Origin of the sequence: Vibrio spartinae (genome assembly GCF_024347135.1) — a bacterium.
Classification (GTDB): Bacteria; Pseudomonadota; Gammaproteobacteria; order Enterobacterales; family Vibrionaceae; genus Vibrio; species Vibrio spartinae.
In genome coordinates, this window is the sequence record NZ_AP024907.1 from 459,082 (window position 1) to 516,752 (window position 57,671).

The 57,671-nt window shown below is 44.6% G+C and carries 50 protein-coding genes, 5 tRNA genes, 4 rRNA genes and 1 pseudogene (2 of these 60 only partly in view); 27 read left to right on the forward strand and 33 right to left on the reverse strand.

Going from position 1 to position 57,671, the window contains the following annotated elements:
• Positions 1 to 349, forward strand: the 3' portion of a protein-coding gene (locus tag OCU60_RS02050) for an Hcp family type VI secretion system effector (protein ID WP_021019046.1). Its footprint begins 146 nt before the window's first position; only the last 349 of its 495 coding nucleotides appear in the window; its start codon lies off the left edge, out of view; the stop codon is at positions 347 to 349.
• Between the two features lie 98 nt (positions 350 to 447).
• Here OCU60_RS02050 and mgtE read toward each other — a convergent pair whose 3' ends face one another.
• From mgtE to OCU60_RS02110, 12 genes are all read right to left on the reverse strand, one after another.
• On the reverse strand, positions 448 to 1,806 hold the full coding sequence (gene mgtE, locus OCU60_RS02055; RefSeq protein WP_074372095.1) for a magnesium transporter: 1,359 nt from the start codon (positions 1,804 to 1,806) through the stop codon (positions 448 to 450).
• Between the two features lie 112 nt (positions 1,807 to 1,918).
• Positions 1,919 to 2,197, reverse strand: a complete 279-nt coding sequence (locus OCU60_RS02060; RefSeq protein WP_074372094.1) for an HPr family phosphocarrier protein — start codon at positions 2,195 to 2,197, stop codon at positions 1,919 to 1,921.
• Between the two features lie 37 nt (positions 2,198 to 2,234).
• Positions 2,235 to 3,101 carry an RNase adapter RapZ gene (gene rapZ, locus OCU60_RS02065; RefSeq protein ID WP_074372093.1) on the reverse strand — a complete coding sequence of 289 codons (867 nt, stop codon included), beginning with the start codon at positions 3,099 to 3,101 and terminating at the stop codon, positions 2,235 to 2,237.
• An 18-nt stretch (positions 3,102 to 3,119) separates the two neighbouring features.
• Positions 3,120 to 3,569, reverse strand: a complete 450-nt coding sequence (gene ptsN / locus OCU60_RS02070; RefSeq protein ID WP_074372092.1) for a PTS IIA-like nitrogen regulatory protein PtsN — start codon at positions 3,567 to 3,569, stop codon at positions 3,120 to 3,122.
• Between the two features lie 2 nt (positions 3,570 to 3,571).
• Positions 3,572 to 3,859 (reverse strand): ribosome hibernation promoting factor, encoded by a 288-nt coding sequence (hpf, locus tag OCU60_RS02075; protein WP_074372091.1) that lies wholly within the window; start codon positions 3,857 to 3,859, stop codon positions 3,572 to 3,574.
• Between the two features lie 24 nt (positions 3,860 to 3,883).
• Positions 3,884 to 5,356 (reverse strand): RNA polymerase factor sigma-54, encoded by a 1,473-nt coding sequence (locus OCU60_RS02080; RefSeq protein ID WP_074372090.1) that lies wholly within the window; start codon positions 5,354 to 5,356, stop codon positions 3,884 to 3,886.
• Positions 5,357 to 5,428: 72 nt separating this feature from the next.
• Positions 5,429 to 6,154, reverse strand: coding sequence for an LPS export ABC transporter ATP-binding protein (lptB, locus tag OCU60_RS02085; RefSeq protein WP_074372089.1), 726 nt, complete (start codon positions 6,152 to 6,154; stop codon positions 5,429 to 5,431).
• A gap of 3 nt (positions 6,155 to 6,157) precedes the next feature.
• Positions 6,158 to 6,655 (reverse strand): lipopolysaccharide transport periplasmic protein LptA, encoded by a 498-nt coding sequence (lptA, locus tag OCU60_RS02090; protein ID WP_074372088.1) that lies wholly within the window; start codon positions 6,653 to 6,655, stop codon positions 6,158 to 6,160.
• Positions 6,636 to 7,199: an LPS export ABC transporter periplasmic protein LptC gene (gene lptC / locus OCU60_RS02095; RefSeq protein WP_074372087.1), complete on the reverse strand. Its 564-nt coding sequence runs from the start codon at positions 7,197 to 7,199 to the stop codon at positions 6,636 to 6,638. The genes lptA and lptC overlap by 20 nt, the downstream gene beginning before the upstream one ends.
• The gene (gene kdsC, locus OCU60_RS02100) at positions 7,196 to 7,753 is read right to left on the reverse strand and encodes a 3-deoxy-manno-octulosonate-8-phosphatase KdsC (RefSeq protein WP_074372086.1); all 558 of its coding nucleotides are present in this window, start codon (positions 7,751 to 7,753) and stop codon (positions 7,196 to 7,198) included. Before kdsC ends, lptC begins: the two co-directional genes overlap by 4 nt.
• Positions 7,753 to 8,724 (reverse strand): arabinose-5-phosphate isomerase KdsD, encoded by a 972-nt coding sequence (kdsD, locus tag OCU60_RS02105; RefSeq protein ID WP_074372085.1) that lies wholly within the window; start codon positions 8,722 to 8,724, stop codon positions 7,753 to 7,755. Before kdsD ends, kdsC begins: the two co-directional genes overlap by 1 nt.
• 21 nt (positions 8,725 to 8,745) lie before the next feature.
• On the reverse strand, positions 8,746 to 9,711 hold the full coding sequence (locus OCU60_RS02110) for a calcium/sodium antiporter (RefSeq protein WP_074372084.1): 966 nt from the start codon (positions 9,709 to 9,711) through the stop codon (positions 8,746 to 8,748).
• A 527-nt stretch (positions 9,712 to 10,238) separates the two neighbouring features.
• Here OCU60_RS02110 and mlaF point away from each other — a divergent pair.
• The 8 genes from mlaF (at position 10,239) to OCU60_RS02150 (ending at position 15,664) form a co-directional block, all read left to right on the forward strand.
• Positions 10,239 to 11,042, forward strand: a complete 804-nt coding sequence (mlaF, locus tag OCU60_RS02115) for a phospholipid ABC transporter ATP-binding protein MlaF (protein ID WP_074372083.1) — start codon at positions 10,239 to 10,241, stop codon at positions 11,040 to 11,042.
• The gene (mlaE, locus tag OCU60_RS02120) at positions 11,032 to 11,823 is read left to right on the forward strand and encodes a lipid asymmetry maintenance ABC transporter permease subunit MlaE (RefSeq protein WP_074372082.1); all 792 of its coding nucleotides are present in this window, start codon (positions 11,032 to 11,034) and stop codon (positions 11,821 to 11,823) included. Before mlaF ends, mlaE begins: the two co-directional genes overlap by 11 nt.
• A gap of 2 nt (positions 11,824 to 11,825) precedes the next feature.
• On the forward strand, positions 11,826 to 12,317 hold the full coding sequence (gene mlaD, locus OCU60_RS02125; RefSeq protein ID WP_074372081.1) for an outer membrane lipid asymmetry maintenance protein MlaD: 492 nt from the start codon (positions 11,826 to 11,828) through the stop codon (positions 12,315 to 12,317).
• A gap of 36 nt (positions 12,318 to 12,353) precedes the next feature.
• Entirely contained in the window at positions 12,354 to 12,977 is a 624-nt protein-coding gene (locus OCU60_RS02130) for an ABC transporter substrate-binding protein (RefSeq protein WP_370738669.1), read from the forward strand.
• Entirely contained in the window at positions 12,974 to 13,300 is a 327-nt protein-coding gene (locus tag OCU60_RS02135) for an STAS domain-containing protein (RefSeq protein WP_074372079.1), read from the forward strand. Before OCU60_RS02130 ends, OCU60_RS02135 begins: the two co-directional genes overlap by 4 nt.
• Positions 13,300 to 13,554, forward strand: a complete 255-nt coding sequence (ibaG, locus tag OCU60_RS02140; protein ID WP_074372078.1) for a BolA family iron metabolism protein IbaG — start codon at positions 13,300 to 13,302, stop codon at positions 13,552 to 13,554. The genes OCU60_RS02135 and ibaG overlap by 1 nt, the downstream gene beginning before the upstream one ends.
• Before the next feature lie 9 nt (positions 13,555 to 13,563).
• A complete protein-coding gene (murA, locus tag OCU60_RS02145; RefSeq protein WP_074372077.1) occupies positions 13,564 to 14,829 on the forward strand; it encodes a UDP-N-acetylglucosamine 1-carboxyvinyltransferase in 1,266 nt (421 codons plus the stop codon).
• 91 nt (positions 14,830 to 14,920) lie between these two features.
• Positions 14,921 to 15,664, forward strand: coding sequence for a 1-acylglycerol-3-phosphate O-acyltransferase (locus OCU60_RS02150; RefSeq protein WP_074372076.1), 744 nt, complete (start codon positions 14,921 to 14,923; stop codon positions 15,662 to 15,664).
• A gap of 115 nt (positions 15,665 to 15,779) precedes the next feature.
• On the opposite strand, the gene OCU60_RS02155 is transcribed toward OCU60_RS02150, so the two are convergent.
• From OCU60_RS02155 to OCU60_RS23080, 12 genes and pseudogenes are all read right to left on the reverse strand, one after another.
• Complete coding sequence (locus tag OCU60_RS02155; RefSeq protein WP_074372075.1) at positions 15,780 to 16,166, reverse strand: RidA family protein; 387 nt, start codon at positions 16,164 to 16,166, stop codon at positions 15,780 to 15,782.
• Positions 16,167 to 16,252: 86 nt separating this feature from the next.
• The gene (gene pyrI / locus OCU60_RS02160; protein WP_074372074.1) at positions 16,253 to 16,717 is read right to left on the reverse strand and encodes an aspartate carbamoyltransferase regulatory subunit; all 465 of its coding nucleotides are present in this window, start codon (positions 16,715 to 16,717) and stop codon (positions 16,253 to 16,255) included.
• A gap of 14 nt (positions 16,718 to 16,731) precedes the next feature.
• Positions 16,732 to 17,661, reverse strand: coding sequence for an aspartate carbamoyltransferase (gene pyrB, locus OCU60_RS02165; protein WP_074372073.1), 930 nt, complete (start codon positions 17,659 to 17,661; stop codon positions 16,732 to 16,734).
• A gap of 274 nt (positions 17,662 to 17,935) precedes the next feature.
• Complete coding sequence (gene argF / locus OCU60_RS02170) at positions 17,936 to 18,940, reverse strand: ornithine carbamoyltransferase (protein WP_074372072.1); 1,005 nt, start codon at positions 18,938 to 18,940, stop codon at positions 17,936 to 17,938.
• 324 nt (positions 18,941 to 19,264) lie between these two features.
• The gene (locus OCU60_RS02175) at positions 19,265 to 20,452 is read right to left on the reverse strand and encodes an MFS transporter (protein WP_074372071.1); all 1,188 of its coding nucleotides are present in this window, start codon (positions 20,450 to 20,452) and stop codon (positions 19,265 to 19,267) included.
• Entirely contained in the window at positions 20,452 to 21,090 is a 639-nt protein-coding gene (purN, locus tag OCU60_RS02180; RefSeq protein ID WP_074372070.1) for a phosphoribosylglycinamide formyltransferase, read from the reverse strand. The genes OCU60_RS02175 and purN overlap by 1 nt, the downstream gene beginning before the upstream one ends.
• Positions 21,091 to 21,092: 2 nt before the next feature.
• Positions 21,093 to 22,352: an amidohydrolase family protein gene (locus OCU60_RS02185; RefSeq protein WP_074372069.1), complete on the reverse strand. Its 1,260-nt coding sequence runs from the start codon at positions 22,350 to 22,352 to the stop codon at positions 21,093 to 21,095.
• Positions 22,313 to 22,981: an HAD family hydrolase gene (locus OCU60_RS02190; RefSeq protein ID WP_074372068.1), complete on the reverse strand. Its 669-nt coding sequence runs from the start codon at positions 22,979 to 22,981 to the stop codon at positions 22,313 to 22,315. Before OCU60_RS02190 ends, OCU60_RS02185 begins: the two co-directional genes overlap by 40 nt.
• Positions 22,971 to 23,537, reverse strand: a complete 567-nt coding sequence (locus OCU60_RS02195) for an inosine/xanthosine triphosphatase (RefSeq protein ID WP_074372067.1) — start codon at positions 23,535 to 23,537, stop codon at positions 22,971 to 22,973. Before OCU60_RS02195 ends, OCU60_RS02190 begins: the two co-directional genes overlap by 11 nt.
• A complete protein-coding gene (locus OCU60_RS02200; protein WP_261854736.1) occupies positions 23,527 to 24,450 on the reverse strand; it encodes a thymidylate synthase in 924 nt (307 codons plus the stop codon). The genes OCU60_RS02195 and OCU60_RS02200 overlap by 11 nt, the downstream gene beginning before the upstream one ends.
• 240 nt (positions 24,451 to 24,690) lie before the next feature.
• Positions 24,691 to 26,067 carry a PhoH family protein gene (locus tag OCU60_RS02205; protein WP_074372066.1) on the reverse strand — a complete coding sequence of 459 codons (1,377 nt, stop codon included), beginning with the start codon at positions 26,065 to 26,067 and terminating at the stop codon, positions 24,691 to 24,693.
• 170 nt (positions 26,068 to 26,237) lie between these two features.
• Positions 26,238 to 26,417: pseudogene (locus OCU60_RS23080) on the reverse strand (PhoH family protein); the annotation flags it as partial.
• 280 nt (positions 26,418 to 26,697) lie between these two features.
• Between OCU60_RS23080 and rapA the strand changes: the two are divergent.
• On the forward strand, positions 26,698 to 29,601 hold the full coding sequence (gene rapA, locus OCU60_RS02215) for an RNA polymerase-associated protein RapA (protein ID WP_074372064.1): 2,904 nt from the start codon (positions 26,698 to 26,700) through the stop codon (positions 29,599 to 29,601).
• 118 nt (positions 29,602 to 29,719) lie between these two features.
• Here the strand turns inward: rapA and OCU60_RS02220 are convergent, their stop codons facing one another.
• Entirely contained in the window at positions 29,720 to 31,009 is a 1,290-nt protein-coding gene (locus tag OCU60_RS02220; protein ID WP_074372063.1) for an NRAMP family divalent metal transporter, read from the reverse strand.
• A gap of 355 nt (positions 31,010 to 31,364) precedes the next feature.
• On the opposite strand from OCU60_RS02220, the gene rluA reads away from it, so the two are divergent.
• From rluA to OCU60_RS02240, 4 genes are all read left to right on the forward strand, one after another.
• A complete protein-coding gene (gene rluA, locus OCU60_RS02225; RefSeq protein WP_074372062.1) occupies positions 31,365 to 32,102 on the forward strand; it encodes a bifunctional tRNA pseudouridine(32) synthase/23S rRNA pseudouridine(746) synthase RluA in 738 nt (245 codons plus the stop codon).
• A 33-nt stretch (positions 32,103 to 32,135) separates the two neighbouring features.
• Positions 32,136 to 33,098 (forward strand): D-2-hydroxyacid dehydrogenase, encoded by a 963-nt coding sequence (locus tag OCU60_RS02230; RefSeq protein WP_074372061.1) that lies wholly within the window; start codon positions 32,136 to 32,138, stop codon positions 33,096 to 33,098.
• A 203-nt stretch (positions 33,099 to 33,301) separates the two neighbouring features.
• On the forward strand, positions 33,302 to 34,474 hold the full coding sequence (locus OCU60_RS02235) for a YjgN family protein (protein ID WP_074372060.1): 1,173 nt from the start codon (positions 33,302 to 33,304) through the stop codon (positions 34,472 to 34,474).
• Positions 34,474 to 35,469 (forward strand): M48 family metallopeptidase, encoded by a 996-nt coding sequence (locus tag OCU60_RS02240; RefSeq protein ID WP_074372059.1) that lies wholly within the window; start codon positions 34,474 to 34,476, stop codon positions 35,467 to 35,469. The genes OCU60_RS02235 and OCU60_RS02240 overlap by 1 nt, the downstream gene beginning before the upstream one ends.
• A gap of 94 nt (positions 35,470 to 35,563) precedes the next feature.
• Here OCU60_RS02240 and OCU60_RS02245 read toward each other — a convergent pair whose 3' ends face one another.
• The 3 genes from OCU60_RS02245 to pepA all read right to left on the reverse strand — a co-directional run bounded on the left by OCU60_RS02245 (position 35,564) and on the right by pepA (position 40,551).
• Positions 35,564 to 38,425, reverse strand: coding sequence for a valine--tRNA ligase (locus OCU60_RS02245; protein WP_074372058.1), 2,862 nt, complete (start codon positions 38,423 to 38,425; stop codon positions 35,564 to 35,566).
• A gap of 95 nt (positions 38,426 to 38,520) precedes the next feature.
• Complete coding sequence (locus tag OCU60_RS02250; RefSeq protein ID WP_074372361.1) at positions 38,521 to 38,970, reverse strand: DNA polymerase III subunit chi; 450 nt, start codon at positions 38,968 to 38,970, stop codon at positions 38,521 to 38,523.
• 69 nt (positions 38,971 to 39,039) lie between these two features.
• Positions 39,040 to 40,551, reverse strand: a complete 1,512-nt coding sequence (pepA, locus tag OCU60_RS02255; protein ID WP_074372057.1) for a leucyl aminopeptidase — start codon at positions 40,549 to 40,551, stop codon at positions 39,040 to 39,042.
• 190 nt (positions 40,552 to 40,741) lie between these two features.
• Here pepA and lptF point away from each other — a divergent pair, with 190 nt between their 5' ends.
• Together lptF and lptG are read left to right on the forward strand one after the other, a co-directional pair.
• Positions 40,742 to 41,851 carry an LPS export ABC transporter permease LptF gene (gene lptF, locus OCU60_RS02260; protein ID WP_074372056.1) on the forward strand — a complete coding sequence of 370 codons (1,110 nt, stop codon included), beginning with the start codon at positions 40,742 to 40,744 and terminating at the stop codon, positions 41,849 to 41,851.
• Complete coding sequence (gene lptG / locus OCU60_RS02265) at positions 41,844 to 42,917, forward strand: LPS export ABC transporter permease LptG (protein ID WP_074372055.1); 1,074 nt, start codon at positions 41,844 to 41,846, stop codon at positions 42,915 to 42,917. The genes lptF and lptG overlap by 8 nt, the downstream gene beginning before the upstream one ends.
• A gap of 23 nt (positions 42,918 to 42,940) precedes the next feature.
• Here lptG and OCU60_RS02270 read toward each other — a convergent pair whose 3' ends face one another.
• A complete protein-coding gene (locus tag OCU60_RS02270) occupies positions 42,941 to 43,420 on the reverse strand; it encodes an RDD family protein (RefSeq protein ID WP_074372054.1) in 480 nt (159 codons plus the stop codon).
• A 200-nt stretch (positions 43,421 to 43,620) separates the two neighbouring features.
• Here OCU60_RS02270 and OCU60_RS02275 point away from each other — a divergent pair.
• The 11 genes from OCU60_RS02275 (at position 43,621) to rrf (OCU60_RS02325) (ending at position 53,252) form a co-directional block, all read left to right on the forward strand.
• Positions 43,621 to 43,705 (forward strand) — tRNA-Leu (locus OCU60_RS02275).
• Between the two features lie 289 nt (positions 43,706 to 43,994).
• Complete coding sequence (locus OCU60_RS02280; RefSeq protein WP_074372053.1) at positions 43,995 to 45,470, forward strand: hypothetical protein; 1,476 nt, start codon at positions 43,995 to 43,997, stop codon at positions 45,468 to 45,470.
• 359 nt (positions 45,471 to 45,829) lie between these two features.
• A complete protein-coding gene (locus OCU60_RS02285) occupies positions 45,830 to 47,104 on the forward strand; it encodes an HD-GYP domain-containing protein (RefSeq protein WP_074372052.1) in 1,275 nt (424 codons plus the stop codon).
• Between the two features lie 371 nt (positions 47,105 to 47,475).
• Positions 47,476 to 49,017: ribosomal RNA gene (locus OCU60_RS02290) — 16S ribosomal RNA — on the forward strand.
• Positions 49,018 to 49,075: 58 nt separating this feature from the next.
• Positions 49,076 to 49,151: transfer RNA gene (locus OCU60_RS02295), tRNA-Glu, on the forward strand.
• 17 nt (positions 49,152 to 49,168) lie between these two features.
• Positions 49,169 to 49,244, forward strand: a tRNA-Lys gene (locus OCU60_RS02300).
• A 32-nt stretch (positions 49,245 to 49,276) separates the two neighbouring features.
• A tRNA-Val gene (locus OCU60_RS02305) sits at positions 49,277 to 49,352 on the forward strand.
• Between the two features lie 495 nt (positions 49,353 to 49,847).
• Positions 49,848 to 52,738: ribosomal RNA gene (locus OCU60_RS02310) — 23S ribosomal RNA — on the forward strand.
• Positions 52,739 to 52,816: 78 nt separating this feature from the next.
• Positions 52,817 to 52,932, forward strand: a 5S ribosomal RNA gene (gene rrf / locus OCU60_RS02315).
• Between the two features lie 110 nt (positions 52,933 to 53,042).
• Positions 53,043 to 53,118: transfer RNA gene (locus tag OCU60_RS02320), tRNA-Thr, on the forward strand.
• An 18-nt stretch (positions 53,119 to 53,136) separates the two neighbouring features.
• A 5S ribosomal RNA gene (gene rrf, locus OCU60_RS02325) occupies positions 53,137 to 53,252 on the forward strand.
• The 16S, 23S and 5S rRNA genes sit together here with 4 tRNA genes alongside, the layout of an rRNA operon.
• A gap of 174 nt (positions 53,253 to 53,426) precedes the next feature.
• Here the strand turns inward: rrf (OCU60_RS02325) and leuD are convergent.
• The 4 genes from leuD to leuA form a co-directional block, all read right to left on the reverse strand.
• Positions 53,427 to 54,029 carry a 3-isopropylmalate dehydratase small subunit gene (gene leuD, locus OCU60_RS02330; RefSeq protein WP_074372688.1) on the reverse strand — a complete coding sequence of 201 codons (603 nt, stop codon included), beginning with the start codon at positions 54,027 to 54,029 and terminating at the stop codon, positions 53,427 to 53,429.
• 2 nt (positions 54,030 to 54,031) lie between these two features.
• Positions 54,032 to 55,447, reverse strand: coding sequence for a 3-isopropylmalate dehydratase large subunit (leuC, locus tag OCU60_RS02335; RefSeq protein ID WP_074372689.1), 1,416 nt, complete (start codon positions 55,445 to 55,447; stop codon positions 54,032 to 54,034).
• Positions 55,448 to 55,498: 51 nt separating this feature from the next.
• Positions 55,499 to 56,590: a 3-isopropylmalate dehydrogenase gene (gene leuB / locus OCU60_RS02340; protein WP_074372690.1), complete on the reverse strand. Its 1,092-nt coding sequence runs from the start codon at positions 56,588 to 56,590 to the stop codon at positions 55,499 to 55,501.
• A gap of 95 nt (positions 56,591 to 56,685) precedes the next feature.
• A protein-coding gene (gene leuA, locus OCU60_RS02345) for a 2-isopropylmalate synthase (RefSeq protein WP_074372691.1) crosses the window boundary here: on the reverse strand, positions 56,686 to 57,671 show its 3' portion. Its footprint extends 562 nt past the window's final position; only the last 986 of its 1,548 coding nucleotides appear in the window; the start codon falls outside the window, past its right edge — the gene reads right to left on this strand; the stop codon is at positions 56,686 to 56,688.

Genomic DNA, 57,671 nt, shown 5'->3' on the forward strand with positions numbered 1-57,671 from the left:
GAAAGCTCCGCATCAACATGGTAAAAGTCATGCCCCCATCCGTATGATTAAAAATATTGATAAATCGAGCCCGCTGCTATCTACAGCATTTGCCCGGCAGGAGCACCTCGATTGTGTGATTCATTTTTATCGTACCAATGAGCAGGGCTATAACGAAAAGTTTTATTCGATTGAACTCAAAAAAGCGATTATCAGTGGGATGAGTTTTGCGCTGCCACATACTGTCCATGCGCACCAGGAAGAGATGCATGAGGTGATTGAATTCAGTTATCAGGAAATTACCTGGCAACATAGTATTAGCGGGACGATGGGGTTTGATAATTGGGATCAGGGCGGTTGGAGTGCGTAATTTCACATCTTAGATTGAAGTGGCTGTAAGGCCACTTCGTTCGCTAAAAGAGCACAATACCGTAAAGCTCATATTATAAAGCTTATATGATTAAGACATCATGCAATAAAAATGGTTGCCAGTCCGAGAAACACAAACAGACCAATCACGTCGGTCACGGTGGTGAGCGCCATACCACCAGCGAGTGCCGGGTCAATTTTCATCTTTTTGAGTAAGATCGGAATCGTTACTCCAGCGATACCCGCGAGCGTCAGATTGGCCAACATCGCTGCTGAAATAATGCCACCGAGTAACCAGTTGCCTTTCCACAGCACGACGATACCACCAATCAGCAAGGCCCACAGACAGCCGTTGAGCAGACCGACAGCCGCCTCTTTGAGCAGCAATTCTCGTTTGTTACTGTCACCGATGTGTCCCAAAGCCAGCCCACGAATGACCAGTGCAATGGTTTGGTTGCCGGCAACTCCGCCCATTGAGGGAACAATCGTCATCAGCACTGCGATCGAAGCCATTTGTTCGAGTGTAGTTTCAAACATATTGGATACCGAAGCCGCAGCCAGTGCTGCGAGGACATTGGCACCCAGCCAGATACTCCGTTTGCGGGCCGATTTCATGACCGGTGCGAACGTATCTTCTTCATCGTCCATCCCCGCTAAACTCATCATCGAGTGCTCGACATCTTCACGGATGACATCGACCACGTCATCAATGGTGATCCGTCCTAACAGATGTTGTTCAGCATTGACGACCGGTGCGGAGACCCAGTTGCGGCGTTCAAACAAACTGGCAACGTCAGAATCTTTGGCATCAACCTGAATCGCTTCATCAGCATCTTCCATAATATCGCAGATACGGATATCCGGTTGACTGGTTAATAAGCTGGAGAGCGAGAGATGACCGATGAGTTTACTCTCTTCATCAATCACATACAGGGCATCGGTTGCCTGTGGCAGCTCACCTTTCATCCGTAAATAACGGAGCACAACATCAACATCAACATCGCCACGGATCGTGACGAAGTCGGTGTTCATCAGTCCACCGGCTGTATCCTCCGGATATGAGAGCGCCATTTCGACCCGCAGGCGGTCGACATTATCCATCTGGGATAAAATTTCTCGGGAGAGACCATCAGGCAGACTTCGCAACACGTAAGCAAGGTCATCGGTATCCATGCCTTCAGTTGCTTCTGCCAGCCGTTTCGGTGCCATTTTGGACACCAGTGCGTCTTTGACGTCTTCACTGAGTTCATCGAGGATTTCACCGTAGTCTTCTGGATCGGTCAGTTGCCAGAGGACATTACGACTTTTACGTGGTGAGGCTTCCAGAAGGTGAGCGATATCTTCTGGTTCCATGTCCTGAAGTTGGCGACGGACATGGACAAAACGACCATTTTCTAAGGCTTCTGTGACTTCCCGGAGGGTAAGGTGAGCCTGATCAAACTCAATATGCTCTGCCATAACTTCCCCCTGTGTCGTATTTATTATGTAAGTGACATAGTAACTTAATTCTATGCCCGATTTAATAAGAAGTTATTGCAGGATGAAATTTATTTTGCGTTAAAATAGTCGGTTAGTCTTCTTCTTCGAATTTATCTTCGATCAAACAGCAAACCGCGTCTAATGCCGGCTCCGCTTCACTGCCTTCTGCTGAGAGGGTGACATATTGCCCTTGAGCGGACTCAAGCATCAGTAGTCCCATCACCCCATCAGCGGTGGCTTCTTTTCCTTCCTGACTGCGAATCGTCAGGATGACATCAAATGATTGCGCCAGCTCTACAAGTTTAACGGCCGCTCTGGCATGAAGTCCTAGCTTGTTCTGAATTAACACCGTTTTACTGAGTTGTGGCATCGCATGATCCTCTGTTGGCTTGTCTCAAGTGTTGATTTCAAGAGTGATGTTGTTCAAGAGACGTATGGCGAATTTGTACCTGATGCCCAAGTTGGGAGAAGTATTCGCCGATTTGTTGAGTCAGATAGACAGAACGGTGTTTTCCACCGGTACAGCCAATGGCTATGGTCAGATAACTCCGATTATTCTTCTCTAAAGAAGGGAGCCAATAATCAATGAATGACTGAATATGTTGGCGCATATCAATCACCTCAGAGTGTTGTTCCAAGAAAGATTTTACAGGCGCATCAAGTCCGGTAAATGCACGTAATTCAGGTTGCCAGTGGGGATTGGGCAGAAAACGAACGTCGAAAACAAAATCAGCGTCAGTGGGCAAGCCATATTTGAAGCCGAAAGATTCAAAGACGATAATCAGATGCTTACGTTCTCTTCCCTCGACTCGCATACGAATCGTTTCACTCAGCTCATGAATCGATTTATTGGTACTGTCGAGCAGCATATCGGCCTGTTGTTTCAACGGTGCTAGGATGTGTTTTTCTTGAGCGATGGCTTGTGCCAGCGTTAAATTACTGTTGTGTAAGGAGAGGGGATGGATCCGGCGAGTTTCACTATAGCGTTTGAGTAGTGCATCTTCGGTGGCATCAAGGAACAGCACATTGACATTATAAGAGACGGACTGTTTCAGGGAGCTGAAGGTGTCACTGAGTAGTGACGGGTCATGGGGTAAGTTTCGGATATCAATACTGACCGCCACATTCTGCTTGCTCCCCTGCACCGATTGAAGGAAAGCATCCAATAAATCGACGGGGAGGTTATCGACACAATAGTATCCAAGATCTTCCAGCACTCTTAAGGCAACACTCTTGCCGGCACCGGATTGACCACTAACAACAATTAAGCGCATCGTAACATACTCAGCAAATCAGGACTGGTTGACCATGATATCATAAAGGTCTTGGTCGTTTTTAGCTTTACGAAGTTGCTTTAACACTTGTTTGTTATTCAGTCGTTCAGCCATTTGAGCGAGAGTTTTTAAATGGATTTGGCATTGCTCTTCCGGTACAAACAAAGCAAATAGAATATCAACAGGACGATTATCGATAGCATCAAAACCAATCGGTTCCTCACATTGAATGAGAACAGCCACCGCATTCTCACTGAATGTCATTCTTGCATGTGGAATGGCAATGCCGTTACCGATGCCGGTACTGCCAACTTTTTCTCGGGAGAGCATATTTTCAAACAGTTCAGTCGCACTCTTACCTGTATAATTGGCTGCGATTTCACTGATGATTTCTAATGCTCGCTTTTTGCTCGAACATTGGACTGCACTTTTCGTGCAGTCCAGAGACAGAACTTCATTGAGTTGCATGATTAATGACTACTTAATTTTTCTTTATGCTTATTCAGCTGACGGGTTAACTTGTCAACCAGACTATCGATTGCTGCATACATGTTTTCATCTTCTGCGGTCGCATGGATCTCGCCTTGATTGACATGAAGCGTGGCTTCAGCGATTTGTTGAAGTTTTTCAACACGTAAGATGACCTGTATGCTGTTAATATGGTCAAAATATCGCTCAAGTTTATCAAATTTTGAGTGAACATAGTCTTGCATTGAATCGGTCAGATCAATGTGGTGGCCATTAATATTGATTTGCATAGACTTTCCTTCTCTGTTGGGCCTTTATAGTAGGCGTTTACGCTGACTCGATGGGGATATACCCAAAGACTCTCGGTACTTTGCAATGGTACGTCTAGCGACCTGAATCCCCTGATCAGCTAGTAGTGTTGCAATTTTGCTGTCACTGAGTGGTTTTGCCTGATTTTCTGCGGCAACCAGTTTTTTGATCAGTGCGCGAATTGCGGTTGATGAACATTCTCCACCATTGTCTGTGCTTACGTGGCTAGAGAAAAAGTACTTCAGCTCGAATATGCCCCGAGGGGTATGCATAAACTTTTGGGTTGTGACCCGTGAGATGGTTGATTCATGCATGTCCACGGCAAGGGCGACATCATTCAGAACCATCGGTTTCATTGATTCTTCCCCATACTCGAAGAAATCGTGCTGATGTTCAACTATACACTTGGCAACTTTGAGCAACGTCTCGTTTCGACTCTCTAAACTTTTAATTAACCATTTTGCTTCTTGTAAATTCGTTCGGATATAATTACTGTCTGCGCCATTTCCTCGCCCCAGCGCTGCATATTGCTGGTTGATTTTTAGTCTTGGCATGCTGTCCGGATTGATCGTGACAACCCATTTTCCCCGGTCTTTGAAGACCGAGACATCTGGAATGACATATTCCGCATGTTCTGCATGAATATCATTGCCAGGGCGCGGGTTGAGTTCTTGAATAAGTTGCAAAGCGGCTCGTAATTCGTCTTCTTTTAGCTTTGCTTCTTTTTGGATCAGTTTGTAATCCCGGTTTCCCAATTGATCAATATGATCAGCCAGCAGGCGTCTGGCTTCGTTGAGCCATGGCGTATCACTGGGATATGTTGCCAGTTGCAATAACAGGCAGTCCTGTAGATTCAATGATGCGACACCTAAAGGATCAAATTGCTGAATGCGTTTTCTGACCGCCTCGACTTCATCCAGCTCGATATCGTCGTCTTCTTCACTTTGAACACTCTCCAGAAGGTCTTCAAGAGAGAGTGTCAGATAGCCGTAGTCGTCGATGGCATCAATGAGCGCCAGAGCAATCGCTCGATCCGTGTCACTGAAGGGGGTTAAATCTAATTGCCACAGGAGGTAATCTTGTAGTGTTTGCGTGGTTTCGCCCTGATAGAGCGGTGTATCTTCATCGAGTGAAATACCAGTACTACCTGTATTGGCACTGTATACATCGTCCCAAGTTGTATCGATCTCAAGTTCATTGCTGATTTCTGATTTTTCAATCATTTCTGAACTATCTTGTGGCTCCGGCTCGTTATCGGCCACATCAGCAGTTGCTTCTTTTAACGTTTCTGCTTTTTCTTCTTGGGAATTGACTTCATCCTGTGCATCTTCAACATCAAGTAGTGGGTTGGAATCGAGTGCTTCCTGAATCTCTTGCTGGAGATCTAACGTCGAAAGTTGCAGCAATCGAATCGCTTGCTGCAACTGAGGTGTCATGGCTAACTGTTGACCTAACTTGAGTTGTAGTGACGGTTTCATTCAGTTTCGATTGCCTTATTCTGTGTTGCCGTATTCTGATGTTTGTCTGGTCCAATCCCGTTCTTACTTTAATCATAGACGGAATTGTTCACCGAGATAAACCTGTTTGACCTGCTCGTTATTGAGAACTTCTTGAGGTGTTCCTTCTGCGATCAGGCTTCCTTGACTTACGATATAGGCTTTTTCACAAACATCCAAGGTTTCCCTGACATTATGATCAGTAATCAAAACACCGAGTCCCCGATCCCGGAGGTGCTCAATAATTTTTTTAATATCAATGACTGAAATGGGGTCAACCCCGGCAAACGGTTCATCCAACAAAATGAATTGCGGGTTGGCAGCCAGGGCCCGAGCGATTTCTACACGGCGTCGTTCACCACCAGAGAGCGCCATACCTGCACTATAGCGAATATGTCCGATATGGAATTCTTCCAGCAAGTCTTCGAGTTTGTCCTGACGCTCTTCTCGCGACATTTTCTCCCGGGTTTGCAATACCGCCATGATGTTGTCTTCAACAGAGAGCTTCCGAAAAATAGAGGCCTCTTGTGGCAGGTAACCGATGCCCATGCGAGAGCGCTGATGCATTGGCAGAATACTGATGTCTTGGTCATTAATTTGGATCGAGCCTTCATCCCGGGCGACCAAGCCGACAATCATGTAAAACGACGTGGTCTTGCCTGCACCGTTCGGACCAAGCAGGCCGACAATTTGTCCTGACTCTACCTGTAGACTGACATCAGAGACGACTTTTCTCTTTTTATAGCTTTTGGCTAAATGCTCTGCTTTTAGTATGGCCATGGTTTATTCTTTATTGGTTGCCTGCGGTTGCAGGACTGTTGATACACGCTCGTTTGAATTTCCGTCTGCAATGAGTTTTTGTGCAGAAATCTTGTAACGGATTTTGGTACTGTGAATCACACTGTCATCTTGTGATAGCATTGCTTTATCCGTCATGGTCAATTGGTCCGCAGCCATTTGATAATTGAGTTTCTTGGCTTCGCCATAGAGCGTTTTCCCTTCATCGGTTAACTGAGAAAACGTGGCCAGATTACCGAACCCCTGAATTGTCTCGATCTGCCCGTCTTGAGGATTTCGAGTCACGATTAATTTGTCAGCATGGATATTAATGCTTCCCTGTTTGAGGGTCACATTACCTACAAACGTCACCTGATTACTTTTTAAATCAAGTTGCTGACTATCTGAATCGATGTAAACCGGTTGTTCGGTATCTGTTGATAATGCCAAAGCGCCGCTTGAGATAAACAGGCAAGCAAGCAAACTAAGGTGCGAGATTTTCATATCTACCCTGTACATGGTTATAAAGTAAGGCGTTATGATCGGCAAAATTGCCTTTCATCGCCTGACCTTGTGTTTCAAATAGTGGACCTTCCAGTAAGACGGATGTGTCTGTCCAAAAATCACGGTTATCCAGTTGCATACTGAGTTTTGCAGTTTTGAGTGACTCAAAACTGGAATTCTCAAGTAAGTTTTTACCAATCACGTTGTCGTAAAGCGTTAATATCTTATTCTTTGTCAGAATTCCCCGTTGAGCCGTCACTTTCCATTCCATGACTCGTCCATCACGGTAAACCTGTAAAATCGGATGCTCGAATATGGTGTTGCCACTTTTGGCATAATAATCCAGGTGAGTTGATGTGATGGTATAACTTCTCACACCGTCTGCACCATACGAAATATTTGAAAGATGTTCTCCACTAAACATCGGTAGCTCCGTATTCGGAGCTACTTGTACATTTGCTTTTCTTTCATTATCGATCAAGTAGTAAATTGACCAGCAGATAATGAAAAATAAGAGTATATAGATCGTACGAGCCAGACTCATATACTCAAACCTTTGTGCATTTCCAGCTCACCCCGGGACTGTAAGATTAAATCACAGACTTCCCGTACAGCACCATGACCGCCCGACATTGTCGTGACGTAGTTTGCTCTTTTGACCAGTAATGGATGACCGTCGGCAACACAAACTTTTAACGCCACTTGCTCCATGACCGGCCAATCAATCAAATCATCACCGATATAAGCGGTATGTTCCGGTAAAATCTGTGTTTTTTGACAAATGTCAGCATATGCGCTCACTTTATCATCTTGCCCCTGATAAATCAGTGAAATACCCAGAGCTTTCATTCGGTTTTCGACTATTTTTGAGTGTCTGCCGGTCACAACTGCAACCTCAATACCAGCATTCATCAGCGATTTTATGCCGTAGCCGTCTCGGGTATGAAAGGCTTTCAGCTCTTCCCCTTGATTGCCTAAGTAAATTCGGCCATCGGAGAAAACACCATCAACATCACAGATGAGTAATTGGAGTCGGCTCGCCACTTCCCAAATGGATGATGTCACCGGGCCGTAAAGTGTTTCAACCATATTTGTCACTACATCACTCCTGCTTTCAGAAGGTCGTGCATATTGAGAGCGCCGACCAGCCGGCCGTTTTCAACCAACATCAAACCGTTGATTCGTTTTTCCTGCATTAAATTAAGCCCTTCAACTGCAAGAATGTGAGGTGATGCTGTGGTTGGATTTTGGGTCATCACATCACAAATTTTTGCACTGTGAATATCAATACGTTTGTCCAGAATTCGTCGGAGATCGCCATCGGTAAAAATACCGAGTAGTTTTTGTTGTTGATCGACTACGGCTGTCATGCCTAACCCTTTTTGACTAATCTCCATCAAGGCATCACGAATCAAAGCATCAGGACTGACGAGAGGGAGTTGATCACCAGAATGCATAATGTCACCCAATTTGAGTAACAGTTTGCGACCCAAGGCGCCTCCCGGATGTGAGAGTGCGAAGTCTTCTTGAGTGAATCCGCGCGCTTGTAAGAGCGTAATCGCGAGCGCATCCCCCATCACCAGCGTTGCTGTGGCACTGGATGTCGGAGCAAGCCCTAACGGACAAGCCTCTTCCGGAACGGAAACTTGTAAATGGAGATCAGCAAGTTTAGCCATATTGGACTGTGGATTACCGGTCATGCTGATGATGCGAATTGAGCGACGTTTTAATACTGGGTAAAGCGGCAGTATCTCTGATGATTCCCCTGAGTAGGAGATCGCAATCACGATATCGCCTGCAGAGATCATGCCGAGATCCCCGTGTGCTGCTTCGCCCGGATGAACAAAGAATGAGGGTGTTCCGGTACTCGCAAGGGTCGCAGCCATTTTTTTACCGATATGGCCGGATTTGCCCATGCCCATGACAATAATTTTGCCCTGCGTATTACTCAGGATCATGTCGCAGGCTTGGCAGAAATGCTCGTCAATATATTGTTCTATTTGTTGTAAGCATTTGATTTCTACGTTCAAAACCCATTTTGCTGACTGAGTGTAGTTCAGTTGTGACATTCTCAACTCCGTTCTCTTTGACTACGCGCTCATGTTCATGAACAAATAAGTCTGATAGACAATAAATATAGCGAACAGAATAAATCCTTCGATTCTGTTGATGCTTCGCGATTTTCCTAATGCCATCAAGACCAGAAGCAGAGAAAGCCCCAACATGACCCAAAAGTCTCTTTCCATGGCATGTTCGCTGATGATTGAAGGATTCAGAATCCCAGGGATACCCATTACCGCTAGAATGTTGAACACATTCGAACCGATAATATTACCCACGGCCATATCATCTTCACCTTTCAGTACCCCAGCCAGTGAGGCAGCGAGTTCAGGCAAGCTGGTTCCTATCGCAATAATCGTCAGACCGATGACGAGATCACTCATGCCAAAATATTTGGCAATGATGACGGCATTGCTCACGAGAATCTCAGCAGCCAGTGGCAGCAGGATCAACCCGACAATGACCCAGAACAGCGCTATTTTACTATTAATACCTTCTGGCACTTCTGACTCTTGTTCAGCCAGAAGCCGGTCTTTCTGATCGCTTTCACTGCGGCTGATTTTGAGCATTGCCAGAATAAACATGGCAAACACAACAAATAGTAAGACGCCTTCATAGAAACCAAGGTGTCCATCCCAAAGAATCACACCAGATAGTAATGTGACTCCAATCATGAATGGAAGTTCTCTGCGTAGCAGTTCTGAGTTAATCGATAATGGTTTAATGAGGGCCGTTATACCGAGAATTAATGCGATATTGGCAATATTAGAACCCAGAATGTTACCAACAGCGGTATCGGTTTTGTTGGCCAGCGCTGCCGTTGCAGAAACCATCATCTCTGGTGCTGATGAGCCCATTGCAATGATTGTCATACCAATCACTAACGGTGAAATCCCAATATTGCGTGCCAGCGCTGCAGAACCAAAAACCAACCGATCTGCACTCCATACCAGTAAGATGAGTCCGACAATCAATAAAGCAACAGCTGTAAGCATGTGTATTCCTAGTGGGTAAAGATAAAAATATTTAACCGTCGATTTTGACGTTTTGGCTTGCAAAAGAAAAGTGAAACCTCTTCATTTATTCATCAAAGATTGCAGATTTAGATTCATTTCTCTTTCTGAGTGAATTCAAAATGTTGCTCAGCCAACCCTGTCAATGACCGAATGGTATTCTCTATCTATATTTGTCGGACACCTGTAAGCGCCCTGACAAAGGAGGAGCATATTACCATCAAAATGGAAAATAGGGATGTCAAAGTGGTGCGGGCTGTCTGTTTTTTCGACAGGGCGATGGGGCGAGATTTGATGCAATAAAGTAAGGCGATGATTCTTGCGCCAGTGATGGTATGATACAGCTTGTCTGACGTGATGTTCAGCATTGATATTTTAAAGGTATCATGAGGTCAGCAGCATCATGATACAGTGCTTTAAACTTTTGAAATTATACTTATGATTGCATTTTTTGTTCATGATGGATGACGTCATAACAATGAATATAGGAAAGGAACGATAGGCTGTATATGTCCGAGTCTGATCTGGTAACGATTAACAATCTGACGTTTTCTCGTGGTGACAGAAAGATTTTTGATGATGTGTCACTCCATGTCCCTCAGGGAAAAGTAACCGCGATTATGGGGCCTTCTGGGATTGGGAAAACGACTTTGCTCCGTTTGATTGGCGGGCAACTGCTGCCTGAATCCGGAGAAATCTGGTTTGATGGCGTAAATATCCCAGTTTTGGGGCGCAGCAAGCTTTATCAGGCACGCAAGAAAATGAGTATGCTATTTCAGTCCGGTGCGTTATTTACCGACCTGAATGTGTTCGACAATGTGGCATTCCCGTTACGGGAGCATACCGCATTGAGTGAAGCATTCATTCGTACGCTGGTATTACTTAAGTTGGAAGCGGTTGGTTTGCGAGGGGCGGCGTATCTGATGCCGAGTGAACTATCCGGCGGGATGGCCCGTCGTGCGGCACTTGCCCGGTCAATTGCACTGGATCCTGAGTTGATTATGTTTGATGAGCCTTTCGTCGGACAAGACCCCATGACCATGGGCGTATTGGTTGAATTAATTCGTCATCTGAATCAAGCTTTGGGAATCACATCGATTGTGGTCTCTCACGATGTTCCGGAAGTAATGAGTATTGCGGATTGGGTATATATTCTCGCCGACGGGAAAATCATAGCCAAAGGTTCGCCTGAATCATTGAGACAGAACAATGATCCAAGGGTCAGACAATTTTTACAGGGTGACGCTGACGGGCCGGTTCCTTTCCGCTATCCTGCGCCATCACTTGAGAAGGACCTATTTCATGTTGGCTAGTTTTATTCAGTTTGCCGTTCACACTGGGCGGAGAACATTTGATATCTGTGAAGCATTTGGTCGTGCGACATTTATGTTGCTGGGTGCTTTACTGAGCCGGCCTCACCCGGTGAAAAATTTTCCGCTGCTCATGAAGCAAATCTATAGTGTCGGTGTGCTATCCATGGCCATTATCATTGTATCGGGATTGTTTATCGGCATGGTTGTGAGTTTGCAGGGCTATGTCATTCTGGTTGATTATGGGGCTGAAGGTAGTCTGGGAACTCTGGTTTCGCTGTCGTTATTACGTGAATTAGGGCCGGTGGTGACCGCCTTGCTATTTGCCGGACGAGCCGGTTCGGCACTGACGGCTGAAATTGGGTTAATGAAAGCCACCGAGCAGTTGTCGAGTCTTGAAATGATGGCTGTTGATCCATTGAAGCGGGTTATCGCACCTCGGTTTTGGGCCGGTGTCATTTCAATGCCAGTATTGGCGATGATCTTTATGGCTGTCGGTATCTGGGGTGGGCAGTTGGTTGGTGTAGACTGGAAGGGGATTGACGATGGCAGTTTCTGGTCAACCATTCAGGCCAATGTCGAGTTAGGTCATGATATTGGTAACAGTATGGTGAAATGCTTTGCGTTTGCTTTTACCGTCGTATGGATTGCTCTGTTTAATGGGTATGATGCGATGCCAACCTCTGAAGGTATCAGCCGAGCGACAACGAAAACAGTGGTCTATTCGTCTCTCGCTGTTTTAGGTCTTGATTTTGTTTTAACCGCACTGATGTTTGGGAACTAAACATGCAACAAACACGAAAAATAGAATTTTGGGTGGGCACTTTCGTTATTGCCGGAATTTGCGCAATTTTGGTGATGATTTTTCAAGTCGCTGATGTAAAAGGTCTGGGAGCGGATGATACTTATCAACTGACCGCAGAGTTTGACAATATTGGCAGTCTGAAAGTTCGTTCTCCTGTTAAGGTCGGCGGTGTGGTTATCGGTCGGGTGTCTGACATCAGCTTGGATCCACAGTCATTGAAGCCGATGGTGAAATTATCAATCAGCAGTCGGTATAAAGAATTTCCCGCGACGTCTAGTCTGCAGATTTTGACATCCGGGTTGATTGGTGAACAGTATATTAGTTTAGTGCCCGGATTTGTCTGGGGAGATGAAACCGAGTTGCTGGGTAATGGCGACAAGGTTGAAGATACGAAGTCTGCATTAGTGCTGGAAAATCTGATCGGGCAGTTCCTCTATCGGAGCGGTAATTCCGGTGATGATAAGAAAGAGTAGGCAGACACGAAGGAGTAAGGAATGTTAATGCGCTATATGATATTACTGGTGGTTTTGTTCTGTTCTATGACCAGTCAGGCGGAAACCATTGATATGCACAATCCTTATCAGATGATGAAGCAGGTGTCTGAACAGACGTTTCAGCGTTTGAAATCCGAGCAAGGTAAGATTCATCAGGATCCAAGCTATTTAAAAGTGATCGTCAAAGATGAACTGATGCCTTATGTCAATTATCAGTACGCGGCGCTAAAGCTATTAGGTCCTTACCTGAAAGGTGCCAAGAGAGATGACGTACTGGCATTTATCAATGCATTTCAAGGGTATCTCATTAGTAGTTATGCGCAGGTTTTAACGCAGTACAGTGATCAAGCCATTCAATTCGGACCAGCGCCGAAAATCGATGCAACAGACCGGATTACGACCGTGATGGTCAATATTATCGATACACCGAATCCTGATATTAAACTTGAGTTTAAACTGAGAAAATCGAAGTCGGGTGAGTGGCAGGCTTTCGATATGATAGCTGAAGGTATCAGTATGCTATCCAGTAAACGCTCGGAGTGGAGCGGTAAAATTAATAACGATGGTATCTTAGCGGTGGCGAATGAGTTGAAAGCGCTCTCTCAGCAACCGATAACAATTGAGAAGAAAAAGTCATGACACATCCGCAGTGGCATCCGCTTGAGCAGGGTGAAATTGAGTTAAGTGGGGCGCTGGATCGGGAAACTGTCCCCGGACTGTGGCAGTTTCTGCAGCAATGGCAGCCAACGGATGAGCGAATCATGCTTTCACTTGAAAATGTGGTACGGGTCGATTCCGCAGGCATGGTATTGCTGATCCACTTAATAGAACATGCAAAAAAACGAAACTGTCATATAATGCTCAGTTTCGTGCCAGAGCAACTCCACATGTTATTTCAGTTAAGTAACGTTGAGTCGCTCGTAACAAACCATATTTCAGAATCAGTAATTAGGGGTAGATAGTGGATAGTGCACAAGTACAAGAGATTTTAGATGAGGCACTTCATCTTCACGAAATCCATGTTAAAGGGGAAGGCAGCCATTTTGAAGTGATCGCAGTTGATGAATGCTTCGATGGGATGAGCCGAGTGAAGAAACAGCAGTTCATCTACGCCCCCTTAATGACATATATTCAGCGTAATGAAATTCATGCCGTTTCCATCAAAGCCTACACCCCGGCAGAATGGGAACGCGATAGAAAACTGATGTCTTTGTAAGGTTGATTCATGGAAAAATTTCGAGTAACCGGATCCGATCGACCTTTACAGGGCGAGGTGGTTATTTCCGGGGCTAAAAATGCAGCGCTTCCGATTCTGTTTGCATCAATTTTGGCTCAGGAACCGGTTGAAGTCGCCAATATTCCCCATTTGCGTGACATTGATACGACCATGGCTTTATTGCAGCAGTTAGGCGCAAAAGTGGAAAGAAATGGTTCAGTGCACGTTGATCCCAGCCGTATCAATCAATACTGTGCACCTTATGATTTAGTCAAAACGATGCGCGCCTCCATTTGGGCGTTGGGTCCACTGGTTGCCCGTTTTGGTCAGGGACAGGTTTCTCTGCCGGGCGGTTGCGCGATTGGTGCGCGCCCTGTGGATTTACATATTCAGGGGCTGGAGCAACTGGGTGCCAACATCGTGTTGGAAGACGGCTATGTGAAAGCGACAGTGGATGGTCGTTTGCAAGGCGCGCATATTGTCATGGATAAAGTGAGTGTCGGTGCGACGATCACCGTGATGTGTGCTGCAACACTGGCTGAAGGTGTAACTGTTTTAGATAATGCCGCACGTGAGCCGGAAATTGTCGATACTGCCATGTTTTTGAACACATTGGGGGCGAAAATTTCTGGTGCAGGAACGGATACAATCACCATTGAAGGGGTTGAACGGTTAGGCGGTGGTAAACATACCGTTGTGGCTGACCGGATTGAAACGGGGACATTTCTGGTCGCAGCCGCCGTTTCTGGTGGCAAGGTTATTTGTCGCAATACTCATGCGCATTTGCTTGAGTCAGTCTTAGCGAAATTGGAAGAGGCCGGTGCATTGATTGAAATCGGTGAGGACTGGATCTCGCTGGACATGACCGGAAGAACATTGAAAGCGGTATCGGTTCGGACGGCACCGCATCCGGGGTTTCCGACCGATATGCAAGCGCAGTTTACGTTGCTCAATATCATGGCAAAAGGCAGTGGTGTCATTACAGAAACGATTTTTGAAAATCGATTCATGCATGTGCCTGAGTTAATGCGAATGGGCGCAAAAACGGAGATCGAAGGCAATACCGTTATCTGTGGTGATATTGATGAATTGAGCGGTGCTCAGGTCATGGCGACGGACTTACGTGCATCAGCCAGTCTAGTGATTGCCGGATGTATTGCGAAAGGTGAAACCATTGTTGATCGAATTTATCACATCGACCGCGGATATGAACGTATTGAAGATAAATTATCCGCACTGGGCGCACGTATTGAAAGGTTCAGTGACGTTGGTTAATGAATTGTCGGACTGAGTCGAAACTGTAGCGTTTTCGGCTTTTTTATTTGTGGGGCTGGCGCGTTAACGGTAGCCCTTGTAGGAGAACAGAATGATTGCACTATTACGTGTATTAGCTGTCGTGATATTTGCGCTATTCATGTTTATCTTTGGATGTGGTTACTGTTTGTTGAGCCCACGTAATCCGAAGCATGTTTATACATTTGGTCGCTTGTTTGCTCGTATGTCCTGTTTGTTCGGGATTAAACTTGAGCTACGTTTGCCGGAGAATGCCCTTCAGCAGACACAAAGTATCTATATAGCGAACCACCAGAGTAACTGGGATATGTTTACCGTTTCTGCGGCTGTGACACCTAGGGTGGTTACGGTCGGAAAGAAAAGTCTGGTATGGCTTCCTTTCTTCGGGCAGCTCTATTGGCTGACGGGCAATATCTTGATTGATCGCGCCAATAAAGCAAAAGCGAAAGGCACGATTGATCAGGTGGTCGATAGTGTTAAAAACCATCGTGTCTCGGTGTGGATGTTTCCGGAAGGAACACGCTCTCGGGGACGCGGGTTATTGCCTTTTAAAGTCGGTGCGTTTCATGCAGCAATTGCCGCGGGAGTGCCGGTGGTGCCCATTGTGTGTAGTTCAACCAGTCATGTGAAATTTAATCGCTGGAATAACGGACATGTGATTGTTGAAATGTTGGCTCCGATTCCGACGGAAGGCATGCAAAAAGAAGATGTTCGTCGCTTAGCGAAAGAATCTCACCGAGTGATGAAAGAGAAGCTTGCATCGTTGGATCAAGAGGTCTCTGTTTTAAATCAGAGCCGGGGATCAGTGACGAACTGATACGAACCGTTTATCTTGGTTATGATGAAAAAGGTTGATATTGCTATCAACCTTTTTCTTTTTAGATGCGGACGTATCCGTGTATTACATCAAACGAAATACACTTCAAATCGGTTTAACGTACTGCAATCGCTTCAATTTCAATCCCAACATCTTTGGGTAAACGTGCGACTTCAACGCAAGAACGAGCCGGATAGTTTGCAACGTCATGTTCATCGAAAAACTTGCCGTAGACTTCATTGACGGTTGCAAAGTCACCCAGATCTTTGACAAAAACTGTCATCTTCACAATATTGGCGACCGTTAAACCAGACGACTCAATGATCGCTTTGACGTTTTCCAGAGACTGGCGGGCTTGTGCTGCAATCTCGACCGGTACTTCGCCTGTGACCGGATTCACCGGGATTTGTCCGGATGTCATGATGAGATTACCCAAGTCAACACCTTGAACATAGGGCCCGATAGCTGCTGGCGCTGATTCCGTATGAATTACTTTTGTCATTGTTTTCTATCCATTACATGTTGCTTCAGAAAGGTCAGTTTGCCTTGATTCAGAGCCGAGGTAAAGCCTCAATCGCTGGGGCAATATTAAGCACGCTCTGTGACGATTTCTCTGGAGAAAACCTTTTCGCAATACTTACATTTCAACCGAATATCATGCTTTTTCTCTACAATGCTGAAACTACTTTCTACGGGTTCATCATGGGAGATACAGTTAGTGTTCGGGCAAGCAAAGACATTATTGATGCGTTGTGGCAGTTTTAGCGCGAGTTTTTTCACTACCTTGTAGTTTTCAATTTGGTTGACGGTGGCATGAGGTGCATACAGTGCCAGTTTGTTGGCTTGAGATTCGTTAATGAACACATTTTCGATCTTCAGCAAGTCTTTAATACCTAATGCTGATGAAGGCAGGTTGAGACCGATAGTCACCTTTTGCGAGGATTGATGCATATCGAAAAGTTTCAACACCTTGATACCGATTTGTGCGGGGATATGGTCGATGACAGTTCCATTTTTAATGGCTTCTACCTGTAATTGTGAATCTTTTGGCATGATCATTGGCTCCCTTACAGTGTTTCATTCAGCACAAGCGCCAGCAGTGCTTCGCGTGCGTATACGCCATTTTCTGCCTGTTGGAAGAAATAAGCGTGTGGTGTTTGATCGACATCCGTGGTGATTTCATCGACGCGTGGCAGTGGATGAAGTACTTTCATATTCTCTTTTGCGTTCTGAAGTTGGGCGGCACAAAGAATATAAGCCGAGCGAATATGCGCATATTCCGATTCATCAAAGCGCTCCTTCTGTACTCGGGTCATATAGAGAATATCCACTTGAGGAATCACACTCTCGATATCGGTATGCAGACTATACTCATGACCGCCTTCTTCCAGCTCTTCTAAGATATAGTCGGGCATCGCCAACGCATCCGGCGCAATAAAAAAGAAACGGTTGTTGCTAAATTTAGCGAGTGCCTGAGTTAAGGAATGAACGGTGCGGCCATATTTAAGGTCACCGACAAATGCAATGTTGAGTCCATCGAGACGTCCCTGAGTCTCTGTAATGGTAAAGAGATCAAGCAAGGTTTGAGTCGGATGTTGATTGGCACCATCACCAGCGTTGATGACGGGGACACCGTTAGAGAATTCAGAAGCCAGACGCGCAGCACCTTCTTGTGGGTGGCGCATGACAAAGGCATCGGCATAGGAAGAGATGATTTGTACTGAATCTGCCAGCGTTTCGCCTTTCTTCGCCAATGATGTATTACCACCGTTATCGAATCCAATCACGTTACCACCAATCCGTTGGATCGCGGTTTCAAAAGAGAGTCGCGTCCGCGTTGATGGTTCAAAAAAGCAACTGGCAATGACCTTATTGCGGATCAATTCTGGCTGAGGTGTTGCTTTTAGCTGACCTGCTGTATTGACAATCAACTCTAACTCATCGCGTGTGAGTTCAGAGATTGAGATGATGTGCTTTCTGTATAGCGAATTCGTCATGATCATCTTCCCTAGTATTTTCTGACAGGCATAAAAAAGCCCCCCGATCAGGGAGGCTTTCAAAAATAGTAACAAAGGAGAACCATAGGATGAGGCAAGTGTCTTTACTTACCCTAATGCTGCGTTGACAAGCGTATGTTGCGGCATGATCCCGAACGCCCATGATGTTCCCTCTGAGACAAATTGCTCGGCATTATACGCTTAACTTAATTGAGTGCAAGCGATTACATCGGGTCTGCACAGAATTAATCTCAGCCTCTGCGATGCAAGAATGTTAAGCACCGAGCGTTGCGACCATCACCGCTTTGATGGTGTGCATTCGATTCTCTGCTTCATCAAATACAATCGAATAACCCGATTCAAAGACTTCTTCCGTGACTTCCAGACCTTGCATGCCATATTTCTCAGCGATTTCTTTACCGACCACCGTCTCATCATTGTGAAATGCGGGGAGACAATGCATAAATTTAACATGTGGATTCCCCGTAAGCTGAATGGTTTGCATATTGATTTGGTAAGGCGTCATCAGTGCGACGCGCTCGTCCCAAGCCTCGGACGCTTCGCCCATCGATACCCAGACATCGGTATAGAGAAAATCACACCCTTTCACACCCGCGGCAACATCTTCGGTCAACGTAATGGTCGCTCCGGTGGTCTTGGCGATTTCCTGGCAGGTTTTGACGAGCGACTCTTCCGGCCAGAATGATTTAGGGGCGACGAGACGAATGTCCATACCCATTTTAGCGGCACCAACCATCAGCGAATTACCCATGTTATTGCGGGCATCTCCCAGATAGGCAAAGGAGATTTCATAGAGGTGTTTGCCACGGCTATGCTCTTGCATGGTGAGGAAGTCAGCCAGGATTTGAGTGGGGTGAAATTCATCAGTCAACCCGTTCCAGACGGGAACACCCGCGTAAGCGCCTAGTTCTTCTACGATGGCCTGACCATAACCGCGATATTGAATCCCATCATACATCCGGCCAAGGACCCGGGCGGTATCTTTCATCGATTCTTTATGACCAATCTGAGAACCGGACGGGCCAATATAAGAGATTTGTGCCCCCTGATCATATGCAGCGACTTCAAACGAGCAACGGGTTCTGGTGGATGATTTTTCAAAAATCAGCGCAATATTTTTACCCAGCAGTTTTTTCTGCTCGGTACCGGTATACTTTGCTTTTTTCAAATCTGCTGCCAGATCCAGCAAAAATTGGATCTCGGTTGGCGTAAAATCGAGAAGTCTGAGAAAATTGCGGTTACGTAAATTAAAAGCCATACTTCAGTCCTGCAAAAGGTCACCACGAATATGGCTAGTAAACCATAGAACACCCCAGTATGTGAATAATTAGTTTGAATAAATGGCGAATTATTCATGTTAAACCGTGATTTTTGTTTTTTATTGCATATTTTCTTCTGTGAACCCAAGCGCAGTTATCGAGGGGGTTGCCGTTCGACGGTGACGACTTTTGGTAACTCATTTTCAGTGTTACACATAGATACCGGGTTCGGTAATGAGATATAAAAGATGTCGAAAGTAGTATATCTTCGACATATTCTGTTGATCTCTACCCGATTTATCGCGATGACATTGATCTATTCTTTAATAAGACTCTACAATTTCAACTGGTTTTTCCGAACGTTTATATGACAAATTCGTTGTGAAAACTGCGATTAAACAACAAATGACACCAATGAAAAATGCATACTGATATGAGTAATAATGGATGACTAGGCTACCAATTAAACCTGCGATCAATATACCAATATCAAAACAGGCTTCGTAAGTGCTTATCGCTATACCAATGTTTTCCTTTGGTAGACTATTAATTGCGACAACTGCTAGCAGTGGATAAACCATAGACAGACCGAAACCACAGAGAAAAGATCCAGCAATAGAAATGTATGGACTGTATTGTAGGCTCAAGAGCACTAATCCTAGCGATTCAACCGCTAAAAAAGTAATACAAGATACTTTCCCTGCTTTATCTGCCATCCAGCCAAATATTAGTCGAGATATAACATATCCAATACCAAAACAAGATAATGCTAAAGCACCAAATTTACTCCATCCTAAATCAATGAAATTAACCAATAGATAAGAGGTTATAAGAGAATATCCCACATTAGCTAATACAAAACTACTACCAGAAGGCCATATTTTTTTTACAGCAATAGAGAGAGATATAACATTCTTATTTTCTTTTGTTTCAATCGCAGGAATAGTTAAACAGACTAGCAAAGAGAGTAGAGGTAATACCAAAATTGTTGCTGCTGAGTATTCAAGACCGATCGTTTCATAACTCCATGCGCCATAATAGTTTCCCAAAGCGAGACCGAGAAACATTGCTATACCTACCCATGACATGATTTTTCCCGCATGTTCATGACCAATTAAGCCTATAGGCCATGTACCACCGCAAGTAAAAACAAAACTCAGGCCTATACCCATTAATATCCTTGATATAATTATAATTGAGTAACTTAAAATAATATCTTCAGAAAGGTTATATATGGTAATAAAACATAGCAATCCAGAGGCCGTAAGTAATGAGAGACCTAAAAGCATACCATACTTAGGTCCTTTTTTATCAGATATTTTTCCTGATATAAATCTTGATAATAGAGTTGATAATGACTCCGTTATAACCGCTAAACCGATGAAAATTGCCGAAAGCTCTAATGACTCTTTTATAAAAAGAGGAAGTATGGCAAGTGATATACCTAAAGAAACAATAGAGAAAAATATCAAAGAAGATACTTTTATAGCATTTAAATAATTATTACTCATTACTTTCCTATGTATAACAGTGATTCATTAATTTCAGAATGATAAACAATATTCGTTCCATCAAAAGAAATTTTACCTGATGTGATCAACCGGATTGCTTGAGGAATGAGATACTTTTCTGTATTTGTAATTTTTTTTCTCAGTTCTGACTCCTGAGTTCCCATTTTAACCTCAATAATACTTTGAGCAATGATTGGTCCTTGGTCAACTTCATTATTGATGAAATGAACAGTTGCTCCGCTGCATCTGACCCCATAATCGATAGCAGATTGTTGTGCTTTATCTCCCGGAAATGATGGTAATATAGATGGATGGGTGTTAATTGTGATGCATCCAAACTTTTTCACAAAATTCTGAGAGAAAATACGTCTGTACCCCCCTAAGACAATGAGATGAATATCGTTATCCATCAAAAGCTCTTCAATGGCACTCTCATGTTCTAATCGATTTTGATAGTTAGCATGATCGATTATATGAAATTCAGTACCTTTCGGGATATGAAGCTTATCAAGGTCAACATCTCTGTTGTTTGATATAACTAACTTCAAATGACAGTTATTAATTAGATCTGAACATAATTCAGAGACAGATTCTAACAAACTTCCACTTCCCGAAAATAAAAAAGCAATGTTATTCATTGTTACATCCTTTCTATAAAATTAAAGTTTTCGACTAATTGCTGGCCATTAATAAAAACATGCTTAGGGTGTTTGTTAAACATATTTACTATGAATTTATTTATATCAGGTGTTTTGTTGTTTATTTTATATGGTTCTTCATCATTATAAATAATAATATCTGCTGAAAATCCTTCTTTGATTAAACCACAGTTTTTGAAACCTAAACAATGAGCACCATTGATGGTAACCATATCAATTAGCTTTTCTGGATTAATTTTATTATGTAATTCATCTGTACCATGATGGTATAAAGCAAATATGGTATCTTGCACGATTGAATTTGAGGGATTGACCATTGCTGCATCTGTCCCTAAGGAGATACTATTTTTTAGCTTGGATACTGGGAGAGTTCCAGCACCAACAAAACTATTGCTAATTGGACAATGGATAACTTTCGTTTCTGGTTTTTGGTTGATGATGTTTATATCATCTTCATTCAAATAACAATTATGTATAAGATTGATATGACTGTCTAATAAACCAAGTGAATTTAATCGTTTAATTCCTGACTTTCCAAAATGTTCAATACATTGGTTGTACTGATGCTGTCCTTCATTTATATGCAATGAAATAAAAGAATTGTATTCTTTAGCTAGATTATTTAGAGCAATAAGAAGCTCATCCGAACATGAAATTTCTGATGCTGTTGCCGGAGATACAGTGATAGTATCACGACTATACCTTGAATAAGTATCATGAAATTGGTTTAAAATGCTTTCTTTATTTTGAATAACTGGTACGGACTCTTTGCCAACCCATGTGTCATTAACAGCATATTGTATGTTTGCCCTTACTCCTAAACTTAGAGCAGCTTCGGCATCAATATTTGCTCTGCTTGTAAATATGCCTATACCTGTAACACCACTTAAAATTTGCTTCTTCAATGATGATATACTTGAATTAAATTGTAATTCTTCTGTTTCAGAAGAATTGTTTTTATGAACTGCGTCTAAAACATTACTTATTGAGTCATATACAGAGTACCCACAATACATATCTTTACTGGGATGTATATGAGAGTTTGTGTATCCTGGCTGTGCGTAACAATCAGAAGCATCCAAAACAGCATAGCCTTCTTGGATTATTTCAGACACATGATCTATTTTTGAGATCTTTCCAGATGATATATATATATTTCCACGAACGAATTCTTTATTTTCGTTAAAGTAATTAACATTTTTTAAGCAAGTTTTTCTACTTCCTGAACTATATTTTTCCATTTTAATTTACCATCTGAAAAGAACTTATTTCTATCAATATATATCGTTTTCATACCCAAGTTTTGAGGTGTTAAAATGTCATTTTTTAATGAATCTCCTATCATGATGACTTCGTTTGCTTTTAGGCTTTCATTCCTTAATATTTTTTCAAATAAATAACGGTTGGGTTTATTAAAAGGATACTCTGTTCCATAATAGAAAGAATCGAAAAAATGATGCATATTGTTTTTTTTCATCTTTGCAACTTGAATTTCTTCTTTCCCATTTGTGCATAAAGAAAGAGAGTAACTTTCTCTAAGTGTTTCTAATAAATGATCAGATCCAGAGTATGTATGTGAGTTGTTTAAATAGCAGTCTATATAGAGTTTGTGAGTTTCATTGAATGGGAGATGAATTAATTGACTTACGTATTCACTTCGAAGGTTCAAAACTGAATCTATATTTAATTTTCCTTGCTCAAAATGAGACCAAAGATCACTTGATCTTACTTTTGTTTTTGTTACAAATTCTTCAAATGATAGGTCTGAGTTATTATTTGATTGAAATATATCAATTAATGTTCTTTTTTCAGCAAATGAATGATTAATTAAGGTATCATCTAGGTCAAAAATTAATTTTTTAATAGTCATGATTTTTTTCGTTGATTAGATATCCCAGAGATGTGAGTAAAGCTGTATTAAACTCGTCAACACGAGTAAATGCTTCATTTGTGATAACACCATTTGTTCCTATGGTATTGATTTTATCTTGTGGAATTTCAGAATACATTTCTTTTATTACATCAGAAAGCTCTTGATCTTTGTTTATTCTTTTTACTATAGTTTCAGGAATTTTTACTTTCGCACTACAGCCATAAGCATTTCTGCTTTTTTTAAGATCTTCAATCTTTACCCATCCATATACAAAATGTCCGAAGCTATAATGATTAATTAAACCTTCCATCGATACTAGATAATCATAATCTTTCTCAATGTCATTTAAAGATGTTTTGCAATTTTTTATTCTATTTTCAATACCTAATATTGCTTCTTCATCATTAATTGGAGTTTTGGATATATCTGACTTCACTTCTACGGAGTGAAAGATTATTTCTTTATCCTTGAATATTGAAGAGAAAACTTGTTTTACCGATTCATTTTTAGCAATATTTTTGGATAGAACTAAAACATTTATATTATTCTGCATGCTGTGTTACCCATTGAATAAAATTAGTCTCATTTGTACCGTTATAAATGTCATTCAATAGTGATTTATAATTGGATATGACTGGCATAACACAAGAAATATCTGGTTTTCCCATTTTTAATATATCGACTGCTTTATCAAATGTTTTATCATATATTTGTGTGAAAGTTGTCTTCATAATCGTTTCACCAAGTATTATGTTTTCATAACTTTCTTCTTTTAGTATGCAATACACAAGCTCATGAATAAATGAGAAAAAACCTATATCATAAGGTAATCCAGTGATTACATCTGTACTTCTTGAAGATACCTCACAATATAATTTATTATTTTTTATATAAAACATGATGGCAATTGTACATGGGAAGTCTTTTGTATCAGATTTGTGATAATTCTGATTGATATTAATAATTGCTCTTCTGGAGTCCGGGTTTTTGATAAGCATTTTTATAACCCAATCTAATTGACTCTCATAACTATCTACTTGTTCGTAAAAAACATAGTATCCATAGTTTGAATTAATATTTCCATTCTCGTCAACTAAAGTTGTCCAAAATTTGGAGGCTTTAGATAAGCCGTCATCAGCATTCAGACTTCCTTTAAAGTATGCAATGAACTCATTGCATAGATATTTTAATGCACCTTCTCTTAAAGAGTGAACTCTATTTCTTGGGTTACTTAAAATGTAGTTCACGCCATAACATTGAAGCGCATCACCTGCTCTTGTTTTAACTTTGTTACCATGGTTAATGATATGGAGTACAGCTTTCTTTACTAAGCCATCGACAGAACTATCATTGATGTTAACAATGTCAAGTTTGGTATTTTGGGGTTCATTTAATTCTGAGGAAACACTCATAATACATACGCTTAAATTTATGATGAAAATGAGGATAGCATAAAAATAATTCATGATATTATTTTTTATATTATTATCACACTTGTGCTAATTAAATCTCATTTAAGGCTTTTGTTAATGTTTTTTTTGTTATTTGTGATTGGATATTTATATTCACTAAATTTATAACGTTTGATTTTTGAACAGTTCTATCTGGGTTATAAGATCTTTAATGAATATTTTTTATAAATATGTAGGCTAGTTAAAGAACAGGCTCACAATGAAATCGTCGCTGTGAGCCTTTCAGTTTAAAATTTAGAAGTATGTTTCTGTGAATTCAGCAAGTGAGCTTCTTTCTACTTCATCAAAGATGAGAATAGAACCTTTTTCATAGTTTTTATAAACATTGACCGCTGCGGATAAACCACTGGATGCGGCACTCACAAACTTATCGTCAATCTGACTCAGATTGCCAAGTAATATCGTTCTACAATTTTTTCCGCCTCTGCTCAGCATTCCTTTGACTTGCGCACGAGTCATATTCTGTGCTTCATCTATGATTAAAACGGCATCGTCAAGCGAGCGGCCTCTGAAGTAAGCCATACTGGTAAATTCAATATTAGCCCGCTCGATAATGTGCTCGACTGTTTCGTGGACATTACAGTCCTCACCTTCGCCTGAATGCATGGATACAAGCGCATCAGTGATACCGACCATGAGCGGGAGAGATTTCTCTTTTAAGTCACCGGGTAAAAAGCCCGGATCGTCATCCATAAAATCCCGGCTTCTGACCACGACAATTTTTTTATATTGCTTTGTTTCGATCACTTGATGTAATGCGGCTGCGACCGCTAGGAATGTTTTTCCTGATCCCGCAGGGCCAAGCATAATATTCAGGTCATAATTGGGGTCGGTTAACTGATTTAATGCAATGGCTTGCCTTTGATTTTTAGGGCTGATACCCCAGACCCTTCCCTGTTTTTTCGGTAAAAGTTTGGTGATGACATGTGTGGGGGTTACTTGTGTCACAACCCCGATATGATTTTCATCATCAAACCAGTACATATTTCTTTGAACGTCTTCATTAAATAAATGGCGATCGAATTGATAACAATCTCCGGATAGTTTGAAATCTTTATCCGTCTCTATCCGATTAAATAAATCACCTTCAAAATATTGCACTCCGGAATAAAGTAAGTCGATGTCGGTAATTTGATTATCAATCGGAACATCTTCGGAGAATACGCCAATCGTCCGAGCTTTCAGTCGCATATTGATATCACGGCTGACCAACGACACATCTCTGCCGAGCTTTTTCTGTAATTGGAATGCGAAATTAATAATATGGTTATCCGCATCACTACCAATACCGTGACGAAGGGATTCTTCGACTTCAATATTGGTATCTACAGCAATGAATAATTTACCTCTTTTACCGATTTCACTCGATGGCAGTTCAATTCCTGCTTGTAATTCTTCTGCATTATGACCATTGACTAAATCTTCGAGCATTCGTATACAGACGCGAGCATCGGCACTGACTGATTTTTCTCTGCGTTCTTTTAGATTGTCCAGTTCTTCGAGTACGGTTAAACAAATATAAACATCATCTTGATATGCGAGTAAACTTTTCGGGTCGTGGACTAATGCTGAAGTATCTAAAACTCGGGGGGTGTTGGTTCTTGATATCATAATATGTTTCCTACATAGAATGGAAAGACCGCTGTTTCTGCCATCATGATTTATCCAATGATTTCATCTCTGCCGTGAGAGAACAGGCACTGCGTTTTGAAGGTCTGTATCGTTCGAATGTATTGTCCTTTTTGACACCGATAGTTTCTTTTCTGGTATTGAGAGTCCGAAGCACGGATTGTGACCTGAGTATCCCATGTGGTATCAGGTTTACCGTCTTGAATTCGATTGAGTTCTGAAGAGGGGATTGGAAGGGGCACATCATGTTGCTGGAAGGAATAAATTGCCAGCGGTTCAGGGGGGAGGATATTGTTATCCAAGACAAATCGTTTCCGGTCAGTATCGCCCATAAGCGTCTCCTTGCTGCCCAGTTTCACATTCTGAAAGCCATGATTTCCTGTATACCGAATGATGTAAGTATAGCAATCAATCAATTTACAAATGACATCATTTTTTTACATTTTTATGTCATCCCGCAGCGTAGTGGATTTCACGTGACCTGTATCACAGCATCAAGTAAGATGAGCCCCCATTTTCTGCACCTTGTTGGAATCACGGTCATAATGATACGGATGAGTGAAGGGCAGATTTTTTTAGTGATACTTTAGATCAAAATGAGGTGGTTGATTCATGGCTTTTGCGTTGGGGCAGCGTTGGATAAGTGATACCGAAAGCGATTTAGGATTAGGGACTGTGGTGGCATTAGATGACCGAACCGTCACATTAATGTTTGCTGCATCAGAAGAGAATCGGGTTTATGCACGCCACGATGCACCAGTCACCCGAGTTATTTTTCATGCGGGTGATGCCGTCGATTGCCAAGAAGGATGGACGTTACTGATTGAACAGGTGAATGACGAAAATGGGGTGCTCACTTATATCGGTACCCGTCAGGATACGCAGGAAACACAAGTTGAATTGCGAGAAATATTTTTAAGCCACCAAATTCGATTTAATAAACCTCAGGATAAACTGTTTGCCGGTCAGATTGATCGGATGGACAATTTCGCATTGCGTTACCACGCATTAGTCAATCAGCATCAGCAGCATAAAAGCCCAATGCGCGGACTTTGTGGTGGCCGTGTCGGTTTGATTGCCCACCAACTTTACATTGCTCATGAGGTCGGGCGACGTCATGCACCTCGCGTTCTTCTGGCTGATGAAGTTGGGTTGGGTAAAACGATTGAAGCGGGAATGATCATCCACCAACAAGTCTTGGCAGGCAGAGCAGAAAGAATTTTGATCGTGGTTCCTGAAACACTCCAATATCAGTGGCTGGTCGAAATGATGCGTCGTTTTAACCTGCACTTTTCTATTTTTGATGAAGAACGCTGTATTGAGTCACAGAGTGAGGCTGAAAATCCGTTTGAGACTCAGCAGTATGTTCTCTGTTCCCTTGATTTCCTTCGCCAATATCCGCAGCGTTTTGAGCAAGCCAAAGCGGCAAGCTGGGATTTGATGATTGTCGATGAAGCGCATCATCTGGCGTGGGAAGTTGATCAGCCTAGCCCTGAATATCTGATTGTTGAAGCGCTGGCACAACAGATTTCCGGTGTTTTGTTATTGACTGCGACGCCTGAACAGCTTGGCCGGGAAAGTCACTTTGCCCGATTGCGTTTATTAGATCCTGACCGTTTTTATGACTTTGAGGCATTTATTAAAGAAGAGGCGTCTTATGAACCAGTGGCTGAGGCCGTCTCTGCCCTGACTGAAGAGCGGGCGTTATCCAATGAATCGAAAAATCATATTGTCGAGCTGCTTTCTGAGCAGGATGTCGAACCGCTTTTCCGGATCATTGACGGCAATACCAGCCGTGAAGAAAAAGTCAGTGCGAGAGATGAGTTAATTGGTAACTTGATGGACCGTCATGGGACCGGGCGAGTGCTGTTTCGTAATACGCGCGCCTCTATTCAGGGATTTCCACAGCGTTGTGTCAATCTGATTCCACTGGCGCAGCCACTGGAATATCTAGACTTCATTGAACAATATATTGCTTCACTTGATGCTGCCCACCTGAAAATCGAAAGCGGTATGTATCCGGAGCATGCTTATCACGCTCAGGCGCATAGCTCACAGGTGTGGTGGATGTTTGATCCGCGTATCAATTGGCTGCTCGATAAAGTGAAGTCGAAGCGCAGTGATAAAATTTTGGTGATAGCCGCCAAGGCGGAGACCGCACTTCAGATTGAACAGGCATTGCGTGAGCGGGAAGGAATTCGGGCGACGGTTTTCCATGAAGAAATGTCGATTATTGAACGTGATAAAGCGGCCGCCTATTTTGCTCAGGATGAAGGTGGAGCTCAGGTTCTGGTTTGTAGTGAGATTGGTTCTGAAGGACGAAATTTCCAGTTTGCCAGCCAGTTGGTCATGTTTGATTTACCGATGAACCCTGACCTGTTGGAACAGCGTATCGGACGTCTGGATCGGATTGGTCAAAAGCAGGATGTTGAGATCCATGTACCTTATTTACAGGGCGCCTCACAAGAGGTTATCGCCCGTTGGTATCACGAAGGCTTGAATGCTTTTGCGGAAACTTGCCCGACAGGGAATAGCGTATTTGAAGCCTTTGCTGAGCGCTTGATGGCGCTGCTATCTGCATCAGATGAGCATCTGTTAGAAGCGTTGATTGCGGATGCCCGTAAGATGAATCATGACTTGAAAGCCGCACTGGAACACGGGCGAGATCGTTTATTGGAAATGCATTCTCATGGGGGTGAAAAAGCCGAACAAATTGTCCGTGATATTGCAGCAACTGACGGTGATACCGAACTGGTCGCTTTTGCGCTGAACTTGTTCGATATCATCGGACTGGATCAGGATGATCGCGGTGAGCATACGCTGGTGGTGACTCCTTCTGAGCACATGATGGTGCCGAGTTATCCGGGGTTACCTTATGAAGGTGCGACGATTACATTTGAGCGGGAAACCGCACTTTCGCGGGAAGATATCCACTTTATGACGTGGGAGCATCCGATGATTCAGGGGGGGATTGATCTCCTGCTGAGTGAGGGCGTCGGGACATCAGCCGTATCTTTGTTGAAGAATAAAGCACTGCCGGTCGGGACGATCTTACTCGAGTTAGTCTATGTCGTGGATGCTCAGGCACCCAAAAGCAGTGGTATCGGCCGCTTTTTGCCTAAAACACCAATCCGTCTGATGCTGGATGCTCAGGGCAATGACCTGTCGTCACAGGTGGCATTCGAAGGATTCAATCGCCAGCTTAGTCCGGTGAATCGCCATTTAGCGAACAAGCTGGTGACTTCTGTTCAGCAAGAGGTTCATCAACTGATTCAGAGAAGTGAAGTGGTGATCCAGTCGAAAGTGGAGAGCATTCGACAAGCTGCACAACAGGAGATGGCATCGGTATTGAATCGTGAGCTTGAACGTTTACAGGCCCTGAAAGCGGTCAATCCTAATATTCGGGAAGCAGAGGTTGAGATTCTGGGTAATCAGATTTCAGTCTTGTCCGTGTTGATTCAGCAAGCGCAGTATCAGTTGGATTCATTACGCTTAATTGTGGTTTCACATCAATGATTGTGTTTTGACATCGGTCAGTCGTATTCGACTGATGCACAAAATAAGCACAAAAAAAGCCATCAGCAATGATGGCTTTTTTGATACTCAGGAGTACTGAACAGAGAGTGTTGACCGCTTACACGAACCATTTCCACCAGAGGAAGAGAGCCAAGAAGCCAAATAGATAAATCAGCCCGGTAATCGACAATAATTTCATTTTAGGTCCCAGTGTCAATGATTCAGGCAATGGTGTTCTGGTGACCAGAATATAATTGAGCAGGGCAAAAACGGGCGTTGTGACGAATGCCATGACCATGGCGAAATTCAGCATCGGCAGTAACGCTGATTTGGCAAAAGCAAGAATGCTCAGCGCTGCTACTGAAACGATCAGCATCCAGGGCAAGAGATAACGATGTTTTTTCTCATCTGTTTTCTCATCGGTCGCCTGTTGTTTTAACAGACGTTGTGACTCTGCTATTACTCGGGAATAGCCATCGATGACCGTAATCGTACTGCCAAAAATACAGAAGAAAGCGATGATGGCAATCAGGTAACGCGCCCATTCACCAATAGTCGATGCGTATAAGTTAACTAACTGGTGGGTAAATCCAATGCCTGATTTCGATAATTCGGTGCCCGTACCATGAATCAGTAATGCCCCGAGCGCCAGAAAGATAATGGCCAGAATCGCAGTCCCGATATAGCCGACATTAAAATCGAACAGCGCTGATTTCGGTGTGACATTTTGCTGGGCACACTGATTTTTCAGCCAGATTGAGGTAAGGCTCGAAATCTCAATGGGGGCCGGCATCCATCCCATCGTCACAACCAGAAAGCCGATCGCCGCCAGTGTCCAAGGTGATGGATCGGGTGCGTTGGCCACGGTTGCAACAGGATGTCCGATTGCAATCACGACTGCTGATAGCGTGGCAATGGTGAGCACTGCCATGATCATTTTCGCCAGTGAATCGAGTGCTTTATAGTGGCCGGCAAATAAAATGATCAAACAGGTGGTGACGACAATGATCGATAAAGTCAGGCTGGATAAGTCAAACGGCATGAAATATCCCAGCAGGCTGGCACTAAAGAGCGTCAGGGCTGCCGTATTGATCACGGCCGAAATGATACTCAGCAGCATGAAAATCCACAGGTAAGGTTTGCCGAGTTGTGCATAACCGTGCACCAGACATTCCCCTGTGCCCATCGTGTATTGAATACCCGCTCGGAAAAAAGGATATTTAAAAATGTTCACGAGCAAGATTAAGGCTGCCAGTTGCCAGCCATAGATTGCCCCAGCCTTGGTTGATGCCACGAGATGCGATCCACCGACGGCAGCAGCAGCCATCATAATTCCGGGACCGAGTGATTTGATCACTCTGGACAATGAAAATCCTTGTGGAGAGGGATAAGCGGCAGCATTTTCCATTCTTGTTCCTTAGTTTGAAGCAAATAGTTTGAAGCAATTATTTGCTGCGATGTTGTGTCGTTTTTATTGTGTGTGTTTGTGCTATCGTTGATGACGACAGATTGATCATGCACGCTATGTTGTTCATGCGTATTTTTGTTATTTTGTCAATAAAACACATGAATATCACATTTATAGTATGTGTCAATTTATATATACATAAATGTTAAGAAATAGGGACGAATCATGCCATGGTACGATCTCTTCGTGATCATTTTCTCATGTTGACCTTACATGCGAAGCCAGATCAACCGAACTGCATCTTGCGTTGATTTCGGTATATAATGCAGCGCGTTTTTCCCCTAGAGATGCTGATATGGCAATGACATCGTATACGCCTCCGACAACACCGTGGACGGAGATTATTTATCAAGATGAGCATATTTTGGCGGTCAATAAACCGTCTGGCTTGCTTTCTGTGCCCGGCAAAGATCCGCAGCACTATGACAGTATGTGGGCTCGCTTAGTGGATGATTATCCCGAAATTCAGGTGGTTCACCGTCTGGATATGGCGACGTCCGGACTGATGCTGTTTGCCAAGAATAAACATGTAGAAAGTGCATTGAAAAAACAGTTTCAGTATCGATTAACGCATAAGGTCTATTATGCGCGGGTGTGGGGCAACGTTGCGCAGGATGAGGGGGAAGTGGACTTACCGTTGATCTGTGACTGGCCGAATCGTCCCCGTCAGAAAGTTTGTTTTGAAACCGGTAAGCCGTCCCGGACTTTATTTCAGGTGGTCGCAAGAGAAGCGTTGACGACGGTTGTCCGTCTTTTCCCGGTGACGGGGCGCTCCCACCAGTTACGGGTTCACATGCTGGCAATGGGTCATCCGATTGTGGGGGATGAGTTTTATGCGCCTGAAGCTGCCCAAGCGTTTGCATCACGGCTCCATTTACATGCCGCAGAACTGAGTTTCTATCATCCCAAAAATCATTGGTTGAGACGCATATTCGTGCCGTGTGAGTTTTATCCGCCAGCGGAAGAAATTATTTTCGAATATTTTGACCCAGAGAGAAAACTGCCGGATTATAAGACATTGCCGAGGCCATAAGTCGGACTCCCCAACTCAGATAAGGAGAAAAGGATGTCATTACCGCAAGTCGTATTTGTTGATCGAGCCACGATCCCTGCCCATATTCATTTTCCTGAGCTTCCTTTTGAACATCAGTGGGTAAGCTATGATGAAACATCATCGTCGCAGTTACTGGAGAGAGTTCGCGATGCAGACATAATTATTACCAACAAAGTGGTGCTCAACGCAGATTCATTGTCTCAACTCCCCAAATTACGCCTGATTGCTGTTGCGGCAACCGGTGTGAACAATGTTGATATCGAGTATTGTCGGGCGCATAACATCGCGGTCACGAATGTGCAGGGATATGCGACACGTTCTGTGCCCGAACATGTGATCGGGATGATATTCGCACTCCGTCGTCATTTGATGGCCTATCATCATGATATTGCCCGGGGAGCTTGGCAACAGCATCGTCAGTTCTGTTTTTTCACTCATCCAATCGGTGATGTGGCCGATAGCACCATCGGTATTATCGGTCATGGTGCGCTGGGACAAGCAACGGCTGAACTGGCCCGGGCGGTTGGGATGCAGGTTATCTTTGCTGAACATAAAGACGCGTCGGTTTGCCGAGAAGGACTTTTGCGGTTTGAAACTGTGTTACGTCAGGCTGATGTGGTCTCATTACATTGCCCTTTAACCGAAGAAACCCATCATCTGCTTGGTGCGGATGAGTTATCCATGATGAAAGCCAACGCGATTCTAATCAATACCGGAAGAGGTGGGCTTGTGGATGAATCTGCACTGGTTGATGCGTTGACGTCTGGCACCATTGCTGCCGCCGGGGTCGATGTATTTACGCAGGAGCCTGCCGATGAGCACAATCCACTGCTCGCCAATATTGATTTACCGAATCTATTATTGACGCCTCATATTGCTTGGGGAAGTGATTCAGCAATTCAGCAACTGGTTCAGCGATTAATCGAAAATATTGTCGTATTTTATCAAGGACAAAAGCAGAACCGAATTGTTTAGTCATGATGAATATCATCACGTTAAATAAGTAAATTTGGATATCTGTGCGCTATTTTTTGGCAAGGCTTCTCACATTTATGAGCTTGTCATGTAGACAGGTGCAGAATATTTGCATTGTTGATAATATGGCTACTTTATATGATTTAGCCAAATCATCACGACGGTGATTTGGTATTTATTGAATGTAACGTCAGGATTGACTCATGAACGAAAATAATACTGTGAATCCTCTCCGTTTTAATGGACGGACTGGGGAGTTTTTTGGCATTTGGATTGTGAATATTTTGCTCTCCGTAGTGACTTTGGGAGTCTATTCGGCTTGGGCCAAAGTAAGAACCAAACGTTATTTTTATGGAAATACATATCTCGCTGAAGATAACTTTGAATATCACGGGACACCGAAACAAATCCTCAAAGGGCGTGCTGTTGCCATGCTGTGTTTATTAATGTGGGTGATGTTAAGTTCTGTCTCTGAAGTGGCGTCTGCTGTCTTATTAATTTTGTTTTATCTGGTATTGCCTTGGATGATGTGGAGTAATGTCCGGTTTGATTCGGCAATGACCAGTTACCGAAATACCCACTTTGCTTTTGCAGGCACACTGAAACAAGCTTATATCACCTTTATGGGGCGTGGTGTAGTTGCAATTCTTGGGTTCATTCTGGGAATTTCTGTTATCGTGGTTATCACAAGGATGGTCAATAGTGTCTTGTTGATTGTCGTGATGGCAATTGCTTTCGTTGCGCTATGTGCATTTATTCAAGCATGGGTGATGACCGGAGTATGGCGCTATTTTATGAATGGCTACCGATACGGTAATGCTGAGTTTTCAGCGATTCTGACCAGTAAAAAATTATTTTTCATCAACTTAGGTGCGATCGGTATTTTTATTAGTGGTGTGTTGATGATGTTAGTGCTTGGCTGCATTTTCTTTTATTCAATGGTGATGAATATCATCATGGATATCGACCTTTTCATGTATTCGATGAATGACACCATGTTCGGCAGTATTATCCTTGGCTACCTCTTGTTGATTATTATCGGGATGATTTCTGCTGCTTATATGAGTGTCCGGATTCGAAATTACGTTTATTCTCAAACGTCGGTTTCATTGGAGAACCAGTCACTTAAGCTCAATTCTAGCTTCTCAGTGTTGAAGTATGTGGGATTATTATTGACAAACATACTGGGGTTAATTTTCACCTTAGGGCTAGCACATCCGTGGGTGAAAGTTCGTATGGCGAATTATGCCGCCGAGCAGACACAAGTGATCGGTGATTTAGAGATGATCAAGGCTGTGGATCAAGATTCTGATGTGCGCTCTGCACTGGGAGATGAGCTGGTGCAAGCCTTTGATATCAATTTAGGAATTGGATAATGCGAGTGGTAGGGGCGGCTTATCCGCCCCGTTTGTCACAGCGGTGTTCTGCGGATATCGAAATCTCCGGAGAACAAATCGAACTGCGTTGTGATAACCAGTTAGTCAGTCAGACTTCGTTTGAGCTGTTGACGCTTAGTGACAGTGTGGGCAATCTCCCTGTGCGGGTCTCTTTTCCCGATGGGTGGGTTTTTGTCCCTGAGCAGAATGAAGATATCGACTGTTTGCTGCAAAAGAAGGGCAAGAAATCGCTCAGAATCCGTCAGATTGAATCTAACCTATGGTTGATTTTAGTGAGTATTGCTTTCTGTATCGCAATGCTGTTTGCCGGTTATCGCTATGGGATTCCATGGGTGAGTCATTATGCGGCTCGAATGCTACCTGATCGTGTCCCTGTTTTCGTCGGAGAAAAAATCCTCGATCAGTTGGATGAACAGTTTGAAACGAGCCAGATTCCGGTGAAGCAGCAACAAATCATCAGCAAGCGGATCGCTGTACTCCAACAGCAACTCCCTCCAATGCCTTTCCCTGTACAGATTGAGTTTCGCGACAGTGAGATCGCCAACGCATTCGCGTTGCCCGGGGGCAAAATCGTACTGCTTGATCCTTTGGTTGAACTTGCACAAAGCGATCAGCAACTCGATGGGGTGATTTTGCATGAGATGGGGCACGTTTATCATCGTCATATGATGACGCGTTTGGTTGAGTCGAGTTTGACGGCTGTCGTCGTGGCTTCGTTGACCGGGGATACGTCAGGTGTCGTACATCAGATGATCGGTGCCGGTGTTTTTGTGATGAGTACGGGTTTATCGCGAGATATGGAGCGTCAGGCCGATCAGTTTGCTAAACAGGCAATGTTGAAGACTTATCATACCAGTGAGCCAATGGCCGCGATGTTTGAATTGCTTCGACAGCAGCAAATGCAACATATGCCGGACTGGCTGAGTTCTCATCCAAATTTCTCTGAACGGATTGAATCGATGCGCAAGCCATAGGAAAACACCCCGATGGATTTGATGACAATCGATGGTTTGGTGCAATAAAAAAACAGCGGCAATGCCGCTGTTTTTGTCTCTGCCATCTTGGCGATTACAGCGCTGCAATCGTCGTTTGTTGTTCTTCTAGTTTCACCAATGCTTCTTGATAGGCAGCGAGTTTCTCCCGCTCTTTGGCAACAACCGCTTCCGGTGCTTTGGCGACAAAGCCTTCATTACCGAGTTTGCCTTCGATCCGTTTGATTTCACCCTGCGTTCTGGCAATCTCTTTGGCGAGACGATCCAGCTCCGCAACTTTATCAATCAAACCCGCCATTGGAATCATCAGTTCAGATTTACCCACTAATGCGGTCGCACATGCCGGTGTTTCTTCATCTGCGTTTAAGACACGCACATCTGCCAGTTTTGCCAGAGATGTTAACACCTGCTGGTTTGCTGCCAGACGAGCCGCATCGTTTTCATTGGTGGCTTTGAGCATGACAGACAGCGGCTTACCCGGATTAATATCGTATTCGGCACGCAGGTTACGAATGCTGGTAATAAAAGATTTCACCCATTCAATGTCATCGAGCGCTTCCTGGTGGAAGTTTGCTTCATCATACTGCGGCAGCGCCTGCAACATGATGGTTTCCCCTTCAATACCAGCAATAAGCGGTTTGATACTCTTCCAGATCGTTTCAGTAATATAAGGAATGACGGGATGAGCGAGACGCAGCGTTTTCTCCAGTACGGTAATCAAGGTACGGCGAGTTGCACGCTGCTGATTTTCAGTGCCTTTCCACAAAATGGGTTTGGTCAGTTCCAGATACCAGTCACAGAATTGGTTCCAAATAAACTCGTACAGGGTATTGGCTGCCATATCGAGACGGAAGTTATCGATATGGAGATTAAAGTTTTTGGCGGCCAGTTCAAACTGAGATTCGATCCATTGATCGGCCAGCGAGTATTCAAGCTGTGCATCCGGTGCGAATCCACAATCTTGATCTTCGGTATTCATCAGGACATAGCGGCTGGCATTCCAGAGTTTGTTACAGAAGTTCCGGTAACCTTCCAGACGCTTCATGTCCCAGTTGATATCCCGTCCGGTTGACGCCATCGCGGCCAGTGTGAAACGCAGCGCATCGGTGCCATAAGCTTCGATACCATTTTCGAAAGTCTTACGCGTATTCTTCTCGATTTTGGCTGCCAGTTGAGGCTGCATCATATTGCCGGTTCGCTTGGTGACCAGTGATTCAAGGTCAATCCCGTCGATCATATCGATAGGATCCAACACATTACCTTTGGACTTCGACATTTTATCGCCGTTTTCATCCCGAATCAGTCCGGTCACATAAACCGTTTTAAACGGTACCTGTGGTTTGCCGTTTTCGTCTTTAATGAAATGCATCGTCATCATGATCATCCGGGCAACCCAGAAGAAAATAATATCAAAGCCTGTGACCAGTACATCTGACGGGTGATACATTTTGAGTTCAGGTGTTTGTTCCGGCCATCCTAGTGTACCGAAGGTCCACAGTGCAGAAGAGAACCATGTATCCAGCACGTCTTCATCCTGATGGAGTTCAACATCTGCTGCCATGGCATGTTTACGACGCACTTCTTCTTCATCACGGCCAACGTAAACATTCCCCTGATTGTCGTACCATGCCGGAATGCGATGTCCCCACCATAGCTGGCGTGAAATACACCAGTCTTGAATGTCACGCATCCAAGAAAAGTACATGTTTTCATACTGTTTGGGGACAAACTGAATTTCACCGTCTTCAACCGCTTTGGTTGCAACACCTGCCAGCGGGGCTGTACGAACATACCACTGATCGGTCAGCATCGGTTCGATCACCACACCACCGCGATCACCATACGGAATCGTCAAGTCATGATCTTTGATTGCTTCGAGCAAACCGAGTGACTCAAACTCAGCGACGATGAGTTTCCGGGCAGCAAACCGCTCAACGCCTTGGTATTTCTCCGGCAACTCAGATGGATAATCTTCGCTGGGTTCCCCTTTACTGGTAAAGACTTCAGCGTCTTGACGGATATTGGCATCAAAAGTAAAAATGTTGATCATCGGCAGGTTGTGGCGCTTGCCGACTTCATAGTCATTGAAGTCATGGGCCGGGGTGATTTTTACACAACCCGTCCCTTTTTCTATATCGGCATGTTCATCACCGACAATCGGAATACGACGATTGACGAGCGGTAACATGATCTGCTTGCCAATCAGATCTTGATAACGCGGATCTTCGGGATTGACTGCAACACCTGTATCTCCCAGCATGGTTTCAGGACGTGTTGTTGCAACCACAATATAGTCTTTGCCATCTGCTGTTTTCGCGCCATCAGCTAATGGATAGCGGAAGTGCCACATATGGCCTTTTTTATCTTTGTTTTCAACTTCGAGATCAGAGATAGCCGTATGCAGTTTCGGATCCCAGTTGACCAGACGTTTACCCCGATAGATCAAGTCATCCTCATACAGTCGGATAAAGACTTCTTGAACGGCAGCATAAAAGCCTTTGTCCATGGTGAAACGCTCACGATCCCAATCGACTGAAGCGCCTAAGCGACGTAGCTGTTGTGTGATCGTTCCGCCAGATTCACCTTTCCATTCCCAGATCTTGTCAATAAAGGCATCCCGACCGTAATCGTGTTTGGTTTTATCTTCTTCTGCAGCGATTTTGCGTTCGACAACCATCTGCGTTGCAATACCCGCATGATCGGTTCCGACTTGCCAGAGCGTATTGTTTCCCTTCATCCGCTGACAACGGGTTAGGGTATCCATGATGGTATCTTGGAAGGCATGACCCATATGCAGGCTACCTGTGACGTTCGGTGGCGGAATCATAATGCTATAAGATGCTTTTGATGTGTCACCGCTAGGCTTGAAATAGCCTTGCTTTTCCCAAGTCTGATAGAGAGCTTGTTCAATTGATGTCGGGTTATATGTCTTTTCCATAGTGCTCTTAGCTGGATACTGTCTGAATTAATCGGGATTAAACGTTATGACTGAGGTCTCTGTACGCAGAAAACCTGAGCAATAATGTTTTTCAATCATGGGTAAGCGATTTCAATTGTTTGGAGCTTATACCCGTTTTGACGGTAGATTTTATACCGTTCTCTGGCCAAATGTCTGGCATTTTTTTCGCAAGGAACGAAGTCTATCACCTCTGTAAAGCGATCCGCAAAGGTTGTGTTATTTTCTGCCATATTTATGACGATTTGCCGATTCCGGGACGGGGATACCTGCGGATAACCGATTTCAACGGGAGTGCCATTTTTCGGCCCTTCTCCGACGAGGTTATGTGCCAGAAACGTTTCAGCAGGGACTTGCCAGAAAAGCTCGGCAAACAATTCTGCTTCATCTCGATGATGGCAGTTCAGATAAATCTTTGCCCCTTGATGCGCAAAGTATTGGGCGAGAAAGAGCACATATTCCCGAAATCCTTCGGGCTGTGCCTGACGGCTATCAGGTGAAATCAGATAAAATGTGGCTGTTTTCATTGGCATGTCGGACAAACATCAAAAATAAAGAGGGTCGGTATGACCCTCTTCCGTTCGGTAACCATACAGTTACTCTTCGTTCTCAATCAGCCCACTACGATTGAGTAAGAACTGAACCAGCAGTGGGACAGGGCGTCCCGTTGAACCTTTCAGTGCACCGCTGCGCCAAGCTGTACCTGCAATATCAATATGAGCCCAGTTATATTTTTTGGCAAACTTAGACAAGAAGCATCCTGCGGTAATGGCACCGCCCGGACGACCACCAATGTTCGCCATATCTGCAAACGGACTCTTTAACTGCTCTTGATATTCATCGGCAATCGGTAAGCGCCATGCCCGGTCGCTGGATTGCTCTGATGCATTGATCAACTCATGTGCCAACGGATTATGATTGGACATCACACCACTGATATGGTGACCCAATGCAATCACACAGGCACCGGTCAGCGTCGCAACATCGACCACACAATCAGGCTCAAAACGTTCCGCGTAGGTCAGTGCGTCACAGAGAACCAAGCGTCCTTCTGCATCAGTATTCAACACTTCAACCGTTTGTCCGGACATGGTTGTCAGAATATCTCCGGGGCGGTACGCATTACTGCCCGGCATGTTTTCACAACCTGCGAGAATACCGGTCACGTTGAGTGGCAGATTCAATGCGGCAATCGCTTTCATCGTGCCGAAAACCGAGGCTGCACCACACATGTCATATTTCATTTCATCCATGGCTTCACCGGGTTTCAATGAAATGCCGCCAGAGTCAAACGTCAGCCCTTTACCAATCAGAACGACGGGTTTGCTTTCTGGATCTGGATGTCCTTTGTATTCGATCACCGACATCATCGATTCATTCTTAGAACCTCGTCCGACGGCAAGGTAGGACGTCATGCCTAGCTTTTCCATCTCTTCTTCACCAATGATTTTGGTGGTGACACTGGTGTAATCATCAGCGAGACGACGTGCCTGTGAAGCCAGATAAGCTGGATTGGCAATATTCGGTGGCATGTTGCCGAGATCTTTACAGGCATGGATCCCGGAAGATACCGCTAATCCGTGATTGATCGCTTTCTCACCGAGATTCAGCTCCCGTCGGGTCGGCACATTGAACACTAGTTTGCGCAGTGGGCGACGTGTTTCAGGTTTGATACTTTTAAACTGGTCAAATGTATACAGGTTATCTTTGGTTGCTTCGACAGCCTGACGAACCTTCCAGTATGTATCCCGACTTTTGACATGCAATTCGGTTAAGAAACATACGGCTTCCATTGAGCCTGTCTCATTCAGGGTACTAATCGTCTTCTGGATAATTTCCTTGTACTGACGTTCTCCTAACTCTCTTTCTTTCCCACAGCCAACAAGCAATACGCGTTCGGAAAGCACGCCCGGAACTTGATGCAGCAGGAGCATCTGTCCCGGTTTTCCTTCCAGATCACCGCGTCGTAACAATGAACTAATATAGCCATCGCTGATTTTATCAAGCTGTTCAGCAACTGGAGAAAGTCGGCGTGGTTCAAATACTCCGACAACAATACATGCGCTGCGTTGTTTCTCCGGACTGCCGCTTTTTACACTAAACTCCATGCGTACTCCTACATCGTGAAGACAAATAGAACTAAATCGTAGATAATGCACTCTTACTGGCTGAACAACAGCGAAATCCGAATCATTTTACTCAGCTTTCGAGAGACATAAGATTTTAAAAAATACATGTTTCAACGAAAAATTATAGTGATTCGATTAAAAAAACAAGTTTTTCATAGGTAATTTCAGTGTGATTATCGTTAGATATTTGATCCGAGAGACACTTAAAAGCCAATTGGCGATTTTTTTCATCCTCTTTTTAGTGTTTTTGAGCCAAAAATTTATCCGTGTTCTGGCTGATGCATCCGACGGAGAGATCCCTGCCAGATTGATCTTCTCGATCGTTGGATTGAATATGCCGGCGATGGGGCAATTGATGCTGCCATTGAGCTTATACATTGGTATTTTGATTACCTTTGGCCGGCTGTATGCGGAAAGTGAAATTACAGTGATGAACGCAACCGGCATCGGTAATAAGTTTCTGGTGCGTGCGGCATTATACTTGGCGATTATTACTGCCAGTGCGGCTGCGATTAATTCACTCTGGCTGTCACCGTGGAGTCAGGATCGTGAGGCGCTGTTGATGGATAAACTCGCGGCTGAAAATAGCGTTGATTTACTTCAGGAAGGACATTTTCAGCGCACGCCGGATGGCTCTTCCGTGGTCTTCATCGATGATATTGAAGACAAGAAACTGCGCAATGTATTTGTAGCGCAGCTGACACCGAAAGACTCGATATTGCCCAGTGTTATTTTTTCTGATTCGGGAAATGTAAAAGAACTCAAAGATGGTCGTCAGATCATCAGTTTACAACACGGCACCCGTTATGAAGGCATTCCGACGCAGGTCAGTTATATGGTGACCAAGTTCGATGAATATGAAGGCTTGATTGGTCAGCGCAAGGTTGAAAACCGAGGGCGTGACTGGGAAGCGATACCGACGCTGGAACTGTTGAGGAACCCGGATAGCCATGCTCAGGCGGAGTTGCAGTGGCGGATTTCTCTGGTCGTTTGTATCCCGCTGTTGACTATGCTGGTTGTTCCGCTGTCCGCTGTGAATCCCCGGCAAGGGCGATTCGCAAAAATGGGACCCGCGATTTTAGTCTATCTGACTTATTTCTTAGCGATCAGTGCAACGAAATCAGCCATTGAAGATGGTGGGATTCCCCCCGGTGTCGGGATGTGGCCGTTGAATGCTGCATTGCTGGGGACCGCCATATTGATTAATAGCCTGGATAGTGTATTTGTCCGCCGATTGAAAGATCGGTACAGACAGAGAAAGGTGGCAAGTCGTGTTTAAGATTTTAGATTTATATATAGGCCGAACGATCATTGCGACAACCAGTTTGGTACTGGTCACTTTTGTCGGCTTATCCGGGATTATCAAGTATGTTGAACAACTGCGAAAAGTTGGTCAGGGAAGTTATGACCTGATTCAGGCGTTGTATTTTGTGGTGCTGAGTATTCCCCGGGATATCGAAATGTTTTTCCCGATGGCAGCTTTGCTGGGGGCTTTGATTGGTCTTGGGATGTTGGCGGCCAGCTCTGAACTTGTGGTGATGCAGGCTTCCGGTTTTTCTAAACTCGATATCGGACTTTCGGTGCTGAAAACGGCAGTGCCATTGATGATTGTGATTACCTTATTAGGGCAGTGGGGAGCGCCTCAAGCGCAGAAAATGGCGCGTGATTTACGTGCATTTGCCACGTCTGGCGGTCAACTGCTTTCTGTACGTATGGGGGTTTGGGCCAGAGACTCCAATGACTTTATTTTTATCAATAAGGTCAATGATGACAAACTATACGGTTTGAATATCTGGCGTTTTGACGAACACAAGAAGTTGCGTGAAGTGATTTTTGCCACCGAGGCTGACTATGAAACAAGTAACCAGCAGTGGGAAATGAAAAACGTCCATATCACCAATATGAGTGATAAAGTTGTCATTTCGAAACAGCAGTTCGCCACTTATCCGTGGCACACGTCTCTTGAACCCAATAAATTAGCGGTTGTGACGGTCAAACCAGAAGAACTCTCCCTCAGTGGTTTGTATGACTACGTGCATTACCTGAAAATATCTGAACAGGATACGTCTCGTTATGAGCTGGCATTATGGCGTAAAGTCACCCAGCCCATTTCGATTGCAGTGATGATGTTGATGGCGCTTTCGTTCATCTTTGGCCCGTTGCGCAGTGTCACGATGGGAGCGAGAATCTTGTCAGGTGTGATCGCCGGTTTTACCTTCTATATTTCCAGTGAGTTTTTTGGGCCACTGAGTCTGGTATACGGTTTCCATCCGGCAATCGGGGCGATTGCCCCTAGTATCGTTTTTCTCTCGGTTGCATTGGTTCTGTTGCGTCGGAAATTGTAGGCGCTCTGCGGAGTCAGCTCGCTTTACGATTTGTCTTTGGGGATGACATAGAGATTGGTTTTAGCCCAAATATCATGGAATCCCCGTTTTTGAGGATCGAGCGGGACGGTCAGGTTCGATAGACCGAATCCAGAGGTAAATAAGCGAATTAGTGCTTGTGTGATGGTGATGGGCGTACCATCTTCATTGCTGACAACCAAGCGCCACGCTTTCATTCCAAGTGTTTGTCCTTTTTGAGTCCAACACCACACAAAAAAACCGATCCAGATGATTGCTAAATAAGCGGTAAATATAGAACTCCAGAATGGGTGGTGTGTTAAGAAACTGCTGACATCCTTGTAGATACCATAATGGATTAGTCCAATGGCAACCATCGTTTCAAGAATGGCAACGATCACGCCTGCTGCCAGAACTTCTAAGATTAAAATCAGACAAGTATCGTAAATAAGTGCACCGATGCGGCGGATAAAGCCAGCGGTTTGTAGATGAGGTTGATGTGACATTGTTTATCTATATCTCAGTAAAATAATTCCCGAGAGGATAGTCATTATTGCGCGGGTAAAAAAGAGGATAAACCGAGTAAATTGCTATTTATGGTGAAATAATCAACAATCAATTGAATTTTAGCTTTTTTTCGATTTTTATTATTGCGCTGATTCATTTCTTCCGTATAATTCACCTCACTAAAGGGGTAGCCCTTAATGCCGGTGTGGTGAAATTGGTATACACGACGGATTCAAAATCCGTTGCCTTCGGGCGTGGCGGTTCAAGTCCGCCCACCGGTACCATAATTTATACAACAAAGCCTCGACGAAAGTCGGGGCTTTGTTGTATCTGGATGTCAATGATTTCTTCGACATCGTCATTTTGTTGCTTCCATTCTATTTATTTCCTTTTCTGACGACGCCTCTTTTCCCGGCAACTTCATCACTTTAATCTATTGATTCATTTGTTTTTATAATCATCAGTTTATTATATGTATGATCAAATAAAGTAAAAAAAGGGCCTGAATTGGCTTAAATGAATTGCATATGGGGTGATACAGTTATTTTTTATTCACTCACTATGGAGGGCAATATGCGTAAACAGTTGTCATGGTTCTTATTATTACCGAGTATTTTCAGTGGATATGCGCTGGCTGACGCTGAAAAAGCGCCTTATTTTGATCAGTTACTCTCAGCCGATCATGCTCGGTTGAGTAAACAAGTTGCGCCCATTGATTCAGTGCAGCGTCGCGCTTTTGTGCCGATGGCGCTCGATTTGTCAGACAAAGCATCGATCCTGCCTCAAATCGGAAAATTGCAGTCCTTAGCTGAACATGTGACTGAAGTCTCGACACAAAGTCTTCCGCTATCTGTAACCGCTGAAGATGAAGCGGATACGGTGACGCCTTTATGTGACACATTAGAGGCGGGGAATTTATATACGTTGAGTGGTGTACAAAAGGACGGAGTCTATTGTTATCACTTTGAAGTCAAACAGCGGTCAAAAATTATGGCATTGTTGGTCAACCAAGATAAAACGACCGATATGAGATTGTCAGTGCTCAAGCACGGTGCGAATGACCAGCTCTTGATGGTTGGTACGTCTGATCAACCCGGTAATGCTGATGAAGTTGTTTCCGCAGTTGTTGAACCGGGGCACTACTATTGGTACATGGAAGCGAAAGCAGCGGAGAATGCCAGCATCCAGTTTGGTGTTTCAGTCAATTCGGCCATCGATACCTATGAACCGAATGATACGCCCCAGACTTCAACTCTGTTACCTGAAACACGGGACATGATTGTGGGGAATATTGATTCAACAACGGATGTTGATTATTACCTTTATACGGTCGATAAAGGCAAAAAAATTGATATCACAATTGATCAAAGTGCATCTCCTGAACAGTGGTTGTTTAACGTTATTGCACTCAGTGGCTCAGTTGAACGTGAAGAAAATACATATCACTATACGGTTACGGAAGGCACACAAATACTTCTTCAAGTTTCACATAATCCGGCAAAAAATGTTGATCCCAGTAAGCAATATCAGGTGCTTGTTGGCCCATCTGTTGCGTCTATGTCTTCCAGTAAGGTTGCTGGAGAATCTGATGTGGTTCGGTTAAAACTGAGCGAGACATCAATGTATCCGAATATATTGTCGAATGGCCCCTCAGGACTTTATTTAACAACACAGGCGTATAATCAGCTAACTTGGCAGGTGAAACTGATTGACTCCGCCGGACAACCGGCAGTGAATGCAGCCGTTGCTTTACAATATGATGTGAATCTGTTTGATGGAGAATGGAATCCATCGAATTCTATTGCTTATACAGATAAAACGGGAACCGCAAAAGGAATGGTCACGCTTGGTCGGAAGAATTGCCAGGATGAATTATTTACCAGGCAAGTTGCCTATGTGTATAACAGTAAAGTGACATATAGAACCGGTTTTGATGCAGGGCTATGGAGAATATTGGTTCCGGGAACTTCACTTGGTGTGGGTGGCTCTAACGTCCCCGGAGTGACGCTCGGTCATATTTGTACTCAGAATGTACTCAAAGTGGAGTAATTTTTCCTGACTGAATAAAGTTAATCATCTCTATGTCATTAGGGAAGCCAAGGCTTCCCTTTTTTATCTATAGCGCTTGCTGCGCATAACTTCACACGATGTCGTTCAAATCAGTTGCTTATCTATTCCCAAATGGATCTGTACTTCTTTGCTTGATTATTTCCTTAAATTACATCAATTTCGTGATTTTAATTCCTTTAACTTTTTGAGTTTTTTATCATACAGTAATGCACTGCATTATTGATCCGTAGCGTTCCGGTCGATGAACGAGTGACCTGACTTGTAGGCGGATGCAGTTGCATACATCTACAATGTAAAAGTTATGGATAGTTCTTATAGATAAGAGTGTTAATTCGATTGTGGCAAATATAAAAATAACAGTAGACCGATTACAGCCGGGATTACATATCCGCTTACCCGTGAAGTGGAATGATCACCCATTTTTGCTGAATAGCTTTAAAATCAAAAACCAAGATCAGATTAATATTATTAAGCATCTTGGTATTCAGCATGTTTATTTGAATCCCGCTCAAAGTGATGCACAACCATTGCCTCTGCAAGCATTGGAAAGTGGCGCTGGTGATAACCAAATGGCACCAGAGGATGAGTCCGCCATTGATGATGAGGCAAAAAAACTCTGGCAAGAGAAAGAAAACCGGATTGATAAACTGAAAGCCTACCGTCGTCGTGTCGTTCGTTGTGAAAAAGAATTCGAACGCTCTCTGGCACGGATTCGAAGTGTGACGAATAAGATTCGCAATCGACCTCAAGACGCAGTGGAGGAAGCCTCCCAATTGGTGGCGGATGTTGTTGATGAGTTGCTGGCTGAAGAAAGTGTGACTCTCCATCTGATGAATAGCAAAAGTGAGTTTGAAGATATCTATTTTCACTCACTCAATGTATCAGTGATTGCAATGATGATAGGGCGAGTCAAAGGGTTTGATGCGGAGAAGATCAAAGAGTTAGCTTTTGCTGCGCTGTTCCATGATATCGGTAAGATTAAAGTGCCAGCAGCGATTGTCCGGAAACAGACACCACTCACTGGACCAGAGAAAAACTACTTGAGGCAACATACGCGTTATGGTTTTGATATTGCCAATGGTATTGAAGGATTTCCAGAGAGTGCAAAACGGGTGATTAGTCAGCATCATGAACTTATGGATGGTTCCGGTTATCCAGAAGGCATGAAAGGTGATGACATTGATGAGTTAGCGCAGATTATTGCCGTTGCAAACGCTTTTGATTCATTGTGCCATGGCAATCTTATCAGTGAACAGAAAATTCCTTATGCAGCACTATCACATTTGTATAAAAACTGCCGAGATTTATACAATTTTGATAATTTAAGTATCTTAGTGAAGTTTATGGGGGTTTATCCGCCGGGTACGGTTGTGCAATTATCAAATGACATGGTCGGGTTGGTGATTTCGATTAACTCAAATGATTTACTCTATCCGAGTGTCCTGATTTATGATCCGTCTGTGCCAAGGACGGAAGCACCAATTGTTGATTTGGCAGAGAAAGAGTTAACGATTGTCAATGTAGTTTTACCAGCAAAACTACCGGATAAAGTGCGTGAATATTTAAATCCTCGCTCACGGATTTCGTACTTTTTTGATAGTGATGATCAGTAATTGTGTTTGAAAAAACAGCAAATCATAAAAAAATACAAATCATCAATAAAAAGTGTTTGACTCTAAAATTTATCCCGTTAGAATGGCCGCCACTTCGAACGGAGAACGTTTTGAAGAATCGCTCTTTAACAATATAGACCAATCAATCTGTGTGGGCACTCGTCGATAAATATCCAATAAGATTTTATCAATGAACCGAGTGACCAATATCAAGTTGGAGACAGTTTACTGTTATCTTTTACTGTTATCTAACGAGAGCACAGTCAATTCAGCATTACTTATGTAATGTAACTTTTTGCTTCTGCTTTTTTAAAAAGCGGAGACGAAAAGCAGTATTCATTGAGCCGACACGCAAGTGTCAAAAAAACTTTTAATTGAAGAGTTTGATCATGGCTCAGATTGAACGCTGGCGGCAGGCCTAACACATGCAAGTCGAGCGGTAACAGGAAAGAGCTTGCTCTTTTGCTGACGAGCGGCGGACGGGTGAGTAAAGCCTGGGAAATTGCCCTGATGTGGGGGATAACCATTGGAAACGATGGCTAATACCGCATGACGTCTACGGACCAAAGAGGGGGACCTTCGGGCCTCTCGCGTCAGGATATGCCCAGGTGGGATTAGCTAGTTGGTGGGGTAAGGGCTCACCAAGGCGACGATCTCTAGCTGGTCTGAGAGGATGATCAGCCACACTGGAACTGAGACACGGTCCAGACTCCTACGGGAGGCAGCAGTGGGGAATATTGCACAATGGGCGCAAGCCTGATGCAGCCATGCCGCGTGTATGAAGAAGGCCTTCGGGTTGTAAAGTACTTTCAGCAGTGAGGAAGGGGGTAGTTTTAATAGAGCTGCCTTTTGACGTTAGCTGCAGAAGAAGCACCGGCTAACTCCGTGCCAGCAGCCGCGGTAATACGGAGGGTGCGAGCGTTAATCGGAATTACTGGGCGTAAAGCGCATGCAGGTGGTCTTTTAAGTCAGATGTGAAAGCCCGGGGCTTAACCCCGGAGTTGCATTTGAAACTGGGAGGCTAGAGTACTGTAGAGGGGGGTAGAATTTCAGGTGTAGCGGTGAAATGCGTAGAGATCTGAAGGAATACCGGTGGCGAAGGCGGCCCCCTGGACAGATACTGACACTCAGATGCGAAAGCGTGGGGAGCAAACAGGATTAGATACCCTGGTAGTCCACGCCGTAAACGATGTCTACTTGGAGGTTGTTCCCTTGAGGAGTGGCTTTCGGAGCTAACGCGTTAAGTAGACCGCCTGGGGAGTACGGTCGCAAGATTAAAACTCAAATGAATTGACGGGGGCCCGCACAAGCGGTGGAGCATGTGGTTTAATTCGATGCAACGCGAAGAACCTTACCTACTCTTGACATCCAGAGAAGCCGGAAGAGATTCTGGTGTGCCTTCGGGAGCTCTGAGACAGGTGCTGCATGGCTGTCGTCAGCTCGTGTTGTGAAATGTTGGGTTAAGTCCCGCAACGAGCGCAACCCTTATCCTTGATTGCCAGCACTTCGGGTGGGAACTTCAGGGAGACTGCCGGTGATAAACCGGAGGAAGGTGGGGACGACGTCAAGTCATCATGGCCCTTACGAGTAGGGCTACACACGTGCTACAATGGCGTATACAGAGGGCAGCCAACTTGCGAAAGTGAGCGAATCCCAAAAAGTACGTCGTAGTCCGGATTGGAGTCTGCAACTCGACTCCATGAAGTCGGAATCGCTAGTAATCGTGAATCAGAATGTCACGGTGAATACGTTCCCGGGCCTTGTACACACCGCCCGTCACACCATGGGAGTGGGCTGCAAAAGAAGCAGGTAGTTTAACCTTCGGGAGGACGCTTGCCACTTTGTGGTTCATGACTGGGGTGAAGTCGTAACAAGGTAGCGCTAGGGGAACCTGGCGCTGGATCACCTCCTTACGAACAGATATTGAGATGAGTGTCCACACAGATTGATTTGGTTTATGTAGAGTGTATTGTCCCGTTCGTCTAGAGGCCTAGGACACCGCCCTTTCACGGCGGTAACAGGGGTTCGACTCCCCTACGGGATACCACTTCTTTAGTGAAGTTCGGGTCGTTAGCTCAGCTGGTAGAGCAGTTGGCTTTTAACCAATTGGTCACAGGTTCGAATCCTGTACGACCCACCATTTTCCTTCTGTTTGGGGAAACGCCTGAAAGTGGGCGATTAGCTCAGTTGGGAGAGCACCTGCCTTACAAGCAGGGGGTCACTGGTTCGAACCCGGTATCGCCCACCACTTTCTAACTATTTTTAGCTCGACAGCTCAAACCAGCGGTTTTTACCGATGTGGTTCGATTTTGTGGCGCTGAAAGTCATTAGAAAGTGTTGCTTGAATTAATGAAGTATTACACTTTGCTCTTTAACAATTTGGAAAGCTGACAAAATAATGTGTGTTTCTTTGGAAACAGACGATTATTTGTAAAAGTTCTCAATACTTTCTCGAAAGAGAAAGACCAACACAATCAAGTGTCTTGGAAATGCACAGTTTTTCTGTGTCATTCAATTGAGTCCGGCAAAACCAAGTCACACACTCATGTATAAAATATTGTGTGACACCTAATTAGTTGATGATATCAACCCTTAGGTTTTTGCGCTGAGAATTTTTGCCTGAGACAAGGCAGCAAGAAGGATGTCGTAGGGAGCTATCGTCTGATAGTGACCAAGCAACCTTCGACGCTAACGCCGTATTCAGGGAAAAAGGCCAAGCAAAAAAGACTTCTTCGGGTTGTATGGTTAAGTGATTAAGCGTACACGGTGGATGCCTTGGCAGTCAGAGGCGATGAAGGACGTATTAACTTGCGATAAGCGTAGATGAGGTAGTAAAAACCACTTGAGTCTACGATTTCCGAATGGGGAAACCCAACTGCAGCAGCAGTTATCATTAGATGAATACATAGTCTAATGAGGCGAACCGGGAGAACTGAAACATCTAAGTACCCCGAGGAAAAGAAATCAACCGAGATTCCGAGAGTAGCGGCGAGCGAAATCGGAGTAGCCCTTAAGCTTTTGCAGCGTTAGGTGAAGTGTCTGGAAAGGCACGCAATAGAGGGTGATAGCCCCGTAACCGAAGGCGCTGTTTAGGTGAAAACGAGTAAGGCGGGACACGTGATATCCTGTCTGAACATGGGGGGACCATCCTCCAAGGCTAAATACTCCTGACTGACCGATAGTGAACCAGTACCGTGAGGGAAAGGCGAAAAGAACCCCTGTGAGGGGAGTGAAATAGAACCTGAAACCGTGTACGTACAAGCAGTAGGAGCCTCCTTTGTGGGGTGACTGCGTACCTTTTGTATAATGGGTCAGCGACTTATATTCAGTGGCGAGGTTAACCGATTAGGGGAGCCGTAGCGAAAGCGAGTGTTAACTGCGCGTTCAGTCGCTGGATATAGACCCGAAACCGGGTGATCTAGCCATGGGCAGGTTGAAGGTTGAGTAACATCAACTGGAGGACCGAACCGACTAATGTTGAAAAATTAGCGGATGACTTGTGGCTAGGGGTGAAAGGCCAATCAAACCCGGAGATAGCTGGTTCTCCCCGAAAGCTATTTAGGTAGCGCCTCGGACGAATACTACTGGGGGTAGAGCACTGTTAAGGCTAGGGGGTCATCCCGACTTACCAACCCTTTGCAAACTCCGAATACCAGTAAGTACTATCCGGGAGACACACGGCGGGTGCTAACGTCCGTCGTGGAGAGGGAAACAACCCAGACCGCCAGCTAAGGTCCCAAATTACAGCTAAGTGGGAAACGATGTGGGAAGGCTCAGACAGCTAGGATGTTGGCTTAGAAGCAGCCATCATTTAAAGAAAGCGTAATAGCTCACTAGTCGAGTCGGCCTGCGCGGAAGATGTAACGGGGCTAAGCTGTAAACCGAAGCTGCGGCAATGCTCGTGAGAGTATTGGGTAGGGGAGCGTTCTGTAAGCCGTTGAAGGTGGATTGTAAAGTCTGCTGGAGGTATCAGAAGTGCGAATGCTGACATGAGTAACGATAAAGGGAGTGAAAAACTCCCTCGCCGGAAGACCAAGGGTTCCTGTCCAACGTTAATCGGGGCAGGGTAAGTCGACCCCTAAGGCGAGGCCGAAAGGCGTAGTCGATGGGAAACGGGTTAATATTCCCGTACTTGTTGTGAATGCGATGGGGGGACGGAGAAGGCTAGGTGGGCCTGGCGACGGTCGTCCAGGTTCAAGTGCGTAGGCTGTAGAGTTAGGTAAATCCGGCTCTGCGTTAGGCTGAGACACGATGTCGAGCATCTACGGATGTGAAGTCATTGATGCCATGCTTCCGGGAAAAGCCTCTAAGCTTCAGTTCACAAGAAATCGTACCCCAAACCGACACAGGTGGTCGGGTAGAGAATACCAAGGCGCTTGAGAGAACTCGGGTGAAGGAACTAGGCAAAATGGTACCGTAACTTCGGGAGAAGGTACGCTCTTGACGGTGAAGTCCCTTGCGGATGGAGCTGTTGGGAGTCGCAGATACCAGGTGGCTGCAACTGTTTATTAAAAACACAGCACTGTGCAAAATCGTAAGATGACGTATACGGTGTGACGCCTGCCCGGTGCCGGAAGGTTAATTGATGGGGTTAGACTTCGGTCGAAGCTCTTGATCGAAGCCCCGGTAAACGGCGGCCGTAACTATAACGGTCCTAAGGTAGCGAAATTCCTTGTCGGGTAAGTTCCGACCTGCACGAATGGCGTAATGATGGCCACGCTGTCTCCACCCGAGACTCAGTGAAATTGAAATCGCTGTGAAGATGCAGTGTACCCGCGGCTAGACGGAAAGACCCCGTGAACCTTTACTACAGCTTGGCACTGAACATTGAACCTACATGTGTAGGATAGGTGGGAGGCTTTGAAGCGCAGTCGCTAGATTGTGTGGAGCCATCCTTGAAATACCACCCTTGTAGTTTTGATGTTCTAACTTTGGCCCGTTATCCGGGTCGAGGACAGTGCCTGGTGGGTAGTTTGACTGGGGCGGTCTCCTCCCAAAGAGTAACGGAGGAGCACGAAGGTGGGCTAAACACGGTTGGACATCGTGTGGTTAGTGCAATGGCATAAGCCCGCTTAACTGCGAGAATGACAATTCGAGCAGGTGCGAAAGCAGGTCATAGTGATCCGGTGGTTCTGAATGGAAGGGCCATCGCTCAACGGATAAAAGGTACTCCGGGGATAACAGGCTGATACCGCCCAAGAGTTCATATCGACGGCGGTGTTTGGCACCTCGATGTCGGCTCATCACATCCTGGGGCTGAAGTCGGTCCCAAGGGTATGGCTGTTCGCCATTTAAAGTGGTACGCGAGCTGGGTTTAGAACGTCGTGAGACAGTTCGGTCCCTATCTGCCGTGGGCGTTGGAGAATTGAAAGGGGCTGCTCCTAGTACGAGAGGACCGGAGTGGACGAACCACTGGTGTTCGGGTTGTGATGCCAATCGCATTGCCCGGTAGCTAAGTTCGGGATCGATAACCGCTGAAAGCATCTAAGCGGGAAGCGAGCCTTGAGATGAGTTCTCCCTGGCGCTTAAAGCGTCCTGAAGGGTTGTTCGAGACTAGAACGTTGATAGGCAGGGTGTGTAAGCGCTGTGAGGCGTTGAGCTAACCTGTACTAATTGCCCGTGAGACTTAACCATACAACACCGAAGGGGTTTTAGGACTCTTAGAGACTTGATTGTGTAAGAGAATCAGCTTTTCGAATTGAAAGAAATTTGCTTGGCGACCATAGCGTTTTGGACCCACCTGAATCCATGCCGAACTCAGACGTGAAACGAAACAGCGCCGATGGTAGTGTGGGGTCTCCCCATGTGAGAGTAGGACATCGCCAGGCTTTAATTATCATCTTGAGATAGTGATATCTGAAGATGAACTCTAAATAGAGCTGTTCAGCGTAAGACTTTATTTAGCGAATGTCTGTAGAGACAAGCTATTACCCAGTTTGCTGATATAGCTCAGGCGGTAGAGCGCATCCTTGGTAAGGATGAGGTCCCCAGTTCGATTCTGGGTATCAGCACCATTATATAAATGAATTTTGTTTAGCGGCCATAGCGTTTTGGACCCACCTGATTCCATGCCGAACTCAGAAGTGAAACGAAACTGCGCCGATGGTAGTGTGGGGTCTCCCCATGTGAGAGTAGGTCACTGCTAAACACTTATTGAAAGCCCTGACGATGTCAGGGCTTTTTTCGTATAGTCTGATGTATCTTTGATGAATTATCGGTAAATAAAGAAAAAGCTGATGTTATACATCAGCTTTTAATCACGTCTATAAAATCACTTTGTATGCGTCAGGCAATACATTTCGCGTATTGCCAGTTGGCACTTTTAGTTCAAGAAACTTGGGATTTTTGATTCATATTCGGCAATTTTATCTTCATGTTGAAGTGTCAGACCGATATTATCGAGTCCGTTCAGAAGACAGTGGCGACGGAATTCATCTATTTCAAAACTGTACTCTTGACCATTTGCCGACACTTTCATCGCTTCCAGATCAACAGTAATCTCAGCGCCTTGATTGGCTTCAACATATTGGAAAATCGCATCGACTTCGCTTTCCTTCAAGCGAACGGGCACCATCTGGTTGTTAATTGAGTTGCCGTAAAAAATATCAGCAAAGCTTGGCGCTATGATTACCTGAATCCCATAATCAGCCAAAGCCCATGGCGCATGTTCACGGGATGAACCACAACCAAAGTTTTCACGAGCCAGTAGAATACTTGCGCCTTGATAACGGGGGGCATTCATCACAAACTCAGGATTGGGTTGTTGGCCTGCATCATCTAGGAAGCGCCAGTCATGGAATAGATGTTTACCAAAACCGATACGGTTTACTTTTTGCAGAAACTGCTTCGGGATAATTGCATCAGTATCGACGTTCGCTGCATCCAGCGGCACGACTAAACCTGTATGTTTTTTAAATCCTGACATCATTATTCCCCTTGCTCAAGTGTACGAATATCTACAAAGTGTCCAGCGATTGCTGCCGCTGCCGCCATTGCAGGACTGACAAGGTGCGTGCGACCATCTCGGCCCTGGCGTCCTTCAAAGTTTCGGTTTGATGTTGATGCGCAGCGTTCTCCCGGCCCTAGGCGATCATTATTCATCGCCAGACACATTGAGCATCCCGGTAAACGCCATTCAAACCCGGCATCGGTAAAGATTTTATCTAAACCTTCTGACTCTGCTTGTGCTTTGACCTGCTCTGAACCCGGTACAACGATCGCCTGAACGTGTGATGCGACTTTTTTACCCTTAGCAATGTGTGCAGCAGCACGCATGTCTTCAATCCGGGAATTGGTGCAAGAGCCGATGAAAACTTTATCGACGTCATAGTCGGATAGTCGTTTGCCACCTTCAAGCCCCATGTAGTTCAGTGCTTTGAGCGCAGATGATTGCTCGATTAAATCGGTAAAGTTTTCCGGAGTCGGAATGGGGGCATCAATCGAAATGACTTGTCCCGGGTTGGTGCCCCATGTCACTTGAGGTTTAATCTCTGTTGCATCTAATGTCACCACCGCATCGTATTCGGCACCTTCGTCAGACTGCAATGTTTGCCAGTATTCAACTGCTTTGTCCCAGTTTTCACCTGTTGGCGAAAATTTACGGCCTTTGATGTAGTCATATGTCGTTTGATCTGACGCGATCAAACCAGCTTTGGCACCCAGTTCTATCGCCATGTTACAAACCGTCATTCGACCTTCCATTGACAGATCTCGAATGGCCTGACCACAGAATTCAACAACATATCCGGTTCCGCCTGCTGCTGTGGTTTTACCGATGATCGCCAGCACGATATCTTTTGCGGTAATACCTTTTGCAACTTTGCCTTTGACCTCAATTTTCATTGTTTTGGCGCGAGCTTGCTTGAGAGTTTGCGTCGCAAGTACGTGTTCAACTTCAGACGTCCCGATACCGAAAGCCAACGAGCCGAATGCCCCGTGTGTTGCCGTATGAGAGTCACCGCAAACAATGGTCATTCCCGGTAGGGTAATGCCCAGTTCTGGCCCCATAACGTGTACGATACCCTGATATTTATGATTGATATCGTAGAGTGTGACACCGAATTCTTCGCAGTTTTTCGAGAGCGTTTCCATCTGGATCTGAGCCATCTCACCGGAAGCTCTGATATCTTTCGTGGTTGTAGAAACATTATGATCCATGGTGGCAAAGGTTTTGTTGACCTGTCGAACTGGGCGACCTTTTTCCCGGAGTCCGTCGAAAGCTTGTGGTGACGTGACTTCATGGACTAAATGACGATCGATATACAAAATCGGGTTTTCACCTTCAGCGGCGACCACGACATGTGCATCGTAGATTTTTTCGTATAATGTTTTTGCTTTTGACATTGCTTCTACCTTGAGCTTGTTCGTGGACCGAGAGTCCTCTCGGTCACATGCTTATGCACTTAATATATAGGCAGCGATTTTGTCGCCCATTCCAGAGGTTGTCAGTGCGGGTTTATCGGTTGCCAGATCTGCGGTCAGCTCTCCGGCGGATAATGCCTTGCTGACGGCAGACTCAATATCTTGAGCCGCGGCTTCTTCACCCAGACTGTAACGGAGCATTAATGCTGCCGATAAAATCTGGGCAACCGGATTGGCAATGTTTTTCCCTGCGATATCCGGTGCACTGCCACCTGCGGGTTCATACAGCCCGAAATTGCTTTCATTCAGACTGGCTGAAGGAAGCATCCCCATTGAACCGGTGATCATGGCACACTCATCAGAGAGAATATCACCAAAGATATTTGAACATAGCATGACATCGAACTGAGACGGATCTTTAATCAGCTGCATGGTCGCATTATCGATGTACATATGAGACAGTTCGACATCCGGATAATCTTTACCAATTTCGCTCACGACTTCTCGCCATAAGATAGAGCTTTGCAGGACGTTAGCTTTATCAATCGAGCACACTTTCTTACGGCGTAAACGGGCTGACTCAAAAGCAATTTTAGCAATACGTTCAATCTCGTAGCGGTGATAGACTTCCGTATCAAATGCTTTCTCATTGGCGCCTTCGCCCTCGCGACCCTTCGGCTGACCAAAGTAGATCCCTCCAGTGAGCTCGCGTACAACCACGATGTCAAAGCCATTGGCCGATATATCTGCACGGAGAGGCGAAAATGCTTCAAGTCCCTGATGGATTTGTGCTGGACGCAAGTTGCAGAACAGTTGAAAATGCTTACGTAATGGTAATAAAGCACCGCGTTCAGGCTGCTCGTTTGGTGGCAGATGTTCCCATTTTGGCCCTCCGACTGAACCAAACAGAACGGCCTGTGCCTGTTCACACCCTTTCAGAGTCTGTTCCGGAAGCGGACTGCCGTGATAATCAATGGCGATCCCACCCACGTCGTATTCAGTACAGTTAAAAGTGATGTTGTGTTTTGTTTGAATCGCATCAAGTACTTTATGAGCCTGTTGCATGACTTCCGGGCCGATGCCGTCACCGGGCAGTACTGCAATTTTATAAGTTTTGTCTGTCATGTGAGTCCTTGTTAACTCTCGTATTTATTGATTTCTAACTACGTCGGTCTACGTGACACAATGAGACCGACGCTTAGGGTCTTATATTGTTGCTATTATACTGTGGCTATTTTTTTCTGTTTAATGACTTCGATCTGATCGGCACGTTGAATACTGTTGAGCACATGTAATAATGCTTCTCCTGAAGCTTCAACAATATCGGTGGATATCCCTGTTCCATGGTATTTTCGCCCTTTATAGTTGGCAATAATATCAGCCTGTCCCAAGCCGTCTTCACCTTCTCCTTTCGCGGTCAAATCGAATTTATCGAGGACGATATCGTAACCGGTAACACGATAAATACATTGGTACAATGCGTCCACGGGACCGTTACCGACAGCGGCTTCGCATTTTTCTTCATCACCACATTGCAGTTTAATTGTGGTGGTTGCCATTACGCTGCCCGATTGAACACTCAGATAGTTTAGTTTGTAGAAGTTATCTTCTTCACGTAAGTTGGAGAAGAACATCAAGGATTCTAAGTCATAATCGAACACTTGACCTTTGCGGTCAGCAAGTTTCAGGAAATCTTCATACAGTGCATCCAAATTATACTCATCTTCCTGATAACCCATTGCGTTCATATGGCTCTTCACCGCAGCTCTGCCGCTACGACTTGTCAGATTTAATGCCTGATTTTTTAAACCAATCGACTCTGGGGTCATAATTTCATAGGTATTTTTATTCTTCAGCATACCATCTTGATGGATGCCGGAAGAGTGGCTGAACGCATTGGCACCCACGATCGCTTTGTTGCTTTGGATCGGCATATTACAGATCTGGCTGATCATTTTACTTGTCCGGTGAATCTCCTCGTGCTTGATACCGGTATGCACACCTAAAAGCTCTTGGCGGGTCTTGATGATCATCGCGATCTCTTCTAGCGCACAGTTTCCGGCCCGTTCACCGATACCGTTGATGGTTCCTTCAACCTGACGGGCTCCCGCTTGAACAGCCGAGATCGAGTTGGCAACGGACATTCCCAAATCGTCGTGGCAGTGGACAGAAATAATTGCTTTATCAATGTTGGGGACACGGTTGA

Bases quoted from the DNA above. Each gene is read 5' to 3' on its own strand.
- purN (WP_074372070.1), bottom strand. From the start codon at position 21,090: ATGAATAACATTGCTTTTTTATTTTCGGGAAGTGGAAGTTTGTTAGAA.
- lptC (WP_074372087.1), bottom strand. From the start codon at position 7,199: ATGAGTCTGGCTCGTACGATCTATATACTCTTATTTTTCATTATCTGC.
- OCU60_RS02205 (WP_074372066.1), bottom strand. From the start codon at position 26,067: ATGATATCAAGAACCAACACCCCCCGAGTTTTAGATACTTCAGCATTA.
- OCU60_RS02060 (WP_074372094.1), bottom strand. From the start codon at position 2,197: ATGCCACAACTCAGTAAAACGGTGTTAATTCAGAACAAGCTAGGACTT.
- OCU60_RS02240 (WP_074372059.1), top strand. From the start codon at position 34,474: ATGCGAGTGGTAGGGGCGGCTTATCCGCCCCGTTTGTCACAGCGGTGT.
- ptsN (WP_074372092.1), bottom strand. From the start codon at position 3,569: ATGCAACTCAATGAAGTTCTGTCTCTGGACTGCACGAAAAGTGCAGTC.
- pyrI (WP_074372074.1), bottom strand. From the start codon at position 16,717: ATGCCAAAAGATTCACAATTACAGGTAGAAGCCATTAAAAATGGAACT.
- OCU60_RS02245 (WP_074372058.1), bottom strand. From the start codon at position 38,425: ATGGAAAAGACATATAACCCGACATCAATTGAACAAGCTCTCTATCAG.
- OCU60_RS02110 (WP_074372084.1), bottom strand. From the start codon at position 9,711: ATGCTTACAGCTGTTGCTTTATTGATTGTCGGACTCATCTTACTGGTA.
- rluA (WP_074372062.1), top strand. From the start codon at position 31,365: ATGGCAATGACATCGTATACGCCTCCGACAACACCGTGGACGGAGATT.
- OCU60_RS02135 (WP_074372079.1), top strand. From the start codon at position 12,974: ATGACACATCCGCAGTGGCATCCGCTTGAGCAGGGTGAAATTGAGTTA.
- OCU60_RS02130 (WP_370738669.1), top strand. From the start codon at position 12,354: ATGATATTACTGGTGGTTTTGTTCTGTTCTATGACCAGTCAGGCGGAA.
- OCU60_RS02280 (WP_074372053.1), top strand. From the start codon at position 43,995: ATGCGTAAACAGTTGTCATGGTTCTTATTATTACCGAGTATTTTCAGT.
- mlaF (WP_074372083.1), top strand. From the start codon at position 10,239: ATGTCCGAGTCTGATCTGGTAACGATTAACAATCTGACGTTTTCTCGT.
- OCU60_RS02200 (WP_261854736.1), bottom strand. From the start codon at position 24,450: ATGAATTATTTTTATGCTATCCTCATTTTCATCATAAATTTAAGCGTA.
- leuB (WP_074372690.1), bottom strand. From the start codon at position 56,590: ATGACAGACAAAACTTATAAAATTGCAGTACTGCCCGGTGACGGCATC.
- OCU60_RS02150 (WP_074372076.1), top strand. From the start codon at position 14,921: ATGATTGCACTATTACGTGTATTAGCTGTCGTGATATTTGCGCTATTC.
- OCU60_RS02270 (WP_074372054.1), bottom strand. From the start codon at position 43,420: ATGTCACATCAACCTCATCTACAAACCGCTGGCTTTATCCGCCGCATC.
- OCU60_RS02155 (WP_074372075.1), bottom strand. From the start codon at position 16,166: ATGACAAAAGTAATTCATACGGAATCAGCGCCAGCAGCTATCGGGCCC.
- pepA (WP_074372057.1), bottom strand. From the start codon at position 40,551: ATGGAGTTTAGTGTAAAAAGCGGCAGTCCGGAGAAACAACGCAGCGCA.
- lptB (WP_074372089.1), bottom strand. From the start codon at position 6,154: ATGGCCATACTAAAAGCAGAGCATTTAGCCAAAAGCTATAAAAAGAGA.
- OCU60_RS02250 (WP_074372361.1), bottom strand. From the start codon at position 38,970: ATGAAAACAGCCACATTTTATCTGATTTCACCTGATAGCCGTCAGGCA.
- leuD (WP_074372688.1), bottom strand. From the start codon at position 54,029: ATGTCAGGATTTAAAAAACATACAGGTTTAGTCGTGCCGCTGGATGCA.
- leuC (WP_074372689.1), bottom strand. From the start codon at position 55,447: ATGTCAAAAGCAAAAACATTATACGAAAAAATCTACGATGCACATGTC.
- OCU60_RS02185 (WP_074372069.1), bottom strand. From the start codon at position 22,352: ATGGAAAAATATAGTTCAGGAAGTAGAAAAACTTGCTTAAAAAATGTT.
- kdsD (WP_074372085.1), bottom strand. From the start codon at position 8,724: ATGTCACAACTGAACTACACTCAGTCAGCAAAATGGGTTTTGAACGTA.
- OCU60_RS02190 (WP_074372068.1), bottom strand. From the start codon at position 22,981: ATGACTATTAAAAAATTAATTTTTGACCTAGATGATACCTTAATTAAT.
- hpf (WP_074372091.1), bottom strand. From the start codon at position 3,859: ATGCAAATCAATATTAATGGCCACCACATTGATCTGACCGATTCAATG.
- OCU60_RS02230 (WP_074372061.1), top strand. From the start codon at position 32,136: ATGTCATTACCGCAAGTCGTATTTGTTGATCGAGCCACGATCCCTGCC.
- OCU60_RS02195 (WP_074372067.1), bottom strand. From the start codon at position 23,537: ATGCAGAATAATATAAATGTTTTAGTTCTATCCAAAAATATTGCTAAA.
- OCU60_RS02080 (WP_074372090.1), bottom strand. From the start codon at position 5,356: ATGAAACCGTCACTACAACTCAAGTTAGGTCAACAGTTAGCCATGACA.
- lptA (WP_074372088.1), bottom strand. From the start codon at position 6,655: ATGAAAATCTCGCACCTTAGTTTGCTTGCTTGCCTGTTTATCTCAAGC.
- OCU60_RS02175 (WP_074372071.1), bottom strand. From the start codon at position 20,452: ATGAGTAATAATTATTTAAATGCTATAAAAGTATCTTCTTTGATATTT.
- OCU60_RS02235 (WP_074372060.1), top strand. From the start codon at position 33,302: ATGAACGAAAATAATACTGTGAATCCTCTCCGTTTTAATGGACGGACT.
- mlaE (WP_074372082.1), top strand. From the start codon at position 11,032: ATGTTGGCTAGTTTTATTCAGTTTGCCGTTCACACTGGGCGGAGAACA.
- mgtE (WP_074372095.1), bottom strand. From the start codon at position 1,806: ATGGCAGAGCATATTGAGTTTGATCAGGCTCACCTTACCCTCCGGGAA.
- argF (WP_074372072.1), bottom strand. From the start codon at position 18,940: ATGGCTTTTAATTTACGTAACCGCAATTTTCTCAGACTTCTCGATTTT.
- rapA (WP_074372064.1), top strand. From the start codon at position 26,698: ATGGCTTTTGCGTTGGGGCAGCGTTGGATAAGTGATACCGAAAGCGAT.
- murA (WP_074372077.1), top strand. From the start codon at position 13,564: ATGGAAAAATTTCGAGTAACCGGATCCGATCGACCTTTACAGGGCGAG.
- OCU60_RS02220 (WP_074372063.1), bottom strand. From the start codon at position 31,009: ATGGAAAATGCTGCCGCTTATCCCTCTCCACAAGGATTTTCATTGTCC.
- pyrB (WP_074372073.1), bottom strand. From the start codon at position 17,661: ATGACGAATTCGCTATACAGAAAGCACATCATCTCAATCTCTGAACTC.
- rapZ (WP_074372093.1), bottom strand. From the start codon at position 3,101: ATGCGCTTAATTGTTGTTAGTGGTCAATCCGGTGCCGGCAAGAGTGTT.
- mlaD (WP_074372081.1), top strand. From the start codon at position 11,826: ATGCAACAAACACGAAAAATAGAATTTTGGGTGGGCACTTTCGTTATT.